Source organism: Deinococcus roseus (assembly GCF_014646895.1).
GTDB lineage: Bacteria > Deinococcota > Deinococci > Deinococcales > Deinococcaceae > Deinococcus_C > Deinococcus_C roseus.
Genome location: NZ_BMOD01000027.1, coordinates 1 through 57671, shown reverse-complemented (window position 1 = coordinate 57671; position 57671 = coordinate 1). Strand labels below are relative to the sequence as shown.

Genomic DNA, 57671 nt, shown 5'->3' with positions numbered 1-57671 from the left:
CGGAGCATCGCCCAGGGTCACCTGATCTCCTGCCACCGTGAGGGTGCCCGACACAGCGCTTTGCCATTGCTGGCTGGAGTTGACGGCCAGTTGCGCATTCACCGGTCCTTTGTACTGCACACTTCCCTGCACCATCTGGGCATCGGCAGAGACCTGGGTTTCAAGGGATTCAGACCACTGGATGCGGGCACTTCCCTGCAAACGGCCTGCGTGCTGCAAAGACACCTCGCTGTTGGAGGTGGGATTCCAGCGCAACCCCACCCGCACATCTGGTCTCCTGTCGCTGCCTGTCCAGTTGAGGTTGCCAGACAGCAAAAGGTCAGGGGTGATCCTGAGTTCTGCCCCCACCCCACCCGAGAAAGCCCCAGAAAGCTGGTACTGGGCCTGACCGTACATTTTCCACTGGTTTTGCTGAAAACCAAGCCCCAGACCCAGACGGCTGGTGTTCCAGTCAGGAAAGTTCCCTTCTCCGTTGAGGCGCAGGAACACAGGACCCCAGTGCTGGGTGTAGGTGCCCTGGCCCTCCACAGCCAGTGGCCCTGTGAAGGTGTCTTTCAGGGTCAATCCCAGCATCGCTCCCTCACCTTCGCTGGTCTGGTAGAGCTGGGTGCTGGCCGACCAGTCTCCCGGAGCCCAGTGGGCCTGGCCCGTCAGCAGCATGTTGGAAGCCAGATGGTAACTGGCCCTGAATCCCACCACCGGAAGGTCGGGCTGCTGAACTGAATTCCACCAGCCTGCCTCTCCCCACAGCTGCCATTCGTCAGGGGTGAGGTTGCCGGTGTCTGCAAAAGCAAAGCGCTGGATGGAACGTCCGGTGGAATCGCGGATGTCCACCCGCACCTCACCCTGTTTTCTGGGCAACACAATGCCCTTCAATTGCAAGGTTCCAGGAAGTTGACGGCCTGCATAAAGCAGTTCACCCTCCAGAAACACCTGCACCTGAGACTCCAGGGGAAGCTGCAGGATGATGGGCTCCATGATGCGCGGTGGCACCTGATGCCAGCCCACCTGAACCCCGGAAAGGCGACCCGGCACGGTCAGGGGCGGGTTCTGGTAGATGAGTTGCGCTGTTCCAGCAGGATCAAATTGCCACGCCAGTTTTGCAGAGGGCTCGGTCACGGTCCAGCCTTCTGGCAGCAGACGGTTGTACCCAAGCTTGCTGCTGGCCGAGAAGGTGAAATCGCTGTACTGCAGGACAGGTGCCACAGCGAAGCTTCCCGACAGGCTTTCTGCCAGGATGCCCGTTCCACGCAAGGCAGCAGAAAAAGGCATCTGCAACAGCAGCACATCCAGGGTGTCCTGCTGGGCCACAGGTTCGATGTTCACTTCACGCCGGGAAAGCAGTGCGAAGTTGGGGCTCAAATTGAGGATCAGGCTGGAAAAATCCAGCTTCAGGTCCAGCTGGCTGGACAGCTTCAGGTAGGTGATGCCCTCACAGGTGAGGGCCTGCACCGTGTAACCTTCCTCGCCGGGTTTGAAGGTTTCCCGGGTCAACCACACTTCATTGCCAGTGCGGCGCATGAACTGCAACCCTCGGGACTGCTTCCCCACCGACACCTCCAGGCCTTCATCGGCAAGGTCGCAGATGTTCTGGGTGGTTTGTGCAGCAGCCTGATCCCAGAGCAGCGCAGCAGTGAGCATCAAAGCCTGCCAGAGCATGGTCTGGATGGGCTTCATTGGAGCGGCAGGACCTCGGTTTGCATCTGGCCTCCCAGGGCTTTGTAGCTGAGTTTCAGGTCTCCCAGCTTTTCACCCCAGCCTTTCAGCACCCAGGCGTATTTTCCTCCGGCAATGATGTTGGCGGCATTGAGGGCAAGCTTGTCTGACCCCAGCTCTGCCACAATGTCCTGGGCCAATCCCCGTCCATTGCCCGTGTTGCTGGCCGTGAGTTTGAGGTCTGCGCCTGTGCGCGTCACCGACCAGCCCAGTTGAGGGGAAACGTCCTGATTGCGCACCAGCACTGGCAGGGTGACGCGCAGTTTGGTGAGCACCTGGGTTCCTGCATCTTTTTTGGGTGCAGGAACTTCTTCCACAATGACCTTGTAGGCCTGTTCAGGCACCTGGGGTCTGTTGCGCACCACCACCCGGATGGTCTGCTGGGCTCCGGGCTGCAGGGTGAACTGCAGGGGGTTGACCACCAGATCGCGGGTGGACAGGTAAACGTCTCCATCGGGCTGGGTCCACAACACCACAGTGATGCGGTACACCGAGGTGGTGTCTGAGGTGTTGCGCACCACCGTCAAACCTCCGGTTTGTTCGCGCAGGTCCACATGAATGCTGGTGGGACTGAGCTGAAAGCTGCCTGCCAGAGCGGAAGAAAGAAGACACAGGGCTGTCAGGGGAGCCACCCAGAAATGCTTGAGTACCATAACACCTCTCAGTATAGAAATTTCCCATCACCACAAAATGAAAGTGTTGACCTTCAGCTGGAGACACCGGGAAAATCCTGGGTAAGAGAAAAGCAGGCCGGAACACTTCCGGCCTGCTTTTGACCTGCAGAATTACTCGGGGCTGCCGTCAACCAGATCGATGGTGACGGTGACGGTTCCGCTGTAGTCGCCTGCAGCAGCGTCAAACTGGCCAGCGTCAACATCGGCAGTGATGGTGTAGCTGCGGGTGTAGGTGGGTGCATCGGCGGCATCGGTGATGGTTTCGGTGCCGGAAGGCAGGGTGTCGCTCAGGCTGACGGTGAGGGTTTCGCCGGGCAGGACATCATGGTCCAGATCGAAGGAGCTGCCACCGGTGCGGCTGAGGGTGTAAGAAGCGCCGTCGTTGCACTGCACGGTGACGGTGGCGGAGTCACTGGGGGTGTCTGCGCCGTCAGCAGTGGCGGTGTAGTCGGACAGATCAATGTTTTCGGTGGTCAGGATGCAGGAGTTCAGAACGGTGGTGGTGATGACCACGTCAGAGGTGTTGGTGCCTCCATCGGTGGCGACCACACCGGTGGGTGCAGCGAGGGCAGTGGAAAGGGACAGGGCGGCGATCAAAGCAATCATTTTGCGCATGTGAAACTCCTTGTTTCTGAGAGAAGAGGGCGTGAGTCGGGTGGTGCTTGCGGATGGATTCAGTTGAGGAGGTCAATGGTGAGGGTCTGGGTGTCCGAGTAATCCCCGGCGGCGGCACTGAACTGCCCTGCAGGAATCAGGTAGGAGAGGGTGAAGGTCACTGGCTCCCCATCGGCAGTGTAGGTGCGCAGTCCATCCAGGGTGATGCCATCAGAAATGCTGTCCAGCAGGTAAACCAGGTACTCGTTGGGCAGGGTTGCATGCACCATGGCGGGCTCGGTGGTGGTGGGACCGGGGTTGGAAATCAGTTCCAGGGTGTACTGGGCACCATCGTTGCACTGGATGCTCACTCCTGCGGTGCTGGTGGTGAGGTCGGTGCTTTGCGTGGCGGTGTAGTTGGTGAACACCGCATCGGTGGTGGTGAGGGTGCAGGAGTTCAGCACCTCGGTGGAGATGGCGGTGTCTGAAGTGTTGCTGCCGCCGTCTGTCACAGTGACTGTGCCTGCTGCAGATGCTGTACAGAACAGGGTGAGGGCCAGGGCCAATGTGCGTTTGATCATGGGTTCTCCTCTAGAGGCTCCATTCAGGGAATGTAGCGGGCCAGGGCGTAATCGTTGTTGTTGCCGGTGACAAAGGATGTGCCAGCCAGGTAGATTTTGTTGTTCCACACTTTGATGGCCTGGCCGGTGTCAGAGTTGGGACCAACCACGGTGACGACCCGGCCCGATTTTCCGAAGGTGGAATCGAGTGCCCCTGCGGTGGTCAGACGAACCATTGCCAGATCATAGTTCCCGCCACTGCTGCGGGTGCGTCCTGCCAGCACGATCTTGCCGTCTGCTTGCAAGTCAAGCCCATTGGCCTGCTCCTGCCCGATGTTTGATCCGAAGCTGATTTGAGTGATGCCTGCGTTGCCGAAACTGGTGTCAAGGGCGCCTGAGGTGGTGTAACGCACGGCCACAAAGTCTTCATTTGATCCAGCTGTGAGGATGCTGGTTCCTGCCACCACAATCTTTCCATCAGGCTGCAGAACAATCGCGTTGGCCCTGTCGTTGTTGGCATTGATGGGGGTTACGGTTCTGCCGGTGGTGTTGAATGTGGTGTCCGGGGTGCCGTTGCTGTTGTAGCGGGCCACCACGAATTTGGTGAAGGTGCTCACCGTGGTGTAACCGCTGACCACGATCTTGCCGTTGCTGTCGATGGCCACTCCGGTGATTTCATCGGCTCCATTGCTGGCAGAAATCGCATCCGTGCGTTTGCCACCGGTGCCGAAAGTGGTGTCCAGGGTGCCGTTGCTGTTGTAGCGGGCCAGTGCAAAGTCCTTGCCAGAAGTGGAACTGGTGGTGAAGCCAGCGACCACGATTTTGCCATCGCTCTGCACGGCCAGGGCGTTGCCTCCGTCTGCTGCAGCACCCGTTCCCATGTTGGTGAGGACTTTTCCGCCGGTGCCGAAAGTGGTGTCCCGGCTGCCAGTGGCGGTGTATTTGACCAGTGCAAAGTCTGCGTCAGTGGTGCTTCCACCGCGGGCCACGCCAGCCACCAGGAAGGAATCGTCTGCGATCACCTTGACGGCCTTGGCAATGTCGGTGTCAGCAGCGCTGGTGGAGATGTTGTCTTTCAGGATGCCGTTGGTGCCAAAAGTGGTGTCCAGGATGCCGTTGCTGTCGTAGCGAGCGATGGCGAAGTCATAGATGCTGGTGGCGGTGACGTAGGTCTGACCCACCAGAATGGTTTTGCCTGCATTGCCCCCCTGCTGCTGGATGTCCAGACCGAAGCCCTGGTCATCAGGTGTGGTGGGATGTGCGCTGATGGAAGTGGTGGTCAGACCGTTGGTGCCGAAGGTGTTGTCCAGCAGACCGCCAGCAGGGGAGACTGCCAGGTTGAAGGTTTCGCTGTAGCTGCCGCCTGCCTGATCGGTGACGGTGATTTGCAGAGGAATCGAGGTGGGGGCAGCAGTGATGGACTTGCCTGCTTTGAGTTTCAGCACCCCGGCAACCACTTCAAAACGGCTGTCACTGAGGCTGTAGCTGAAGCTGTCACCAGGGGTGTTGTCGATGACGGTCAGGTTGCCCACCACTGCAGCGTCTGTGTAGGAGGCCACGCTGGTTGCAGAAAGGTCCAGATCGGTGGGGTGGTCGTTGCGGCTGATCAGCACCTCGGGAGCGCCAGGCATTCCGGTGATGCGGATGTTCTGCATCAGGGTGCCGCCGGAGAGGGAACTGCCCCGCATCTTGATCACACCGAAGCCTGCAGGAGGGGTGACCAGACCGGCAACCCTGTCACTGCTCTGCTCATCTTCGGTCTGCACCACCACTGCAGGGGCTTCACTGCCAGCAACAAACAGCATGTCCACAGAACGGGGGGTGCGGGGACCCACAGGAACCTTGTAGGAAAAGGTCACCCTGCCGTCGTACTGGGTGAGGGTGGGGTTGCCGGGGAGGGTGCGGTCATAGTCGGTGCAACTGGTGTTGAGGCAGTGGCGCACCGCGAAGCCCCACGGGAAGAAATAGGCTCCGTAGGCACCATGAAAAGGTGCCACCAGGGCTTCTGGAAGCACGTACATGTCTGCAAAAGAGGGGTTGGCGGTGGTGGCATCCAGCATGCGGTGGGCGGGAATGATGCTGTTGGCCACGGTGCTGTCTTTGAACTGCACATTGCTGCTGTCGCGCATGCTCAGCACAGCCGTGTGGTCAATGGTGGCATCATCATCTGCACCCAGGAACACGATGTTGGAGGCCTGCGCCCAGGTGATGGCTCCGAAGCCGTTGCGGACTTTGAAGGTGCTGTACAGGTAACGGGTGCCAGCAAAATCGTTGTAAGGGGTGGCGTTCTGCACCAGTTGCAGGTCATAGGCAGCATTGGCCACGCCCTGTTTGTTGATGCTGCCATCTGCATTGGCTCCAAACCACTGCACCTTTGCATTTTCTCCGAGGGTCACCTGAACATAACCCAAAATCTGGAATTTTTTGCCCTGGCTGGGCGGATTGGGCTGGACAGGTGTGGAATTCACTCTTGGAGTGCTTCCACAGGCGGCCAGCAGGGTGGTCAGGGCCAGAAGAGCGCCGTATCGTTTTCTCATGTATTCACCTCAGGTGAGACGGAAAGAGGGCTGCAGAATTTCAGAAGGGCTGGCTATAAACATTTCAGGTGGGTCGGAACCACGTCAGGTGAATGACAAGAAATCAAAATCAATCCTGGTGATTTGTTTGAGCCACGGGCAATGGAAAGACTTCCTGAAATGCCACCATCAGGAATTCTGACTTTGGATGCTCTTGATCTGTATGAGAACGCTCACAGACAAGAGACTTGTCTGTCGCGAAAAACACCTGAGGTATACCATGGTTGCTGGTGAAATTGTTTCACCAGTTGAACCGCAGAGAGGAATCTGAAAAACCATTGAACATTTGCAACTTTATTTCAAAAGATGAGTTGCAAGAGAAAGGGCGAAGTGTTTTGTCCTGCCTCAAGAGTAACTCACAAATCCTGAAATTTGTTCAGCTTTGACTCAGCTGGAACAGACTTGTCTATACATGTATCAGGTTTCCTGGGTCTGTTGGGTGCATACCAGTGGCGTTGCTGGTCAGAAGGTGGCCGAAAAAATGCTTTTCAGGACGAATTTTTGACCAAGGTGACATATGCTTTAACCTTAAACCACTTTATGAAAAGACCCCCAGAGTGCTTTTCTGAGAGATGTGACTTTTCATCTGTCAACCAGGGAAACCTCTGACTCACCTGTGGGGCGGCTGAAATTTGTGCTCGCCCACAAATTTGCCTGCATTGCAAGCTTTCGGGAAATCATAAGACTGTGGCCCATTTGCCTGAAAAACCCCTTGAGTTTCAAGTCCACACGAAAATGCATGTGATGGGTTTCTGCTGTGGCAATGAAAACTGTGACAATGAAAAGATGTGCAAAACAAAACCAGAAATGACACGTCATTGTGGTTGTGATCTTTTGGCAGAGCCCTGACCAGCATCATCCGGCAAAACCCTCAAGAAGCAGCCGTCACCCGATTGCGCCCGGCTTTTTTGGAAGCATACAGGGCCTGATCTGCAGCAGACAGCAGGGTTTCGCCAGTTGTGCTGCTGGTGGAAGCCACCCCCACAGAAACCGTGATGAAAGGCAATTTCAGCCCATCCTGGGTGAGGGGTTGCATCTGCTCGGTGCCTGTGCGGATTTTTTCGGCCACCTTGAGGGCAGTGTCCAGATCGGTTTCTGGGAGCAGCACCACAAATTCCTCTCCGCCATAACGGCACACCAGATCGCTGGACCGCACCGTGCGGCCCAGCAATTGACCAAAGCTTTTCAGCACTGCATCTCCCGCTTCATGGCCGTGGGTGTCGTTGTAGCGTTTGAAGTGGTCCACATCCAGCATCAGCACGCCCAGAGGATGCAGGTGGCGGGCGGTGCGGTCCAGTTCCCTCTGGTAGGCCTCCTCGAAGTAACGCCGGTTGTACACCCCGGTCAGCCCGTCCCGGATGGACTGGTTGCGCAGGGCTTCCCGCAGCTGCAAATTGGCAATGGCAAGGGCCAGTTGCTTGGCCAGATTGCGGGTCAACTGGTTCTGGTCCGGGCGGTGTTCCGTGTTTTTCACCCGGAAGATGCCCACGGTGTCACCCTGAGCGAGCATGGGAACACACTGATAATTCTGGGTTTCTCCCATGAAAGGGCAGGGCATCATCTTGTGGTCCGGGTGCACCTCGTAAGGCTGTCCAATGCGCAGGGAGAAGCACTCGCTGGGGGTCATGGTGAGGGTGTGCAGGTTCAGCGGATCGTTGCCCCACACCACAAACTGGCTGAGCTGGTTGCGGCTGGCATTGAACAGCATCACCTCTCCAGAACTTCCCGGCAGAAAGTCCGGCAGCAGGAAAGTCAGGGTGTGGTAGGCCTCCTGCAGGGTCAGGCAGGTTTGCAGCTGGTCGGACAGGCTGGACAGGCGGGTGATTTCGGAGTTGATTTTTTCCAGGGCCAGATTGTTATGGGTGAGGGTGGTCTGCGAATCCTGAATGGCCTGCCGGGAGAGCACCAGTTTCTGGGCCATGTGGTTGAAATCCTCGGCCACCAGACGGGCTTCCTGGAAGGGGACATGGGTGGGAACCTGATGGGAGTAATCGCCCTGCGTGATGGCCCGGGTGCCCTGCAACATGCGCTGGAACACCAGGGTCATTCTGGAGGCCAGCCTCAGGCCCTGCCAGAGTGCAGCCAGGGCTGCCAGCAGCATGCCCAGCAGGCTGCTGATCTGGATGATCCGCAGGGTGGACTGGCTTTTGTTGCGGGCCGAAGTCAGCAATTCCATCTGCACGGTCTGAAGCTGGGCCATCAAGAGGCGCAGGTGGTCCATGCGGCGTTTGCCTGCGTTGGAGGTCACCAGACGCTGGGCCTGCTGGAAGTTCACCGCGCGCAGCTGCTGCAGGCCCTTGGCGTACTGCAGCCAGTCTTTTCCTGCATCGTTGATGTCCTGCAGCAGTTTCAAGCGGTCCTGCTGGCGGTTTCTGGGACCGTCCAGAATCAGGGTTTGCACGTCAGCAATGCTGCTGGGAAATTGTTTTTTCCCCAGTTCAAAAGGTTCCAGAAACTCGGTTTTGCCGGTGATCACGTAACCGCGAGAGCCCGTCTCCAGGTTCAGCAGGGCTTCCATGATGCCCTGGGTCTGGTTTTGCTCCTGGGTGTAGCGTTCCTGAATGAGGGTGTAGTAGCTGTTCAGCAGGTTGCCCAGCAACACGACCACTGCAGCGAACACCAACAACACCCAGGTGAGGACTTTGTGCTGGAGGATGTAGCTCCGAACGGTCCGCATGTTCTCATGTTAGCCACTTCCGCTGAGAAAGATGCTGGGAAATTTCTCATCTTGAAGTCAGACTGGTGGGTTCAGTCCTCTGATGCAGGTTTCCCCGTTACACCCGCACCCTTCCAATCAGGAGCAGGCGCAGCAACCCCACCCCGATGAACAGGCACAGGTAGGCACCCGAGGTCCAGTGTTCCAGCAAACTGACCGACCATCCTGCTGCCAGTCCTGCCAGAAAAGAGGCACTGCCGTTCAGCAGGTTGTTGAGGGCGTAATACCCCACACGGGGTTTGTTGTGGGTGGCTTTTACCCCAAGATCAAAAAGCGAAAGGTTGACGGTGTTGTAAATCACGGCTTCCAGCGCGGCCAGCACCCACACCAGCCACACCTGATGGGTGACATCCAGCAGCACCAGCACCACAGGCAGCAGCACCGCACTGAGCAGGATGGAGCCCTGCAGCACTCTCCTGGGCGGACAGCGGTCAATCACCAGTCCCACCCCGTAATTGGTGAACAGCGTGGTCAGCGAAGCCAGGGCTGTGTAAATCCCAATCTGGGTCATGCTGAGGTGCTGTTTTTGCAGCAAGTAAGGCACCACCAGCACGGTCAGCAAAGCCTGCACGATGCTCCACATCACGGTGGTTTTCACGAAAGGCAAAAATTCACGGTCTCTCAGGGGACGGGTGAAACCTTCCCGGAAACGCATGGTGGGGCTGTCGGGGTTGGGGTCCAGGTAAGACAGGTACAGCAGCACCGAAAACACCCCCATGCCCAGTGCAGCAACAAAAAGCCAGCGGTAACTGTCCGGTGAGGCGATGTGGTCAATCAGCAGCCCTGCCCCCACCGAGGCGGCCATGGTGAACACCCCACTCAGGCCGTTGCGGTACCCGAAGTAACGTCCGCGCACTTTTTCCGGGACCACATCGGACATGATGCCCTGCCACAACAGGCCCGAGGCAGACTGGAACACGTGGGCCAGCACCAGGCTGAGCAGCACCAGGGTGATTTTGCCATCCAGCGGAATGAAAGGAAAGGTGGCCAGGATGGGCAGCAAACCCGCCACCCGGCTGAAGATGCCCAGGTAGAACATCAGCTTGCGGCGGGTGCTGATTTTGCCCGAGAGCCAGGCACTGAAGGGTCCCACCATCTGGGACAGAAAGGGGATGCTGCCTGCCAGGGCCAGCATTCGGGTGTCTGCCCCCAGGTGACTGAGGTACCCGATGGTGATGGGTCCCAGCAACCAGTTGGCATACACCGACCAGACGCAGCCTTCCAGGATGGCGATTTTCATGGTGCGGCCCCGGAGTCCAGAGGGAATCAGGGCAGCAGGAACAAGTGCAGGGAGCAGGGGCACGGGTGGGTTTCCTTTGCTGGGATGAGAAGAGGGGAATTTGAAGGATCAAATTCTTGCGACAGCACCCAGGGGTGGGGTGCATTTTTTCGAGCATAACCACTGCTTTTTGACCCTCAAGCCTGATGTATAGGAGAGCGCTGAATGGCTTACTGGAGCGGTTTTTGTTGAGAATGACTTATCAGCAGAACCGGGGGCTGCAGGATTTGCGAAAAATCAAATTTTGACCTTCGCAGCCTGTCAAAGTCAAGCAAGAGAAAAGGGCCTGCATCCTGCCTGCTGCCCAGCATGAAGTTTTGAAAATTTTTTCGGGAAGTCCTTCGTTTTGAAAATTTGAAAATTGAAAATTCTGTTTCTGGTGCAAGAAATTTTCCATTAAGCCTGATGGCTTTGATCTATACCATTGCGCCCTGTTCCCCTTCAGCCTCTGGCAAAAATCCTGTTAAGCTTCAAGCATGAACAAACCAGACCATTATCTGGCGGCAGAAAACCGTTATGCACACATGAAGTACGCAAGGCTGGGCCGCAGTGGCCTGCTGCTGCCCCGCATCTCCCTGGGCCTCTGGCACAACTTTGGTGGGGTGGACCGCCTGGAAACTGGACGCAAGATCCTGCGCACCAGTTTCGATCTGGGCATCACCCACTTTGACCTTGCCAACAACTACGGCCCCCCTCCAGGCAGTGCCGAGGAGAACTTTGGCCGCGTTCTGGCCTCGGATTTCAGGCCTTACCGTGATGAACTCATCATTGCCACCAAAGCTGGATACGACATGTGGGAAGGGCCTTACGGCAACTTCGGGTCCAGAAAGTATTTGATTGCCAGCCTGGACCAGAGTTTGAAACGCATGGGTCTGGATTATGTGGACATCTTCTACCACCACCGCCCCGACCCTGAAACCCCTCTGGAAGAAACCATGCGTGCCCTGGACCACATCGTGCGCAGTGGGCGTGCGCTGTACGTGGGGATTTCCAACTACAAACCCGAGCAGACCCGCCAGGCCTCCCACATCCTGAAAAGCCTGGGCACCCCTTTTGTGATTCACCAGCCGTCTTACAGCATGTTCAACCGCTGGATTGAAGAGGGCCTGCTGGAAGCCCTCAGGGATGAAGGGATTGGCAGCATCGTGTTTTCCCCACTGGCCCAGGGCATGCTGACCGACAAATACCTGAAGGGCATCCCCGAAGATTCCCGTGCTGCCCGTGCCCACTTCCTGCGTCCGGAGCACATCTCTGAAAAGCGTCTGGAGCAGATTTTCCAGCTGAACCAGTTCGCAAAAGAGCGTGGTCAGACCCTGGCGCAGGTGGCACTGGCCTGGGTGCTGCGGCACAGCGAAGTCACTTCTGCACTGATCGGGGCCAGCCGTCCCGAGCAGGTCACAGACGCAGTGGGTGCACTGGACAACCTGACTTTTACCGCAGAAGAACTGCAGACCATCGAAGGCATCCTGCAACAGTAAACCGCACTTTTTCGGGGAGGCTTTATTGATGTTCGCAAAAAGAACTGCAAGTTCTTTTTGCTGAGCAAAGCGAATAGAACGGTTCAGATGGTCAGATCACCTGCCCTTGTTTTTGCGTAGATCAATAGGGCCTCCCTTTGAAGCATCTGGAGAGAGAACATGCCCATTTTGCACACCCCTCAGGGCTGGATTCTGGAAACCCGGAACACCGCCTACGCTTTTGGAATCAACGCTGCTGGACTGCTGGTGCACCGCTACTGGGGTGTGAAACTCCCCAGAGCTGCAGATTACCCGGCTGCAGAAGTTCCCCAGTCCGAAGTGTCTTTTGTGAACCCACCCCACCTGAGCCAGGAGGAATTTCAGGCATATGGAGGCCTCAGGTACGCAGAGCCTGCCATCAAAATCAGCACGGAGCAGGGCATCCGGGACAGCGTGTTGTCTTTTGTGGACAGCCATTTGAACGGTCATATTCTGGAAATCGTTCTGCAGGACGACCTGACTGGCCTGCAAGTCACGTTGCATTACCGCATCGATGAACAGGCAGACCTGATCGAGCGCTGGACCACCCTGAAAAACACCGGAAGCCAGACGCTCACCATCGAACGTGTCTTCTCTGCAATGTGGCATTTGCCTGCAGGGGAGACCTACTGCCTGACCCACCTTTCGGGCCAGTGGCTGGATGAATTTCGCATCCAGAAAGATGTTTTGCAGGAAGGCAGCAAAATTCTGGAAAGCCGCACCCTCACCACCAGCCACCTGCACCACCCGTTTTTTGCTGTGGACCGTGCAGATGAAACCGCCAGCGAAACCCACGGGGAAGTCTGGTTCGGGCTGCTCGCCTGGAGTGGAAACTTCAAACTGGTGGCTGAAAAAACCAACGCCCACCAGACCCGCCTTCTGCTCGGGGTGAACGACTGGGATTTCGAGTGGACTTTAAAACCCGGAGAAAGCTTTGAAACCCCCACCAGCCTTGCCGGATACACCAATCAGGGATTTGGAGCAGCCAGCAGGAACCTCCACCAGCACCTGCGCGGTCAACTTCCCCATCCTGGCCTCACCCGCAAAGTGCTCTACAACTCCTGGGAAGCCACCACCTTCGATGTCACCGTGGAAGGCCAATCTGCACTTGCAGAAGTGGCTGCGAGAATGGGCATTGAACTCTTCGTGATGGACGACGGCTGGTTTCAGGGCCGTCACCAGGACACTGCCGCACTGGGAGACTGGTGGCCCGATGCACAGAAATTCCCGGATGGCCTGAACCCCCTGATTGAAAAAGTCAAAGGTCTGGGGATGGATTTCGGACTGTGGGTGGAGCCGGAAATGGTCAACCCCAACAGCACCCTGTACAGAGCGCACCCCGACTGGGTGTACCACTTTGAAGGCAGAGCACGCAACGAAGCCCGAAACCAGCTGATCCTGAATCTGGGCAGAACGGACGTGCAGGACCACCTGATTGCCCTGCTGGACGACCTGCTGAGCAAACACGACATTTCCTTCATCAAGTGGGATTTCAACCGTTACGTTTCAGAACCAGGCTGGCCCTCTTTTGCGGGCAACCCGAAAGAACTGTGGGTGCGGCACGTGCAGGGACTCTACCGGGTGTGGGGCACCCTGCGGGAAAAACACCCTGCTGTGGTCTGGCAAACCTGCTCTGGTGGAGGAGGCCGTGCAGACGCAGGCATGCTCAGGATTGCAGATCAGGCCTGGATCAGCGACTGCACCGACCCGGCAGCAAGACTGCAGATTCAGGAAGGCTATTCTCTGGTGTACCCGGCAAACACCATGGAAGCCTGGGCCACCGACTGGGGCAAGGACCGCTTCTCGCTGGAGTTTCGATTCCATGCTGCCATGTGCGGGGTGCTGGGAATTGGCGGGCACATCCTGCACTGGTCTGAAGCGGAAAAAACAGAAGCAGCAAACCTGATCCAGCAGTACAAAGGGATCCGGCACATCATCCATCAGGGAGACCTTTACCGGCTGCGTTCCCCCAGCCAGCACCCGATTTCCGCTGTGCAGTACGTTTCTCAGGACCAGCGGGAAAGCGTGGTGTTCACCTTCAAAACCCATGTGTCCCGCTACTACCAGCCTGCGCCTACCCTCAAGCTGCAGGGTCTGGACCCCCGGGGAACCTACCAGCTTGGAGATGAGGTGCGTTCCGGTCTGGCCTGGATGGAACGCGGCCTGGACGTGAAACTGCAGGATTTCCAGAGCCAGGTGCTGCTGCTCAGACGGGTGGAGTGAACCCTCAACAATCCAGAAGGGCTGGAGGATGTTTTCCTTCAGCCTTGTTCTGATCTACAGGTGTTCCAGCGTATTCCGGGTGCGTTCGTTTTGCAGGTTTCCGGTGTTCAGGGTGGTGGCGGGCTCCAGCATCATCACCCAGGTTTCCTCGGTGTGGGCAGCAGGGCAGTGGTGAACGCCTTTTGGCACGATCAGGAATTCACCTTCCTCCACCAGCACTTCGCGTTCATCGGGGTCGCGCAGGCCCATGCGCATCACGCCACGCACCACCAGAAACACCTCGTCTTCGTTTTCGTGGAAGTGCCAGTCAAACTGGCCTTTGAATTTGGCGAGTTTCACCTGCTGGCCGGACCATTCCCCCACCACGCGAGGGTTCCAGTGGTCGGAAATCTGGCTGAATTTCTCCTGCAAATTCACTTTTTTCAGGGGTGTGTCGGTCATGGGGTTTTCCTTTCGGGGTGCAAGCCTGTTCCATTTTAGACGAGGGAGGGCAGGGCAAAAGAGAGGGGTTGCAGGTTGCGGGTTGTTGCAGCCCTCCAGAGGATTGAAGCAAATCACAAAAAACAAAAAGTCCAGCAGTGCCACAATGGCAGCATGACCCAGATTGAAAACATCCGGCTGGAAACTGCCTGGAGCAGCTCCCATGAAGGTTTTTTTCGACTTCCTGTGTATCAGGGTGGTGCGTCCCAGATCGCCTTTTTTTACCAGACCGGATCTCCCACCCATCCTGGAAACAGCATCCGTTATGGGGTACAGGTGCTGGACCCGCAGGGGGAAAGGATCCTGCTGGACAGGCAGGCTGCTTCTCTGGAAGAAGCCCTGAGTGAATTTGAACGGCTTTATCCGCAGATCCAGACACAGGGGCAGCAGGTGCTGGATTCTGGACAGCTGTCTTTTTGAGCGCCGTTCAGAAACAGGACTGGTGTTGTGCAGGTCAAGACCCTATGCTGAAGGCAGAAAGAGGTCTTTTTGAACAACGTGCACACCATCAGGCTGGTTGGAAGCCTGACCAGAGATCCCGAATTGCAGCTTTCCACAGGCGGCAGACCCAGCTGTGAACTCCTTCTGTCTGGAGAGGAAAAAGTTCAGGGTCCTGCCGGAGAACGCATCCTTCCCTGGATGCATGGGGTTTTGCTCACCGGACCTGCGGCCCGCACCGCGGTGGAAAAGTACAGCAAGGGACAGGTGCTGTCCATCGAAGGCCATCTGGAGCAGCACACCTGGAAACTGGGAAACGGCCAGAAAGCCTCTGTCACCCGAATCCGGGCCAGCAGTGTGGAACGAATTGAGCTTCCAGATGCCCGCTTCACCACCGATCAGGAGGGCAATGTCCGGTTGAAAGGCGGGGTGAATGAGGTGGTTTTGCAGGGGAAACTCCTGCGCACCCCCGACCCCAGGTCCACCTCTGCCGGCACCCCCCTGCTGCATTTCCCGCTGGTGGTGATGGAAACCTACACCGATGTGGATGGTCTTCCCAACGACACCTACCACCAGTTTGAGTGCGTGGCCTGGCGTGAAGTGGCAAAAGGCATGGGGCAGTACAGCGAGGGGGATGTGCTGCGGGTGCAGGGTCGCCTGAAAATCGACCAGTGGACCGACCGCAAGGGAGAACAGCACACCGCCACCCGTGTGGAGGCCAGCCAGCTGGAACGGATTCAGGTGGCCAGACAGAAGCCTCTTCAGAAGGGCAAAAAACCCAGAAAGTGACAGGCAGTTCCAGCTGAATTCACAGCAACTTTTGCAGGTGGGTGCGCACAAATCTGGGAAGGTCTTCTGCTGGAATGCGGGCCAGTTCAGCAAAGGACCTGCCATCCTGCAAAAGCCTGCCCACCAGCTCCCAGCCCACAAAATAGGCTTCGCGTTCCAGGGCTGTGGTGCCCTGTCCCATGGTGAACTGGAAGACCACTTCAGATTGATCCTCTGACAGAAAAGGCAAGATGCCTGCAAAGATTTCGGCAGATTGTTCCCGACACCGGGCAAGCCACCCTGGAGACTGTTGCATTTCAATGTAACGGGTCTCGGGCTGGCCAGGGAAAAGCTGCTGGCTGACCCGCGTGGCCAGTCCCTCTTCCAGCACCACCTGAGCAATGCTGCGCTCCCAGCTCGGGGTCAGCTTTCCGAATGAATGGTGCACCACATGGGTGAGCTCATGGGGGAGCAGGATCTGGTAAAGCTCCAGTGGAACCTCGATGGGCAAAGCCAGAAAGGTGAGGTCTTCCTGGGGAACCACAAAGGGGTTTGCTTCAAAATTTCCCACAAAAGTGATCACCTGCAATGCCACAGGTCCAGGGGCTTCCAGCAGGTGCATCACCTGTTGCAGGGCAGGCAGAACCTGCTGTTGAACGGGCTTGTGCCTGGGTTTCCAGAGAGAGCAGCACTGCAGCTTTTTTGGGTTTGGTCGGTGCAACAACATTGGTAAGCTTACCAATTTATTCTAGACAATGAGAAAATCCTTTGCTAAAAGCGCTTTTTTCTCTGGAATGGATTTCTGGATGTCGGGATTGATCTCTTGCTTTGTGCAAAACGGAACAAGAATTTTTCGTCTGAAAGAGACTTTTTCATGCCAGACCTCCGTAATGGCAAATTTTCGTTGTCTGTTTCTTTTCTTGTGTCACCCTCTAGAAATCGGTTTCTGATTGTGCTACCTTGACATCAAGCGCACCACCACAGTTGAGGAGCAGGATGAACAAGCACAACATCCACACCCTTGCCAGCCTGGCAGGTGTGTCTGCAGCCACCGTGTCACGGGTGCTGAACGGCAACCCCCAGGTCAAACCCCACCTGAAGGAGAAAGTCCTGCATGCCCTGGAAGAAACTGGATTTCGCCCCGACCCCAAAGCCCAGTCCCTGCGGGCAGGCAAGACCCGCACCATCAGCGTGATCCTGCCCATGATCGACACCGATTTTTACCACCGCCTGCTGCACAGCATGGAACCCGTTTTTGATGAAGCTGGATACGACATGGCCCTCTTTCCCCTGGTGGGTGGCTTTCGGGTCAAGAAATACCAGGACCCCACCAGCCTGCCTTACCATGGAGACGCCTTGATTCTGGCTTCCCTGGATCCAGACAAACTCTACGCCAACCACGAGGTGCCGTTCAGGAAACCCATCACCCTGGTGGACACCCACCACCAGCACTACCACAGTTTTTCCATCCACAACCATCAGGCGGGAAAACTGGCGGCCCAGCACCTGCTGCTCAACCGGGAACCGATTGTGCTCATCGGCCTCAGGCAGGACGAGGCAGGACCTTTTGCCAGTCCGGTGTTTGAGGAGCGCATGGAGGGCATCCAGCAGGGTTTGCAGGAACAGGGCCGCACCCTGGCAGGCACCCTGCTGGTGGATGAACTTGGCACCGAAGGGGGCCGTCAGGCTGCCCGACTGTGGCTGGAACAGCATCCCGGACCCTGCCAATTTCTTTGTCTGGCAGACACGCTGGCCCTGGGTGTGAAACGGCACCTGCAAGAAAGGCACCTGGAATGCCGGGTGATTGGTTTTGACGACCATCCTTTTGCTGCAACCGAGAGCCTGACCAGCATCAAACAGCCCATCGAGCAGATGGGGGAGATGGCCGCAAGGCACGTGATCCAGCAACTCAGAGGGGAAGTTTACACCCTGCAGAGCACCGTGCTCACCCCCACCCTGAAAATCCGCCAGTCGTCCCGCCTATGGACGCACCCCTGAAAGGACAGACCTGCATGAACCTGTATCACGACGGCACCCCGCACTTTTTGATCCGTGAAGGACCCCACGCCAGGGTCAGGCTGGAAGCGCCTCCAAACCTGGAGCAGGGCTGGGTGGTGTCCTATCCGGGTGGCGATGAACGCCTGGATTCCCTGCAGGCCGGGCAAGAAAACTGCTGGTCTGGAATTCTTCCCATCCAGCAGCACCAGAAAACCCACTACCGTTTCAAACTCATTCTGGGTGGACGGGTGGTCTGGTACAACCAGGGTGGGGTCAGTTTCACCCCTCCTGCATTCGGTCAGGATTTCAGTTTTTCTGCCCAGCAGCCTCCCGAATGGGTGCATTCGCGGGTGTTCTACCAGATTTTCCCGGACCGGTTTTGCCGGGGGCATCAGGACCGTGCGCTTCCAGGCCACGACTACCACGGAGATCCCATCATCCACAAAAACTGGAGCGATTTGCCCCAAAAAGGCCAGGGCCACCGGGAAATTTACGGTGGGGACCTGGAAGGCATCCGGCAGAAAATCCCTTACCTGCAGGACCTCGGGGTCAATGCGCTGTACCTCAACCCGATTTTTCACAGCCCTTCCAGCCACAAGTATGACACCCAGGATTACCACCAGATCGATCCGCAGTTTGGCAGCAACGAGGAATTTGCAGGTCTGGTTCAGCAGTTGCACCTCTCAGACATCCGCATTGTGCTGGATGGAGTTTTCAACCACATCGGGGACCACCACCCCTGGATGAACCGGGCCGGGGTGTACCCGGAAGCAGGCGCTTTCCAGAACGGCAGCAGCCGGGCCTACTTCACCTACACCGGAGAGCGCCCCGAAGATTACCTGGGCTGGGCCGGGGTCACCACCCTGCCCAAACTGGATTTCAACCACCCGGAGGTGCAGGCGCAGATTTATGGCCGTCCGGACAGTGTGGTTCGCCACTGGCTGAAAGCCCCTTACGGGATCGATGGCTGGCGGCTGGATGTGGCCCCCATGCTGGGCAAAGACGGCACCGACAGGGACAACCGCCAGATCCTCTCCGAAGTCTGGCAGGCGGCCCGCGACACCCACCCCGAAGCCTACATTTTTGGTGAGCACTTTTATGATGCCACCTGGTGGTTGCAGGGCGGCGTGGAAGACGCCACCATGAACTACCACGGGTTCACCTGGCCCACCTGGGCTTTCCTGGCCGGACGGGACCACCGCAACCACCCTGCCAGTGTGGACGCTGCTCAGTATGCAGAAGCTTTGAACCGCAACCTCAGCCAGTTGCCTTTCCGGCAGCAACTTGCCCAGTTGAATTTGCTGGGCTCCCATGACACCGAACGTTTCGCCACCGTGTGTGCAGATCTGGAAAAACAGAAAATTGCTGCGGCATTGCTTTTGACCTTCATCGGGGTGCCCTGCATCTATTACGGAGACGAAATCGGCATGGAAGGGGAGAACGACCCGGATTGCCGCCGCACCATGCCCTGGGGAGATCCCCAGCGCTGGCAGCATGGGCTTTTTGACTGGTACCAGCAACTGATCCGCCTGCGCAAAACCCAGCGTGCTTTGCAGGAAGGTTCTTTCCGAATCCTGCACGCCAGAGGCGACCATCTGGTCTTCGAGCGCCGTCTGGGCCAGGAGTGCATTCGGGTGGCCCTCACCCGTGAAGCGCCGCTGGAACTTCCTCTGGAGGGTCACTGGCAGAACCTGATCACCCAGCAGAACCTCATCCAAATGGTCACTTTGCCCGGTCCGGGCGTGGTGGTCCTCAGAAAGGAGCAAGCATGAAAAAGCAACTGGTTGCACTGACGCTTCTGCTGTCCCTGACAGCGCAGGCCGAGGTGCTTCCCCCACCCGACTGGCTTTCAAGCGCCACCGTATATCAGGTGTTCATCAGAAACCACACCGGAGACGGTACCTTCGAGGCGGCCACTGAAACCCTGCAGCAGGCCAGAGACCTCGGGGTGAACACCCTTTACCTGCTGCCCTTCTACCCCACCGGGAAAATCAAGCGCATCGGGGTGCTGGGAAGCCCTTTCTCCATCCGGGATTACCAGAATGTGGACCCGAACCTGGGTTCCCTGGACGACTTCAAGGCTTACCTGGAAAAAGCGCACAGCCTGGGCCTGAAGGTGGTCATCGATCTGGTGCTCAACCACACCTCCTGGGACAACAAGCTGATCACCGAGCATCCGGAGTTCTACAAACACGATGCCAGCGGTCAGATCCTCCCTCCCAGACCCGAATGGCAGGATGTGGCCGGTCTGGATTCCACCCGAGAAGACACACAGCAGCACCTGATTTCCATTGGGGAGTTCTGGGCAAACCTGGGTGTGGACGGCTTCCGGGCAGATTACTCTGACGGGTTGCCGCTGGCCTTCTGGCAGAAGTTCCGCACCCACATGAAAGCCATCAACCCGCAGTTTTTGCTGCTGGCCGAAACCGGCGATGAGGCCTTCCATGACCGCGCGTTTGATCTGTCTTACGACTGGGTGGGCATGAGCAAGGCGGTTGCTGCCGTGAGTGGCCTGAGTTCTGCCAACAGCTTCTTCAATTACCAGGCTGATCAGGGGAACGTTCCCAAGTTGCGCTACCTGGAGAACCACGACCAGGACCGCATCGCCAGCAAGCTCAAAGAGGACTTTCAGAAGAAGGCTGTGGCGGCCTTGCTGCTCACAGAGCCCGGTGTGCCGCTGATTTATGCTGGCCAGGAGTGGGGCATCGACCACCGTCCGAATTTGTTTGACCCCGATCCCGTGCTGTGGAACCAGGGAAACAGCGACCTCCATGCGTTTTACCAGAAGTTGCTTTCCACCCGCAGCAAGCTTCCTGCCCTGCAATCTGGTGCCTTGAAAACGATTTCTGCTCAGTCCAGAAATGTGGCTGCTTTTGAGCGCTTCACCCCGGAGCAGAAAGTCACGGTGCTGATCAATTTCGCTGCCGAACCCCAGACTGTGAACTTCAAAGACCCACAGAATGCAGTGGACCAGCTGTCTGGAAAGACTTTCCAGGGGATGAGCTGGGTGTTGCAGCCCGGTGAGGCCCAGATCCTTTTGCCTGCGTCACAGTGAGGAAGGGTGCGGTTGCAGGGGCAGGACCCTTGACATTGGAATGTTCAGGAGCCACAATGAAGCATCTTACAACGATACCAGGGCAGGAAGAATGCAAAGGATAGGCTTTTTTGGTGAATCGGAATAAATTGGTAACGATACCAAATCACCCTTTCCCACCAGGCAAACCCACCCCTTCAAGAAATTCCGAGCGGGAACACCAGAAAAGTGCTTCCCATCTCCATTTCTGCTTTCGGGTAACGTTACCAACACTGTTTCAGTCGCTTCAAGGCTTTCCGCACTGCAGTGCTCGATGCACCTCAACCGCTCCCTCCCCACTTTTCAAACCCTTCCAAACACAAGCCCCCCCAACACCAGGAGAGACCCATGAAACACATCCGCATTGCCCTGACCAGCCTTTCCCTTCTCGCCAGCACCGCTTTCGCCGAAACCACCCTCACCTTCTGGCACCCCATGGGTGGCAACGACGAGGTGGTGCTCAAAAAGCTCACCGCCGACTACACCAGAGCCCACCCCGACATCAAAATCAACCTGCTCTTTGTGCCTTTCGCTGAACTGCAGAAAAAAGTCTCCCTGGCCATCCCCGCAGGGCAGGGACCTGACATGTTCCTGGGCGTGCACGACGGCATCGGCATCAACTCCAGCAGCAACCTGGTTTTGCCCGTGGACAGCTACATCAAAAAGAGCGATTACCTCGCCTCCACCATCGACGCGGTGAGCTTCAAAGGCAAGCTCTGGGGCTTCCCACAGAGCTATGAAACCACCACCCTGATCTACAACCCCAAACTGGTCAAAACCCCACCCAGAACCGTGGAGCAACTGATCAGCACCGCCAAGAAGTTCACCAAAGACAGCAGCTACGGCTTCATCTACGACATCGCCAACTTCTATTACAGCTACGCATGGCTCTCTGCCGTGTCTGAGAAACCCCTCTTCAGCGACACTGGCGAATTCCAGGTGGGCGTGAACGAATTCACGGGCTTATTAAACCAGCTCAAGACCTTCCAGACCTCCGGCATCATGCCCAAAGAACCCAGCCACGATCAGGCCATGGCGCTGTTCAAGCAAGGCAAAGCCGCCATGGTGATCACCGGACCCTGGGGCATCGCAGGCTTCGAGAACGACGGCGTGCCCTTTGAGATGGCCCCTCTGCCCAAAGTGAACGGCAAATCCCCCAAAGCTTTCATGGGCGTGAAACTGTACTACATCTCCAGCCAGTCCAAAAACGCCAAAGCCAGTGCAGACTTCCTGAAGTTCCTGACCAGCGCGGGCAGTGAAGCCTACTGGGCCACCGAAACCGGCATGCTGCCCGCCAACAAGCTTTCCTACAACAACGCAGATGTGAAGAAGAACAAAACCGTGCTGGGCTTCAGCAAACAGGCCAAGAATGCCATCCCCATGGGCAAAGCTGCCGAATTCGGTCAGATCTGGGATCCCGCCAAGGAAGCCGTGGAGCGCGTGCTGTTCGGCAACCAGGCCCCCAGCGCTGCTGCACAGGGTCTGGTGGACCGCGTGCAGAAAGCCATCCAGAAGTAAGAAAGGAGGAGGGGGGCAGGCCATTGTGGTGCCTGTCCCCTCCCACCCATGCTGAACGTGACCCAGAACCCCCCACAGAAAACCCCCCGCAAATCCAGCTGGGCAGCTTTTCCCTTCATGGCTCCGGCCACCGTGATGCTGATTGCCCTGACCTTCTTCCCGATTGCTTACGGCATCTGGATGGCTTTCTACAACATCAGCCTGGCCACCCTCACCAGCTATGAATTCGTGGGCCTGAAAAACTTCCGTGAGTTCATCGACACTGGCAGCGATTTTTACCGCATTGTGGTGCGTACCATCGGCTGGACCTTCATCAATGTGCTGCTGCACGTGCTGGTGGGCATTGGGCTGGCTTTGCTGTTGCAACGCCCCGGTCTGAAGTTCCGCAAACTGTTCAAGGCACTCCTGATCCTGCCCTGGGCGGTTCCCAGTTACATCACCGTGCTGGCCTGGAAAAACCTGATCTTCAATTACGACTTCGGGTACTTCAACACCTTCCTGAAGGTCCTGCACATCGCCCCGGTGTCCTGGTTGCAAGACCCCAGCGCAGCTTACTGGGCCACCGTGATTGTGAACGTCTGGCTGGGTGTGCCCTACATGATGATGGTGGCTTCCGGTGCCCTGCAGAGCATTCCCAGGGAGATGTACGAATCTGCTGAAATTGATGGAGCCAGTACCTTGCAACAGATCACCCGCATCAGCATCCCCATGATGTGGCCGATGATGGCCCCCTCGGTGATCCTGGGCCTGATCTGGACCTTCAACAACTTCAATGCGGTGTACCTGCTGACCGGAGGCGGACCTTACGGCTCCACAGATCTGGTGGTGACTTACCTGTACCGCATCGCTTTCGGGGCAGGCAGCACCAGCAACTTCGATTACTCGCTGGCTGCAGCTTTCAGTGTGGTGGTGTTCCTGATGCTCTTGCTGCTGGTGTTGTTCTACATGCGGGTCACAAAAGAGCAGGTGCCCGAGTGAACCGCTCATCGCATTTTGGCATGACCGTGACCTACCTGGTGCTGATTGTCGCTGTGGTCTTTTTTGCCGCGCCCATTGCACTGGTGCTCAGCGTGAGCCTCTCAGACAAAGACAGCATCGTGGCCGGGCAACTGCAACTGATTCCCCGCCATCCCACTTTTGAGAACTACAGCGTGATCTTCACCCCGACGTTTCTGCGGGATCTGATGAACAGCGTGATCTACGCAGGCGGGACCGCCCTGTTCTCGCTGGTGGTGGGGACCAGTGCTGCTTACGCGCTGTCCAGAATGAAATTCCGGGGCCGCACCACCATCAACCGCAGTTTCATTTTGCTGCAGGCCTTTCCAGGGGTGCTGACCCTGATTCCGCTGTACGTGATGTTCCTGAAGTTCCATTTGCTTAACAGCTACCAGGGCATGATTCTGGCCTACGCTGCAGGCACCCTGCCTTTCACCATTGCCATTTTGAAAAGCTACTTTGACACCATCCCCAGAGCACTGGAAGAAGCCGCCTTCATTGACGGGGCCACCCAGGGCCAGACTTTTCTGAGGATCGTGCTGCCGCTTTCTTTGCCTGCCCTGGCCATCACGGCCCTGATGGGCTTCAACCTGGGCTGGACAGAATTCATCCTGGCGTACTCCCTGCTTTCGACAGAGGAGATGTACTCACTGGCGATGCGTCTGTACGGGATGCTGGGTCAATTCACCACCTCCTGGTCGGAATTTGCTGCCATGAGCGTGGTCATTGCCCTGCCCATCACGGTGATGTTCCTGAGGTTTGAGAAGTACCTGGTTTCGGGCCTCACCATGGGCGGCGTGAAGGAATAAAACCCAACATCAGAACACAGGAAGAAAACACAGGAAAAAACATGGGAAGTGCAGGGGGCAACTTTGCCTCCTGTTTCTGTTTGGCAGTTCCAGAGGCAATCCCTGCAGATCAAACTTAGCTCAAACCTTCTTAGATCAAACCTTGATGGATTTTTCATCTGACGTACATTTTGAGGTTTCCTGCAAGAGATGCCAGAAAAAGAAAGCCTGTTCTGTAAAGGTTTTGTAACAAATCTTTCCATGAGAACCAGCACAGGCTGACCTCGAAAAGCAGAAAAGGTCTGCTGGTGGGCTGTGATGAAAACTGGATCCCATCTGATTTTCACAGTTATGATTCCTGAGCTGCCTGAAAAAGTCTGGCCCATCAAGGTCAGACTTGCAGCAGTGTGCAGTGAACTGTGCATTGAACAAGGTGCAATGAAAAATGAAAAACCTTTGATGGAGGCTGTGATGATGATTCAACCTGTGAAAACTGCAAAACACCATGCGATGCTGGCCCTATGTACCCTGGGTCTGCTGCTCAGTGCCTGTGGTCCCACCACCGCTGTGGTCACCCCGCCCAAAACAGGCACGGTCAACGGTTACACCATTGATGCTGCCCACAAAGACACCGTCAAATTCAACATCAGTGCCCTGGATGGTGCAGGAAAAGTGATCCTGAGCGGCAAGGTGGACAGCTTCACCGTGCAGGTGTCAGAAGTCACCGGCAACCCGGACAGCAACAACCCCCAGGACTTCACCTACACGGCCAGCATTTGTGGGCAATACACCTCTGCAGGAGGCCCGCTGACCTGTGCTGTGGTGCTGGACGCCAGTGGATCCATGGGCAGCACCGACCCGGAGAAGAAACGCAAAGAAGCTGCCCAGCAATTCGTGGCCCGCACCACCAGCAGCGATCAGGTGGCAGTGGCCAATTTCGGGGCGGGAGGCCAGGACCCTTACGATGACCTGCACGTGTACCAGACCTTCACCTCGGACAAAACCCTGCTGAACACCGCCATTGCAGATGCCACCAGAGCTTCAGGTGGAACCCCCCTGTGGGAAGCCACCGACCAGGCCACCGACCTGCTCAGCAAGGCCACAGGCAAAAACAAGATTGCCCTGGTGCTCACAGATGGAAATGCCAACGGAGGCATGGATGTGGACACGGCCATTGCCGCTGCCCAGAAAGCCAACGTCAAGCTGTTCATGGTGGGTCTGGATGCCAACGGCATCGACGAGGCGGACATGCAGAAAGCCGCCACCATGACAGGGGGCCTGTACTCCAAGGTGAGCGAGGCTGCTGGCCTGAAAGACCTGTTTGACAAAGCCTTCAACCAGAGCCAGGCTTATGCCTGCCTGCAGGTGGTGTTCAAGGTCAAGGGGAAACTGCCTGCCGCTGGCACCGAAATCAAAGGCACCCTCACGGTCAACATGAACGGAGGCCAGTTTGTGGCCCCTTACGCGGTGACCTTCCTGTAAACCCTTTAAACACCTTGCTGTACTGCAACCCCCGGTCTGTGTTGATCGGGGTTTTGTGTTTCCAGAGGTGAGGCATTGACAGACTGGCACACCCTGTTTAAGCTGAAACAAATGGTTGTGATTGACAACCACTTGCTTCATCCTCTGGAGGCCCCATGCCAATTCAAGCCGCCACACCTGCAGACTGGCCCCGCATTGAAGCCCTGCTTTCCCGATTGCAACTCCCCCTGCAAGGCGCTCAGGAATACCTCTCCCACTTCTGGTTGCAAGAAGACCAGCAGGAGCTGCAAGCGGTGGCCGGGCTGGAACTGCACGGCGATTTTGGGCTGCTCAGGTCGGTGGCGGTGGCCCCCGAACACCAGAACCACCGCCACGGCACCGCACTGGTGCAACACCTGATCCAGCAGGCCAGACAGCAAAACCTGCACACCCTGTTTCTGCTGACCACCACGGCAGAAAGGTACTTCCAGAAGTTCGGTTTTCAGCGCATCTTGCGCGCAGACCTCCCACCAGAAGTGCTGGCCTCCGAAGAACTGCAAGGGGCCTGCCCCCAGTCCGCCACCGTGATGCAACTGCAGCTCAGGGAAAATCTGGCTGCAGATTTGCTCAGGCAGGTGACCCGGCTGCATTACCAGCTTCAACAACGCGGCACCAGTGCGGGCAGCAGTGAAAGCCTCACCCGCTGCCACATCCTCTCAGAACTGGGGCGCTCCCAGAAAATGACCTTGCGGCAACTGGTGGACCGACTCAGGCTGGACAAAGCCTGGCTGTCGCGCAACGTGGAACACCTGCTGCAAGAAGGGGTCATTTGTAAAACCCCCCACCAGACAGACCGCAGGGCCAGCTGGATTGAACTCACCTCGAAGGGGCAGCAACAACTCGAACAACTGAACAGCACCCTGAATGCCCAGACCCGGCGCATCCTCTCGCACATTCCAGAACCAGAGCACCCCCACATCCAGAACGCATTGACGTTGCTTTACTCTGCCCTGCAAGCCGAATGGCAGGATCAGCCGGAAAGGACCCCATCATGACCTCAAATCCCCAGATCACCAGCCGTGTGGCCACCCTGCAAGACGCCCCCAGCATTGCTGAAATTTACAACCAGGGCATCGAAGACCGCACCTCCACCTTTGAAACCCGCCCCAGAAGCACCGCTGACATCGAAAAGTGGTTCGATGGGATGCATCCCATTGTGGTTCTGGAAGTGCAGGGTGAAATCAAAGCTTTTGCCTCCACCTCTGGGTACAGACCCAGAGACTGTTACGCAGGGATCGCAGAATTCAGCGTTTATGTGGACCGGGCCTCCAGAGGCCAGAAGCTCGGGGAGATCGCCATGCGCCACCTGATCCAGGAAAGCGAAAAAGCAGGCTTCTGGAAGCTGCTCTCGCGGGTGTTCCCGGAAAACCAGGCCAGTTTAAAGATGCTCTCCCGGATGGGCTTCCGTGAAGTTGGGACCTACCACAGGCACGGCCAGCTGGAAGGCATCTGGAAAGACGTGGTGATTGTGGAACGCCTGCTGGGAGCAGTCGCAAAAATTTAGATTTTTGAAGCTCTGGATTTTTGGAGCTCTGGAAAGCTGTTGCGCTGGTCATTTTTGGGTGGACCGAAAGAAGGCACAGTGGGCATCTTTCATGTCTTGTTTTCCCCACAGGCGTGGGGATGGACCGCCAGAAAACCTGAAAATCAAAATGTTGCAGGTGTGGCCTCAGAGGTGCGGGTATGGCAGTCTTTCTCCTGCTGCTCCCCCTGTCTCCCCCAATTGAAGCGCAGCTTGCAGTAGAAAACCCCGCTCCACAACACAATGGACACAAATCCCGGTCCATGCACCAGAACAGGAAAACCCGAAACATGCCCCTGCCCAACCCCCTGAACTTGCTTTTGCTTTCGCTGGCCCTGGGTGCTTCCGCTGCAGCCCACTCTGGAGCGCCCCTCAAAGACAGCCAGTTGCCCAGACCCAGCCAGCAATTCGGGTTGCCTTTTGCAGGTCCAGCTGGACCGGACACCTGGCTCCTCGGTCAGGTGTATGGCAACACCACCGGGGCATACCGGCAGCGCAACAGCACCTACCGGGCAGGGCAGGGGATCCACTTTGGGCTGGACATTTCGGCAGCGTGTGGCACCGCAGTGGTCGCCATTGGGGATGGGGTGGTGCAGGATGTGGATGGTCCACACGGCTCCCCGCCACACAACCTCATCATCAACCATGGGAATGGTCTGGCGAGTTTTTACGGTCATTTGCTGAAAAGGCCAGATTTGAAGGTGGGCCAGAAAGTCAAAAAAGGACAGGTGGTGGCGTTCAGCGGAGACAGCCAGTTCACCTGCCGCAGCGCTCCGCATTTGCATCTGGAGCTCCGGGACAGCAGCCACATGCGTTTCTTCAACCCCATTCCGTACATCAAAGCAGACTGGGACACCCTGTTTGTGCAGGGGGGCTTCTCCAGAGGTTTCCAGCGGGATCTGGAAAACGTGCGCAAATGGCAGCATCCAGAAGACCAGCCACAGGCGTTTCGCGGAGGGGCACTTTTAAACCGTTTTGCTTCAAGCTGGCCTCCAGATCAGGTGCAAAACACCCCGCAGCAGGGAAAATTCTCTGGCTACCAGCCTGTGAAGACCGACTGGCCCGTAAAAGAAACCCGCCTGACCACCGGAGGATGCTGTGTGCTGCCCATGTTCACCCCGGACAGCAGACAATTGATGTTCATTGACCGGCCCACGGTGCAAAATCCTGTGGGCTGGTATGTGGTGCAGCCCCAGCAGAAACCCCAGGCCATGCTTCCGCTGGGGTTTTACTCCCCGGACCTCAGGCATCAGATCCTGCCAGAAACCCCGGCTGGAACACGCATCAAGCGCCTGTCGGATGGCAAAATCCAGACGCTCCCTGCAGAGGTGGGCAACGTGATCTGGTCTCCGGAAGGCAGCCGTTACGTGTGGAACGAAAGCCAGGAATCGGGCAACTTCGATGAGCGCCAGACCCGCATCCGCATTGCAACTTTTGGGCAGGCACCCAGCACCCTGACCACCGTCTATGGAGGCGGAGCGCAGGGCTTTCTGGACCAGAACACCCTGCTCATCCTGGGAAAAACCAACCCCAATTCAGACAACCGCGTGCTGTATACCCTGGACCTGAAGACCCGAAAAACCCGCAAACTGGAAACCGCCCTGAACATCCGCGGCGTCACCATCGGCCCGAAAGGGAAATGGATTGCGTATTTTCTGGCTTTCAACCAGGACCGCAAAAACGGGCTTTTTGTGGTGAACCGGGAAGGCAAAAAACGGCAGGTTCCGGGGTTTGGGTCTTACCGCTGGCGCAGTGAAGAAACCCTCTTGCTGATCCCCCTGAAAGACACCCCCCAGAGCCACACCGTGCAAACCTGGAAGGTGGGGGCACCGCAACTGCAAACCCTGGTCAAACTGTCCGGAAAGATCAGTTACGACCAGTGGGTGGTTTCTCCAGATGGGCGAAATCTGGCGTATGTGAATGGCAAGGACCGCAACATTTATGGGCTCAGGTTGCCCTGAGGCCCAGATGGAGTTCAGGCGCTGTGGTGCCTTTTGCGCTTGTGTTTTTTGCGTCTGGCCTGCTGTTTCACATAAGGATCGTTTTTGTGACGCCACCACACGTTGATGCCTGCAGGCACCACCGCCCCCACGAACAGGGCACAAAGAATCAGCAACCATTCATTCTGGATCAGCATGTCCATCTGGAAGTTCCTCCGGTTTTTCCAGTTTCCATGCTGAAGCTGAAATTCACCTGTGGAGAGGTCACCTTGAAAGGCTGATGTGTAGGCAAAATCACTTTTGTGATGCAGCTCAGGTTTCCAGGTGGTGCCGTTCTTTCATCTGGTACATGCGTTCATCGGCCAGACGCAGCAGGTCTTCCAGACCAGAGCGTTCCTCTGGAAAGAAAGCCAGTCCCACACTCACATCTGCAGTGGGGAATCCTTCTTGCTGCACGCCTTGTATCAGGGTGCAAATCCGTCCATGCAGCACCTCGCTGCTGCTCAGGGAACTGTGGGAGAGGATCACGGCAAACTCGTCTCCTCCCAGCCGGTAGCAGCGGTCATGGGTGCGCATGTGGCTTTGCAATTCTTGGGCGAAACAGGCGATCAGGCGGTCTCCAGCTTCGTGCCCCATGCGGTCGTTGATGCCCTTGAGTCCATCCAGGTCCAGCATCATCAGGCCAAAAGCATGGTCGTGCCGCCTGGAGCGGGCATGTTCGGTTTTGAGGTCCAGCTCAAAGGCCCGCCGGTTGCCCAGTCCGGTCAGGGCGTCTTGCAGGGCGGCCTCTTCCATTTGCAGCAGGTGCTGCTGGCGTTCCATGGCCACCCCCACCGTGACCCGTGCGGCTTCAAACAGCTCTTTCTCCCACTGCTGCCAGCCTCTGTTGTCTCCCACTTTGCTGGCGATCAGCACGATGGTGTCTCCTGTTGCCGGGTTGGTGAGGGGCACCAGGGCCACCGAGGACAGCTTGACCTGCAGGTAGGTCTCACTGGCCCGTGGGCTGGAGGGATAATCGTCGATGTACACCGCGTGTCCCGCTTCAATGGCCAGCCAGGTCATGCCCACCCCGCGTTGCACGTCGGGCAGATGCGTCTGTTGCAGCACCCCTGTGGCGTGCTGGCTGTGCCAGATGTGGTGCAGTCTGGCGGTGTCTCCGTCCTGCACACCCATGCCCAGCCAGTCCAGACTCAGTGCGTCCTTGAATTTCAGCAGCACCTTTCTGGCCACCTCTTCTGCAGTGCCAGGCTCCTGCGAGAGGTGGGCCACTTCCAGCAGAATCTGGTTGACTCTGGCCAGCCGTTTCAGTTCCTGCTTTTGCTGGCGCTCCTCGGTGATGTCCTGCGCGGTGTTGAGGCCCAGCATGATGTTGCCTGCTGCATTGCGCACGGGCAGGGCACGGTTGAGGAACCAGCGGCCCTGAAACTCCACTTCCAGCACAGCAGCTTTCCCGGAGAGGGCCCGACGGTAATGGGCTTCCAGTTCACGGGCAAAGTCTGGCTCCCACAGCTCAAAGATGGTTTTGCCTTCCAGTTCCTGTGCGCTGAGACCCAGGTCACGGATGGCTTCTCCATCAATCAACTGGTAACGCAAATCTGCATCAAAGAGTTGCACCGTACCATTCGGGTAATTCTCGGCGATGCTGCGGTACTTCTGTTCGCTTTCCCTGAGGGCGCTTTGCAGTTCGGTGCGGGAGAGGGCCACAGCGACAGTGGCTGCTGCCCGGCGCATCAATTTCTTCTCTGCGTCCTGCCAGGGCAGGGTGGCCGGGCGGGTGAAGTTGAGGGAGGCCACCACCCGTCCCTGGGTGTCTTTGACGGGTTCCAGGGCCACCGCAATGGGCGGTCCATCGATGGGTCTGGCGTGTGGGTGCTGGCTGTAATCATTTAAATACAGGGCTTCCCCGCTGTTCACCACCTGCAAAATGAGCGGGAGCCTGGAAAGAGGGCTGCTGGAACGGCCTTCCATGCGCCTGCGGGTGTCTTCCCGCAAATTGCCCCACACCCCCCACAGCTCAGCCTGGTCATCCACCACGCGCATGGCCAGGATCTGTTCGGCCTGCAAGAGGGGTCCCATCTGCTCCAGGGCGCGTTCGGCCACGGTGAGGGGATCCGAAACCGACTGCAACAGATCGGAGAGCGAGGCATGAAATTCTGCCCGTGCAGCCAGGGCCTCCAGTTCGCGGGTTTTGTCTTCCAGTTCCTGCTGGTGGGCCTGCACCTGCTCGTTTGCTTTCAGCAACTGGGCCACCCTGGGGATCAGGGGAGGCAGGGCCACAGCGGTGGCCACACTCACAACGGCGGTGAGCGCCCGCACATAGGTGTCCAGGTAATACATGGGGGTGAAACGCACCAGCACATGCATCAGGTGCGTGAAGCCGCAAGCCACAATGAACAGCCCGAAAGAAAGCAACACCCAGTCAAACGGCAGGTGGCAGCGGTTTTTGTGCACCAGGATGGCCAGGATCGAGGCAATCACAGCGTAAGCAATCCCAATCAGCACATCAGATCCGACATGCAGCGCCACCAGACTCTGGGGCCAGTCGTCATGGTGGTCCACCTCAAAACCTCTGGTGCTCAGCAGGTTTTGAAACACATCAGGCCACAAGAGGGGAAGTGCCAGACCAGCCAGCAGCAACAGGGTCAGCCTCATGAAAGGGGTGGAAACACGGGGTAAAAACATGTGGGCACCTCACGTGACCCCGCTGGGTCACCAGAACCTCTCTGCAACACAACGTACAGAACATCCCATTGTTGCAGCAGGCCCCTCACAGGTTTCTGAAGGAGAAGTGTAAAAATGTTCTTGCAACTGTGGGCCCTCCCTGTTTCTGGTCTGTAGCGCAGCATGCAAAATGTGCCTGGACAGCTTCTGTGCCTTTCAGGCAACAACTTAATGAAGGGCCCAGGCCACAAAAAAACATAAAGCTGTTTGATTTGCAAAGTTACAATGCCTTGACTGAACCGACCACCCCTGTCCTTTTGCCGGGAACCCTCACCCACAATCCAATCATCCCTTCAAAGGACACCAGACCATGTCAAAACCCCTGTTCAAAGTGCTGTCTGTTTCATTTTTGTTCGTCCTCTCCACTGCCCTGGCCACCAAACAGGACTGCTACGATGCCTTCGATGCGGATGATTTCGCCACTGCTGCTGTGGAATGCGCCGCACCGGCCAAAGCCGGGGACGCCTACTCCCAGTTCGCCATGGGATACATGACCGATTCCGGTCAGGGCTTCAAGGAAAACAACGATTACGCCATGACCTGGTATGCGCTGGCTGCAGAGCAGGGACAGGCCGATGCCATGAACAACCTCGGAGACATGTATTACCAGGCAGATGGTGTGAAAAAAGACACGGCCGAGGCTTTCTTCTGGTACAGCGAGGCTGCCAAACGGGGCCAGAAGTTCGGCCAGGCTGCCCTGGGCATCATGTACTACCGTGGCGATGGGGTGGCCCAGAGCGGCAAAAATGCTGCTTACTGGTTCAAGCTGGCCGCAGATCAGGGTGTGGCTTACGCCCAGTACTACCTGGGCACCATGTACCGCGATGGTGCGGGGGTTGCTGTTGACCTGGACCTGGCTTTTGCCTACCTGCAGGAATCGGCCAAAAATGGCTATGAAGATGCCAAAAAAGCCCTGATCAACTGGTAAAAGCTTGAGGGTTCACCCGGAGCGGGCTGCCTGGAAAGGCAGCCTTTTGTTGTGGAAGTCTGTTTTCCGTCCTGTTTGATGTTTTCTCTTCAGCCATCACTCCAGATGCAAAATCCCCTGGTGGGCCAGATCCAGCCCCCATCCACCATCCTGATTGACCATTGCCACGCAGGTGATGCTGTCTCCATACCGGTCCGGGCAGTGCAGGGCACCAATGGAGTACCCCGGTCCGCCCCCCCCATGCCCCATGAATTCATGGTTCAAAGCGTCCAGCATCAGGCCCAGGCCATAACCTGGCACCGTGAAGATCGGGTGGTGGTCTGCCACAACAACACCTTCCATCAGTTCACCCATTTCCTGGGGTTTCAGGATTCCAGGGGTGAAAAGGCTGTCCAGCAAAAGGGCCAATTCTGATGCCGTGGAAGCCACCAGACCATGGGCCACCCAGCCAGGATGGTACATGGAGCGCACATCCTGCCACTCCTGACCCCAGACTTTGCTGAACCCCGGTGTGAGGTGCAGCAAATCTGCCTGCGTTTCAATCACCCGGGTGTGCTGCAACTTCAGGGGTGCAAACAAAAGCCTGTGCAGCAGATCTTTGAGGGTTTCTCCGGTCAGGTGCTTTAGCAGCATTTTGAGCAGCAGGTACCCGATGTTGGAGTATGAAAACTGGCCCTGAGGCTGCAAACCCTGTTGAGTGGCCACGTCTAAATATGCTTCAGCAGTCCAGGGCTGAGCTGGGTGCTTTTGAAGGGCTGCTTTGTAGGCCTGGGTGGGGCCATAATCTGGCAGGCCACTGGTGTGGGTCAGCAACTGGCGCAGGGTGAGGGGTTCAGAGAAGGGGAGACCAGGAAGGTGCTGTTGGATGGGGTCTTCCAGCTCAAAGGCATGTTCTCTTCTGAGCAGCAGAACAGCAACCGCAATCAGGGTTTTGGTGACGCTGTAAATGGGAAAAACAGCATCTGGGGTCAGGGGCTGGCTTCCAGCACGACCTGCAGTGCCCACAGCAGCAACCACTTCTGGCACACCATTGCGCAGCACAGCAATTGAAACCCCGGGGAGACCTTCTCTGTTGCGAAAATCCTCCAGCAGGCGCAGGGAATGGCTGTGGTCAGGCATGGGTCAGTTTAACCTTTGTCAGGGTTTGCCTCTCAATACAGGAACCTGACATGGGCAGGCAGAGAGGTGCTGGCGGTGACATCGGCCTCCAGGTTTCCCTGGTATTCCACCTTCACGATGTTCCAGCCTTTCACCAGTTGCATGTTGTTGTGCTGCACGTAGGGACCAAACAGGGTGGAGCAGTGCTGGGTGCCCCCCAGATGCACAGAACGGTCACTGTAGACCAGATGGAAGCGTTGACTGGTGTCATTGACGCCGGACGACCCCCAGATCTGCAAGATGCGTCTGGTGTCGTCTCCGTCCTGTTTGACCAGCAAAGTTCCATGCATCAGGTGGGCTTGCGGATCACTGGGAATGACTTTGAACTCACAGCCAGGCAACAGTGTGAAGGCTGCTTCAAAGAGCAGGCTGGAATCCAGTTGGGGCAACTGGAGGGTGAATTCCCCATGGGTGTTGATGGTGGTGTTGGTGGGGTAGGCCTCTCCATGCGTCTGGGACAGGATCACAAAACCGGTTTTGCCTTCTGTCCATTTCTCCACGGTGCGGGTGCCCAGGGTTTTGAGGGGGCTTTGAGGGATCTGGAGGGTCTGGCATCCTGCCAGCACCATCAGGGAAAAGCAAGAAATCAGCATTCGGGTGGGTGGCATGAAAACCATTTTAGAGCCTTTAACAGAGGAATAAGAGGTTGTTTCCTGGGTTAATGTTGTTTGGAACAGAAGGATTCAAAAGAATCCTTCTGTTCCACTGATCAACGCAGCAGTTGAGGTCTGAAGCCAGGGCAAAGATCAACAAAAAAGGTCACTGCTCAGCACCGGAAATGGATACTGAGCAGTGATCATGGTCGTTTTTCTGCCTTCAAAGAAAAACTGCTTTTGATCTTCATGTCTGCCTTCTTTCCAGAAACGTAACAGACCCCCGTTTCATGGCTGACAAAGCCTGGAAGGCTGACTTCTGATCTGACCACCGCCTTCCATCTCCGTTCTTTGCTCAGGTAAACCACTTTCAGGTCGTGAACAGCAATGTCACCATTGTGCTGGTACGACAGGGCAATGGCACAAAGTTTGGCAACATCATCCGCACTTAAACCGTTGATGTCGTTAGGCTGCTGGAAAGATTGCGCAGTCACCACACAGCACAGCATGAACATCAGAAACACATTCAAGCTTTTTTTCATGTCTGGTTGCAGTGTAAGCATCCAGCATGAGAAATTCTGGTCATTGCTCAGCACGAGGATTCCCCTGCTGAGCAATGACCAGAAAAGACCGGAGAATCCGGTCTTCTGAATGGAAAGGCTCAGGATTTGGTGCGTTCTTTTCCGACAGCAGTCAAATCTTTCACGCTGTGACGGGGCACCAGTTGTGTCTGGATCACGCTCTGGCTCACGTCGGTGTGGGGGTCGGAGAGGCGTTCCAGCAGGTGGGTCACGCCCCGTTTGCCCAGCAGGCCAAAATTCTGCTTGATGGTGGTCAGCGGCGGGTCAAAGAAAGCCGCTTCGGGGATGTCGTCAAAGCCCACAATGGAGATGTCCTCGGGAACCCTCAAACCCGCGTCTTTGAAAGCACGAATGGCTCCGAGGGCCATCTGGTCGTTGGCGGCAATCATGGCGGTGAAATCAAAGTTTTTCTTTAAAAGTTTCTGGGTGGCCAGGAAGCCCCCTTCGGCGCTCCAGTCGGCTTCCACAATCAGATCGGCCACGAGACCATCGTGCTGCATTTCCTGCTGGAAGCCTTCCAGACGGCCTCTGGCGTCGCTCCAGTGCAGTGGCCCAGAAAGGAAAGCAATTTTCTGGTGGCCCCGGTCCAGCACGTGGCGGGTGATTTTGCGGGCACCCGAGACCTGATCGATCATCACGGTGGGCAAATCAATGCCCCAGGGTGCGTCGATCAGCACGTAAGGCACGCTGGGCAGCAAGTCCTTGATGTCTCCCAGTTTGATGATCAGGGGGGTGATCAGGATGATGCCTTCCACCTGCTGGTTCATCAGGTGGTCAATGGCGTCGCTGATCTGCTCGCGGGTCAGCTCGGTGATGTTGGTGATGATCACATGGTAATTGGCATCCCGCGCTGCAAGTTCGATGCCGTAAACCATCTGGGAGGGGCCGTATTGTGATGACCCACAACTGACCACCCCGATGGTGGAGGTCTTGCGGGTGACCAGGCTGCGGGCGGTGAGGTTGGGGCGGTAATCAAGTTCCTGAATGGCTTCCAGCACTTTTTTGCGGGTGTGTTCGGAAACGCTGGGGTGTTTGTTGAGGACCCTGGAGACGGTCTGGTGGGACACGCCAGCGCGTTTTGCCACATCGGTGATGACAGCAGGTTTGTGAGGTTGGGTGCTCATGTTTGCTCCTGAAACCGACACTCGGGTGGTGCAGTGCAGGTTGCGGCCCACGGTGAGGTTGTGATCTTTAAGTGAGCGGTAACATCACTTTACAGAATAAAGCTGGAATGCGTCAAGGTTGCTCACAAGTTCTGCCACATCCTGAGCGGAATCTGTTTAGACCTCTGGCGGGCTTTCAGAGCGGTTTTGAAATCGGATGGTTCTTTTGCTGGATGCAACAGGGCTTTTTGAAGGCTTCATCCTGCAGGGCCAGTGCAAAGGATTGTGAGCGCACCCATCATGGCAACACCCCCGCAGGGCTGAAGCAGGTGAAGAAAGGCTCTGAAGGCAGGGATTGATCCAGGTACACAAATACATCGTTTTTCCGCTGCACAAAGGCTTTCTGTCTGGGGCTTGAGTGATTTTGAGGGGTTTTTTCAAGGGACACAAAGGGTGGTTGACAAGCCTTTGGAAAAGGTGCTAGTCTGTGATCGTTCACAGAAGGAAACCACAATCAATGTGATCGCTAACACACCGAGGACCACAGGCGGTTCCCACATTCACATTCCAGGCCTGAGTTGCCCGTGTTTTGGTGTTGCACCCCAAGGAGAGAGTCATGAAAAGAAGCATCATTGTCCTGAGCTGCCTGCTGAGCGCCACCGCCTTCGCCGTAGACAACACCTACAGCGGCCCCAAAGTTGAACTCACCTTCATTCACGGTTACACCGCCTCCGACCGCATCGACATGGAAAACCTGGTGAAGAAATTCAACGAAAGCCACCCCAATGTGGTGGTCAAAGCCAGTGCCGTGGCCTGGGGCACCACCTACCAGCAAATTGGCCCCCTGGTTGCCGCAGGCAAAGCCCCCGATGTGCTCGCCATGACCGAAAACGTCATCAACAACTTCGTTGCCAAAAATGCCGTTGCCGAAATCACCGCAGCAGACATCAAGAAACTGGGCATCAAATCCAGCAACTACTACAAGAACCTCTGGCAGGGCGGCCTCTACAAAGGCAAGGTCTTCGGGATTCCCTTCAGCCAGGTGTCCGTGGTGATGTTCTACAACCAGAACCTGCTGGACAAATACGGCATCAAAAAGATCCCCAAAACCATGAAAGAGTTCCTGGCCGCAGCCCAGAAATGCACCGTGGACCAGGGCGGCAAGCACCCCGGAGAAGCCGGATTCGATCAGGCCAAACTGGCCACCTACGGCTGGGGTGTGTCCCACAACGCAGCAGGAGCCCTCTTCACCGCTTATGGTGCGATCCGCAGCTTCGGTGCCAACACCGTGGACAAGGACTTCAACCCCGACTTCAACAGCCCTGAAGCCGTGAAAGCCATCCAGACCTACGTGGATTTCGTCAACAAGAGCCAGGTTTCCCCCGCCAAACTCACCGACGACACCGCCATTGCAGACTTCCGTGGAGGCAAGAGCTGCTTCAACACCAACGGGGCCTGGATGTACAACTTCTACAGTGACGCCAAGAACATCAAACTGGGCGTGGCCTTCCCACCCGCACTGGGCAGCAAACCCGCCGCCTGGGGCGCACACACCCACCTGGTGCTGCCCCGCCAGAAAGACAGCTACGATGCCAACAAGCGTCAGGCGGCCCTGGAATTCATCCGCTTCATGACCGAAAAAGAGCAGATGCTGGCCTTCACCGAATCTGGAGCGCTCCCCACCCAGCCTGCCGTGGCCAACGATCCCCGTTACGCCAAGAACCCTTTTGCCCCCATCAAGAACAACCTGAAAAACATCTACATCCCCACCGGCTGGCCCTGGGTGGACCAGGTGCAGAACGCCATGTTCCTGGCCGTCGAAAACGCCATCCTGGGCAAGAAATCCGTGCAGGACGCCCTCAATGACGGTGTGAAAGAAGCACAGAAGAACGTGGACGAAGCCCGCCAGAGTCTGGGCCTCTAAGACACCAGCCAGATGGCCGTCCCCGGGAGACAACCATCCCCGGGGACCACAGCCTGAAGGAGGAGAGAGATGCTGAAAACCGCCACCAAACCCACCGTGCCCAGACGCAGTATTTTTGCCCTGAACGAATCCAACCCCCTGGTGCCCTACCTGTACCTGCTGCCCCATGCCATTCTGTTTTTTGTGTTCTTCGTGTTTCCCATTGCCTACGGGGTGTGGATCAGCGTGCACCGCTGGGACCCCCTCAACACCATCACTCCTTTTGTGGGGTTGCAGTTTTACACCAACCTTTTTGACATCGACAAAATTCAGGCGCAATTTTTCTGGAAAAGCGTGGTCAACACCAGCATCTTCGTGGTGCTCAGCGTGCCCGCCCTGGTGGTGGTGGCCCTGGTGCTGGCTGTGCAACTGCAGAAACCCATTTTGTTCAGAGGGTTTTTCCGCACGGTGTTTTTCTCTCCCGGCATCCTTTCGGTGTCGGTGGTGGCGATCTTGTGGCGCTGGGTCTTTGACAACGGCAACGGCCTGATCAACGTGGTCCGGCGTGACGTGTTCAATTTGCCGATCATCAACTACATGACCGACGAGAACATCATCTGGCTGCCCATTGTGATTGCCACCGTCTGGTGGACGGTGGGCTTCAACATGAACCTCTACCTCGCAGCGATGAGCGGCATCTCCCAGAGCTACTACGAAGCAGCCGAACTGGACGGGGCCAACGGATTTCAGAAGTTCTGGCACATCACCCTGCCCCTGCTGCAACCCACCACCCTCTTTGTGGCGGTCACCACCGTGCTGGCCTCTTTCAATCTGTACGGCCAGAGTGTCCTGATGACCAACGGAGGCCCAAGCCGCATGACCCAGTCGGTGATCCACTACATCACCGAAGAGGGCTTTTCCAACAACCAGTTTTCCTCGGCCACCGCGATGTCTTTTGTGTTCGGTCTGATCATGCTGGTCTTCACGGCCATCCAGTTTCGCATGATGGCCAAAGACGTGACCCGCAGCAGGGAGAAATGACATGACTGTACAGGCCCCCAAAGCAGCACCCCGTTTCAAAATGCCAAAAGAAACCCTGCGTTTCGTCCTGCTGTGCATCCAGGCCCTGATCTTCATTGCCCCGCTGTACTGGATGCTCATCACAGCCTTCAAAACCGACGGTGACGCCATCGCCCAGCCCGTGCAGTGGTTCCCCAAAAACCCCACCCTGGAAAACTTTGACATCATCCTCAACACCCCCGATGCCAACATCCTGCGCTGGGCCTGGAACTCGGTTTTCACCTCGGTGGCCTACACTGCAGCCCACCTGCTGGTGGCCTGCCTGACCGCCTACCCCTTCGCCCGCATGCAGTTCAAAGGCAAAGAACAATGGTTCTGGTTCATCCTGGCCTCCATGATGGTGCCTGGCATCGTGATCCTCATTCCCAGTTACATCATGATGATCCAGTTCAACTGGATCGACTCTTACCACGTGATGATCTGGCCTGGCGTGGCCAACGTCTTCGGGGTGTTCATGATGCGGCAGTTCTTCTCCTCGATTCCCCTGGAACTCGAAGAAGCTGCGCGTCTGGACGGAGCCAACAGCCTCATCATCTTCTTCAGAATCATCTTGCCCCTTTCGGTTCCTGCGCTGGTCACGCTGGGCGTGTTCTCCTTCCTGGGGGCCTGGAACAACTACCTGTGGCCCCAGTTCATGGTGCACGGCGACATGCTGACCCTGCCCGTGGGCATCGGCAACTTCACCATGCGCTACGGCATCGAGTACGGAAAACTGATGGCCGGAGCCACCCTGACTGCCATTCCCGTCTTGATCGTGTACGTGTTTGCCCAGAAGTACATCGAGCAGGGCATGACGCTGACGGGGCTGAAAGAGTGAGGGCTTGACGGCCTGATGACCCGCCGAGGGCACAGGGCCGAGGGCATTTCAAAGCTTGAGCTTTAGCCTATGGTTCTTGACAACCCGCTGTAGTGAAAGCACCTTACGCTCTCGGCTCTCGGCTCTCGGCTCTCGGCTCTCGGCAACCCCCACCCAGACTCCCATTTTGAAAGGTTCCCACAAATGAAGACTGCCACCATTTACCTCGACACCAGAAGAACCATCAGTGACATCAGCCCCTACATTTTTGGTGGATTTGCCGAACACATGGGCCGCTGCGTTTACGAAGGCATTTACGATCCCAAAAGCCCCCTTTCCGATGAGAACGGCATCCGCAGAGACGTGATGGAAGCCCTGAAAGAGCTGAATTTCCGTTCGATCCGTTACCCGGGTGGGAATTTTGTGTCCGGGTACAACTGGGAAGACGGGATTGGACCCCGCGAGAACCGTCCAGTCAAACGGGATCTGGCGTGGCGCAGCATCGAAACCAACCAGTTTGGCACGGATGAATTCATGAAGGTCTGCTCTGAACTGGGGACCGAACCCATGATGGCCGTGAACCTGGGGACCGGCAGCATTCAGGACGCTGCCAACATCGTGGAGTACTGCAACCTGGAAGCGGGCACCAAATACAGCGACCTGCGCATCCAGAACGGCTCGGAGCAGCCTTACGGGGTCAAGTTCTGGTGCCTGGGCAACGAGATGGACGGCCCCTGGCAGGTGGGTCAGCTTTCTGCTGAAGATTACAGCAAGAAAGCCGTGCAGGCCGCCAAAGCCATGAAACTGATCGACCCTTCCATTCAATTGATCGCCTGTGGATCCAGCAGCAGCGAGATGAACAGCTACCCCGACTGGGACCGTGTGGTGCTGGAAGAAACCTGGGACCAGATCGATTACCTCTCCATGCACTACTACGCCTACAACCGCGACGATGACACCGGAAGTTACCTGGGTTACACCAGACTTTTCGAGCAGCACCTGAACACCATTGCTGCCACCATCCAGTACGTGAAGGCCAAAAAGCGCAGCAAGAAAGATGTGTTCATCTCCTGGGACGAGTGGAACGTCTGGTACCGCGAAATGAACGGCAACGGCGACTGGCAGCAGGCCCCCCACATCCTGGAGGAGGTCTACAACCTGGAAGACGCCCTGGTGGTGGCCCAGTGGATGAACGTCTTTTTAAAGCACGCCGATGTGCTGAAAATGGCTTCTCTGGCGCAGGTGGTCAATGTGATCGCTCCGATCATGACCCGCACGGACGGCATGTTCAAGCAGACCATCTACTATCCTTTCCTGGCTTTTTCAAAGCATGCCTCTGGTCAGGCGCTCAGTCTGAACGTGCTGTCTGACACCTACGAAACCAGAAAACATGGTGCGGTGGATGTGCTGGACGCCAGTGCCAGCTTTGACCCTGAAAAGCACGAAGGCACAGTGTTTCTGGTGAACCGCAATCAGAACAGTGAAACCACCACCGAAATCGTGTTCCAGAGCGAAGCCCCCAGAAGCGTGAAAGTGGCTTACCAGCTGTCTGGAACGGACCCCAAAGCCCAAAACTCCTTCGAGGACCCCGAAAACCTTGTGATGCACACCATTGCTGCCCCTGAAGTGAAGGACGGCAAACTGGTGCTCAGCCTGCCTGCACTGTCCTTCACGGCAGTGGTGCTGGAATTTTAAAGGAGTGTGGCATGACCTTCTGGAAAAAACCCCTGAAAAACCTCGCCCTGCTGGGCACCCTGCTTTTGGGAGGACATGGAATGACACAGGGAACAACACAGGGACTGACAGGCGATCTGGGCGCACACGACCCAGGAATCTTCAAAGACGGCGATACCTATTATGTGTTCTCCACGGGAGACCCGATGTACGCTGGGGGCAACATTCAGGTTCGGGCCTCAAAAGACCTCAAGGACTGGCAAAAACTCGGTTCGGTGCTGGATGAGCAGCCCGACTGGATCATGCCCGAGCTTTTCGTGGTGCCCAATTTGTGGGCCCCCGAAGTCTACAAAAAAGACGGCGTGTATTACCTGTACTACGCAGCCAGCCACTTTGGCACCAACGAGAGCGCCATAGGACTCCTGACCAACACCACCCTGGACCCCAAAAATCCCAATTACAAATGGCAGGACAGAGGCATGGTGCTTAGAAGCATGGCAGGCATGGACAACTGGAACGCCATTGACCCTGCCCGTCTGGACACCCCGGACGGACGCTCCTGGCTGGCCTTTGGATCTTTCTGGGACGGCATCAAAATGCGTGAACTGGACCCCAGCACGGGCCTTTTGCTGAACAGCAACCCAGAGATTTACAAGCTTGCCTCCAGAGGCGGCGGAGCCATCGAAGCGCCTGCCCTGCTGGAACGGGACGGGTATTACTACCTGTTCGTGTCTTTTGACCGCTGCTGCGCGGGACTGGACAGCACCTACAAGATGATGGTGGGCCGCTCCAGGACCATTACCGGACCTTACCTGGACAGAAACGGCAAGGACATGGCAGAAGGTGGCGGAAGCTTGCTGCTGGAAACCACCGGGCGTTTTGTCGGTCCTGGTGGGCAATCTGTTTACAAAGACGGAGACCGTTACCTGCTGGCCCACCACTTCTACGATGGTGACCTGATGGGCAGCATCACCCTGCAAGTCACGGAACTGCAGTGGGACAGAGACGGCTGGCCCTCCGTGAACCCCGGAGACTACGAGGCCTCCCAATGACCTCGCCCATCACCCAGGCTGCTTACCTGACTGCGAAGGAAACCTTCGAGGTCGGTCCTTCCCCAGAACTTCAGGCTTTAAAAGCGGGAGAAGTGCGGATTCGGGTGCTGAGTGTGGGGGTGTGCGGCAGTGACATCCACATGTACCAGGATTACCGCATTGGAGACACCAGCATCAAAACCCCCCTGATTCTGGGCCACGAATTCTGCGGTGAAATCACCGAAGTGGCCCCAGAAGCCAGAGGGGGAGACCACCAGATTCTGCGTGTTGGGGACCGCGTTGCCGTGGAACCCCACGTGGCCTGCGGTCACTGCAGACAGTGCGAGGAGGGGCACCCCAACCTGTGCCCCCACCACACTTTTTTAGGGGTGTATCCGCACCACGGAGCTTTGCAGGACAGCATGACGGTCCCGGCAAAGAACTGCTTCATTCTTCCTGATGAGGTCAGCAACGATGCCGGAGCTTTGCTGGAGGCTCTGGGTGTGTCCCTGCATGCTGTGCGTCTGGGACAGGTGGATGTGGGGGACCGGGTGGCCGTGATCGGTGCTGGCCCCATTGGACTTTTGCTGACCAAACTGCTGGCCCTTTCTGGCGTGACCCAATTGACGGTGATTGAACCCCTGGCGTGGCGCAGAAAAGCCGCTGAGCAGTGGGGCGCAACCGACACCCATGAAGCCTCCTACACCATGGGAGGCGATTACGACGTGGTTTTTGAAGCCGCATGGGCAGGCCCCGCCGTGCAACTGGGTGCAGAACTGTGCAGACCCGGAGCCCGTCTGGTGCTGGTGGGCATCCCCGGAGATGACCGGTGCGAGGTGCAACACGCCCTGGCCCGCAGAAAAGGCCTGACCCTGGTGTTCGCCCGCCGCATGAAGCACACCTATCCTGCCTGCATCCGTCTGGTGCAGACCGGACAGATCAGACTCGAAGAGATCGTGTCCCACATTTACCCTTTAAGTGAGGTGCAGGAGGCGTTCAGAACCCATGCAGAACTGCTGCCAGAGGTGCTGAAAGTGGTGGTGCGGGTGGGCGCTCCCACAGAGAACGCCTGAGCAAAACCTCTCTGCATCAGGTTTGAGCAGCAGGACACCCACCAACCCAACCGTTTCACATCCCGTGTGAAAGACAGAAGCAAGAACATCTTGTGCTCGGGGTTGAAGGTCAGCAGACCTGCCCCATCCCACAAGAAACATCCCCCAAGAAACATCCTGCTGCAGCCTGACCTGCACTGGCCCTGAATTGTGCCCATGAACCTGTACTGATGGGCTTTTCACAAGAAAACCACAAAAACATTCCCAACCCAACAACCCAACGACCAGACCAGCAGCCGACTGCACACGCTTTCGGCCTCTGGCTCCTGGCATGCCTGGAGGTTTTATGAAACACACCCTGCCCATCATTGCTGCCCTCTCTCTGGTGTCCTGTGCCAACGCGCCTGTGCCAGTCACTCCCCCGGCCCCTGAGAAATCCCTGCTGAACATGTCCGGGGAACTCGGGGCGCATGATCCCACCCTGATCAAAGCTGGAGACACCTACTGTGCTTTCTCCACCGGCCTTGGCCGCGAAAACACCAACCCTGGTGGCATTCTGGTGCACGTGTCTCAGGGAGATGCTTCCGGTCCCTGGGTCACCATCGGAGAAATTCCTGCCCCAGAAATCACCAAAGCCTTTAAGACCGGGAACGTGTGGGCTCCAGATGTGGTCTACGACGCTGCCTCCAAAAAATACTTCCTGTACTACGCTGTTTCCGAGTTTGGGACCAACAATTCCGCCATTGGGGTGACCAGCAGCACAGACCCCTGCAAAACCAGCACCTGGACGGATGAAGGGGTGGTGCTCACCTCCAAAGCGGGAGTGCAGGATTACAACGCCATTGACCCGGATGTGTCCATTGTGGATGGCAAGTGGTACCTGTCCTTCGGTTCTTTTGCCAGCGGTCTGAAAATCACCGAACTGAAGGACTTCAAGACCCCCCAGGGTGACATCGTGACCCTTGCGAACCGGCCCAAAACGGAATGGAACCCTCTGGAAGCGCCTGCAATTCTGAAAAAAGACGGGTATTTCTACCTGTTCATGTCCTGGGATTTCTGCTGTCAGGGTCTGAACAGCACCTACAAAATTGCATTGGGCCGCAGCAAAGACATCAAAGGCCCTTACCTGGACCAGAAGGGTCTGGACCTGAAAGATGGAGGGGGAACCATCCTCCTCAACACTTACCTGAGCCAGAAAGCCCCCGGAGGTCAGGACGTGTTCACTGAAGGAGACAGCAGTTACATGGTTTACCACCATTACGACAGCAGTTACTTCGGGAACCCCAGAATGCAGGTGCGCAAGATCTCCTGGAAGAACGGCTGGCCGCATTTTGAGGAAAGAGGCACAGGGGATGACCTGAAAGTCGGGGAAACCTACACCCTCAAAAACCACGTCAACAACCTGTGCCTGGATGTCAAAGACGGCGGGACCACCCCTGGCACCGACGTGATCCAGTGGACCTGCAGCGGCAAAGCCCAGCAACAGTGGAAGCTGGAAAGCGTCAAGGAAGGCTACTTCCGTCTGCGCAGCATGGTCGGCAACAAAGATTTGTGCCTCGATTTGCAAGGCGGCAATGCTGCCCCCGGAACCAACATCGACGTGTGGACCTGCAATGACCTTTTCGCACAGAACTGGTTTGCAGACGACATGGGTCTTGGTTACGTGCGCCTGGTCGGGGAGAAAACCTTCCTGGCCGTGGACAGCGTGTTCGCTGGCGGCAACCCTGGAACGGACGTGCGCACCTGGGTGCCCAACAACCACCCTGCGCAGAACTGGAAATTTGTTGTTGTGAAGTAAGGCTTGCCGAGAGCCGAGGGCCGAGGGCAAAAAGCCATCAGCGGTCAGCCGTCAGCGATCAGCGATCAGCATTTGACACAAAGTTTTGGCTAAAGCACCTTACGCTCTCGGCTCTCGGCTCTGTCTTGGCCCTGACTACGCGCCTCCGGGACGGCCCGGTCGGCGCTGGGCCGCCGGCTCTCGGCTCTCGGTCTCGGCCTACATTCCCAGAAAGACCCACACCATGACCCCATCCATGAACACCACCCACCTGAAAATCACCACCCCCATCGGCCTGATTTCCCCCCGTTTTTACGGACACTTCGCAGAACACCTCGCCCGCTGTTGTTACGACGGGTTGTGGGTTGGCCCCCAGTCCCAGATTCCCAACACCAGAGGCTGGAGGAGTGACCTGATTTCTGCGTTGCAGCAGATGCCGGTTCCCATGATCCGCTGGCCTGGAGGGTGTTACGCAGACCACTACCACTGGCGGGATGGGATCGGGCAGCGCACCCCCAGACTGGGGATTTCCTGCGGCACCCGCGTGACCGACACCAACGAACTGGGCACCCATGAATTCATGGACCTCTGTGATTTGCTGCAGTCTGAGGCTTACCTGGCCGGAAACATGGCTTCTGGCAGCGTGCAGGAGATGTGCGACTGGCTGGAGTACACCAGCGGAAGTGCAGACACCACCGTCACCCGTGAACGCCAGAAGAACGGCAGAAAAGACCCCTGGGACGTGAAACTCTGGGGGGTGGGCAACGAGAGCTGGGACTGCGGCGGGCGTTACGATGCAAAAACCTACGCTGCGGAATTCAAACGTTACGGCGTGATGATGAAGCACGTGGATCCTGCTGTGGAACTGGTGGCCGTGGGGAACGATGAGGTTGCGGCGGCCCGTGCAGACCACATGGAGACCTTCTGGAACGAGATCTTCATGGAGCACATCCAGGACCACATCGATTTGATTGATCACCTGTCTGTTCACACATACTGGATTGATGGGGGTGCAGAAACGGGCTTCTCGGAAGAAAACTATTACACCCTGCTCTCGGAGGCAGACACCACCGAGGAAGCCATTGTGCGGGCCAAACGCACCATCGACAGATACGCCAGAGGCCGCAAGAACATCAAGGTCGCCATGGACGAGTATGGCGTCTGGCACCCTGAAACCCGTCCCTGGGGTCCCGGTCCTCACGATGACAGCCGCCCCAACAACTTCGAGCAGGCCAACACCCTCAGGGATGCACTTTCTGTGGGCATTGCGCTGGAAGGGTTCCACAGGCAGGCCAACATCCTGGGTCTGGCCAACCTCGCCCAGATCGTCAACGTTCTGCAGAGCGTGGCCATGACCGAGGGGGAGAAGATGTTCCTGACCCCCACCTACCACGCCCTCAAGCTGCACGAGCACCACATCGGGGCCACCAGTTGCCGGGTAGAGGTGCAAACGGACCGGGTGTTCAAAATGCCCCGCATCACCGCAACGGCCAGCCAGAAAGACGGGAAGACCACCGTTACGGTGATCAACCGCCACATCAGCGAAGCAAACCAGATTGTGCTGCACGACCTGCCTGAAACGCTGCTTGCTGCCGAAATTCTTTCTGGTCCTGCTCCAGATGCCACCAACACCTACGACCAGCCAGAACGGGTGTCTTTGCAACCTCTGGAGGTGCAGCGAACTGGCAACACCTGGACTGCTGTGCTGCCACCTCACAGCATGGCGACTTTGCGGTTTTCCCACTGAGGTTTTTGCCATTGGGCGAGGCATGCCTCGCCCCTACACATTGCGTTTGAGGTTTCTTGCACGGGGCGAGGCACGCCTCGCCCCTACATCTGCTTTTTGTCTCATTAAAGGAGTTTCATGCCCACCCAGACCCCTCAAACCGTTTCCCCCTCGGTCCACCGTGAACCCTGGGGGACCACCCCTGCAGGGCAGCAGGTGTCCCTGTACACCCTGCGCAACAAAAACCACCTGACCGTGCAGGTTTCCGAATTTGGCGCGGTGCTGGTGTCCATCCGCACCCCGGACCGGCATGGCAGGTTTGAAGACATCGTGCTGGGACACCACCAGCTTGAGCCTTATCTGGACCGCAAAACTGCACAGTTCTTCGGGGCGACCATTGGCCGTTTTGGGAACCGCATTGCGCATGGCACCTTCTCGCTGGAAGGTCAGACTTATGCCCTGGCCTGCAACAACAGTCCCAATGCCCTGCATGGTGGACCGCAGGGTTTTGACATGGTGTTGTGGGAAAGCGCAGGTTTTGTGCAGGAGCAGGGTGTGGGTGTGAAGCTCTCTTACCTGAGCAAAGACGGAGAAGAGGGTTACCCCGGCAACCTGCAGGTGACCGTGACCTACACCCTCACCGATCTGGATGAATTGCACATTGATTATCAGGCCAGCACAGACCGGACCACCGTACTCAACCTGACCAACCACACGTTCTTCAACCTCTCTGGGAACGCCAGAAGGGACGTGCTGAACCATGAACTGACCATCTACGCAGATGCCTTCACCCCCACCGATGCAGAGTTGATTCCCACCGGAGAACTGCTGTCTGTGCAGGGTACGGCGCTGGATTTTCGCACGCCGCATACCCTGGGGGCCAGAATTCGCAGCGAGGATGGGCACCTGAAGCTTGCTGGAGGCTATGACCACAATTATGTTCTGCGCAACAGTGGTCTGAGGCATGCAGCAACGCTTTTTGAGCCGCTTTCGGGGCGGGTGCTGGAAACCTTCACCACCGAACCGGGGATGCAGCTGTACTCCGGGAACTTTCTGGATGGGAGCGTCACCGGCAAAAACGGCAGGTGTTACCAGCAGCACGATGGGGTGTGCCTGGAAACCCAGCATTTCCCGGACAGCCCCAACCAGCCGCAGTTTCCCAGCACGGTTTTGCAACCTGAAACAACCTTTCACTCCAGAACCATCTATGCCTTCAAACAGAGGCCCCTGAACCTATGACCGACCTGAAGAAAAAAGGTGTTGCTTTGCCCCCTCCCATGGGCTGGAACAGCTGGGATTGTTATGGGGCCTCGGTGCGGGAAGATGAAGTGCGGGGAAATGCAGAGTACATGGCTGCAAACCTGCTGCAGCACGGATTTGAGTACATTGTTGTGGACATCCAGTGGTACGAGCCCGGAGCTTTTTCCTCCCAGTACCGTCCGTTTGTGCCCCTGCAGATGGATGCGTTTTCCCGTCTGATGCCTGCCTCCAACCGTTTTCCCAGTGCGTCAGGAGGGCAGGGCTTTGGACCTCTGGCAGCTTATGTGCACAGCCTGGGGCTGAAGTTTGGCATCCACATCATGCGGGGGATTCCCCGTCAGGCTGTGCACCAGAACACGCCAATCCTGGGAACCCATGCCACAGCGCGTGACATTGCCCACCCCAATTCCATCTGCCCCTGGAACACCGACATGTACGGTGTAGACGCTTCACAGGCTGGGGCTCAGGAATATTACAATTCACTTTTCGAGCTTTATGCCTCCTGGGGCGTGGATTTTGTGAAGGTCGATGACATCGCTGCCTCCAGGCTGTATGGCTACCACGGTGCAGAAGTGGAACTGATTCGCAAGGCCATGGACCGCTGTGGCAGACCGATGGTGCTCAGCCTTTCTCCTGGCCCTGCGGACCTTGCGCAGGCAGAGCACCTCAAGAAACATGCCAGCATGTGGCGCATGACCGACGATCTGTGGGATGTCTGGGACCACATCGAGGTGATGTTTGACCGCTGTCATGAGTGGAGTGACCACATTGGCCCCGGTCATTGGCCCGATGCAGACATGCTCCCACTGGGTCACATTGGCATCCGTTCTGTGGATGGGGGAGGGGGCAACCGCTGGTGTCGGCTGTCCCAGGACGAGCAAAGAACCCTGATGACCCTGTGGTGCATGGCAAGAAGCCCCCTGATGTTTGGTGGGGAAATGCGGGATCTGGATGCCTTCACCCTCGCTCTGCTTACAAATTCTGAAGCTCTGAAGCTCCAGAGCTCTGGAATTGCACCCCGTCAGGTGTGGCGGGAGGGAGATCAGGTGGCATGGAGGTCCAGGTGTGAAGATGGGTCGCAGTATCTTGCGGTGTTCAACCTCTCTGGTCAGTCCTGTGAAGTGCAGGTGCCAGCAGAGGTTCTGGACGGTGTTCCCCCCACCATGCGGGAGGTGTGGACCGGGAAAGCACAGGAGGGCTTTGTTTTTGCAGTGCCTGCCCACGGGTGCCAGTTGCTGGTGTTCTGAGGCAGGTGGGACAGGCAGGCCAGGAACCTCTGGCCTGTTTTTTTGTGTTGATGCACCTGTCTAGACACTCAAAATGAGCATGCTCAGAAATGACTACGCTCACTTCATGACCCGAGTCCAGCAAAAAAAACAGGACAAACAGGAGCGCATTGCACGGGCCGCCTGGGACCTTTTCACCCAGCATGGTTACGAGAAAGTCACCACCCGGCAGGTGGCAGAACAGGCAGACATCGCCACCGGAACCCTCTTTCTGTACGCGGCCAGCAAGGGGGATTTGCTGGTGCTGGCTTTTGAACAGGCCCTCAGAGATGCCACCCAGCCCCCGGAAAAGTTGCCAGACAGCATTCAGGACACCGTACGTTTGCTGTTTTCCGGGCCGCTGCACCTGTACGGACAGCACCGCCAGCTGGCCCGGCATTTTCTGCTGGAGGTCCTGAGGGGCGGCTCCAGAAGCGTCACCGAAAGCAACATCGAACAGTTTGCCCAGACCCTCACCCATTTGCTGCAACAGGCCAGCGAAAAAGGCCAGTTGAAAGCAGACCTGGATGCCAGACAGGCCGCCCGCAATTTCTTTGGCATTTACATGATGGTGCTGCTGGAATGGCTGCCTTCTGTGCAGGACGTGGAAGATGCCCGACAGAAACTGGATGCTGCCTTTGGTTTGCAGTGGTCCGGCCTGGAGGCAAAATGACCCGTCTGCTGATTGTGGGGGGCGGCATTGCAGGCCTCACCCTGGGACATGCCCTGCTGAAACACGCACCAGAGGTGGACTTCGATCTCATTGAGAAGGTGCCAGCTCAGCGGCCTGCTGGAGCTGGAATCATCCTGGCCCCCAATGCCTTGCCTGTGCTGGACGGGCTTGGCCTTTATGGACCCCTCAGGGACCATGGGCATTTTCTGCCTTACAACCAGCTCTGCGACCACCAGGGCCGCACCCTGCAAAAACTGAAGGGGCCTGAAGATCGCCTGCTGTCTTTTCACCGGGCAGATTTGCATCAGGTGTTGCAAGATGGGCTCAAAAACCACCTGCAGCAGGGGATCAGCTTTCAGGGACAGCAGCAATCGAAAGATCAGGTGCAGGTGCAGCTTTCTTCAGGGGAGGTTCGCAGTTATGACCTGCTGGTGGGTGCAGATGGGTTGCGCTCAAAAGTGCGGGAAAGCTGTGGTGGTCCCGATCCGGTTTACTCGGGCTACACCAGCTGGCGCACGGTCCTGACAGAAGCCCCCCATTTGCCAGGAGCCAGTGAATTGTGGGGACACGGCAGGCGGCTGGGTCTGGTTCCGCTGTCACGGGGCAGAATTTACCTGTATTTCACCCTCAATGCACGGCAGAACCAGGATTTCTTGCAGGGAGATGCCTGCAGAATCCGGGAGCTCTTCGCAGAATTTGAGGGAGCAGACCAGGGGTTGCTGGAGCGTTTCCGGTCAGACACCCCGCTGATTCACACCGACATTGCAGAACTGCCTCATCCTTACTGGGGCAAGAACCGCACGGTCTTGATTGGAGACGCAGCCCATGCCCTCACCCCCAACCTGGGACAGGGGGCTGGAATGGGCATCGAGGATGCCGTACTGCTGGCAAAATTGCTGGGACAGCACCGTGAAGTCAAAACCGTCCTCTCAGAGCTGGGCCGGATCAGGCACCCACGGGTCCAGACAGTGCAAATGGTGTCCCGTTGCCTGGGCAAACTGGGACAGCTGCAAAACCCCACCCTGGTGGGTCTGCGGGACCGCCTGATGCGTGCAGGTCCTGCCAATGCCACCCCGGACTGGCTCTGGACCCCTCCTCTGGCCTGAGGGTGGGTCAGGGAGAAGGTTCGGGTTTGAGGTAAGGGTTGAGCAGGGTGATCCAGCCATGCACCAGCTGGTTGTATTCATTGACGCAACGGGATTTGCGCCGTTCGGAGAGGATGGCAAGCTCCAGGTAAATCCGGTACTCCTGCGGATTGGAACCATACGCCCAGCACAGGAAGTTGGCATACCGCTGTTCATGGAGGCTGTGCTCGTCCCAGAAAGCCATTTCATCTGCAGGAGCCACCCTGGCCGAGCGTTCAAACATGTCTGCCCCCTCCAGGATCATGTGCAGGTGTTCGGTGTCCCAGGTGGCCAGCACCATCACCGCAAACTGGTCTGCCACATCTTCTTCCCGGCCCACAATGGGGAGTTCCAGCAGGTCAATCAGGGCATGTCCGAGCTCGTGGTACACCACAAAACCCAGTGCCTCTCTGGTCCTGTCTAAAGCCGTTTCAGGACTGTCCTGCTGGGTGAGGTCATAAAATTCCTGGACCAGCTCATAGCACACAATCAACATCTGGTCTTCTGGACTGTAAAAGGCATTGGCCTCGTCGCACTGGCCCATCACCACGGGCACGTCCACTGGCAGGTTGATGGCTGCATTGATGGGGTCCAGCAAATCTTTCAAAAAATCAGCATTGCTGAAGTAGCGGAACAGCACATTGAACCGTTCACTGGATTCATACCTCGGAACCAATTTGCCATTCTGCGCTGTTGCAGAGGAAAGGGAAGCCAGCACCAGCAACAGAAACACAACCAGAGCATTTTTGGGTTTCATGGGGTCTCCTGCTTCTCAGCATACTGCGCTGCTGGTGCCTCACCCCAAACTGCAGGCGCTGGTGCAAGCGGACTGGTCCTGGGCATCGGCGGGCCACCTGAGGGCCAGTTCGGTGAGGGAAGGGCCGGGGGTCAAATCCATCTGCATCATGGCTGAAACTCCATTGTGTTCTGTTGAAGGGCTGGGCAGAAACCACAGGTCTGGGCAAATGTGATGGGACAAAAGCTGGCCGAAGGACAGGCCAGGGCAGCTGTTCTTCTGTTTCGGCTGATGTCGGCATTCTGACCATGTGGGTCAGGGATTTCCCCCAGAAAGTTGCAGGTTGTGCTGAAGTCTGTCCCTGAGCCTGTGACACGGTTTTGAGAATGGTTCTCAATCCGATCAGGACAAAGAGAGCAGGGCAAACACTAAACCAGAGTATCCTGATTAAACAAGTCGGAATACTGACCGGAGATCCCATGAAGCACACCCTGACCACCCTCCTGCTGCTCACCGGCGCTGCCAGCGCCAGCGACCTGCAAGGCATCAAAACCTACCTGACTACTCGCACGGCTCAGCTCACCCAGGATGCCCAGAAGCTGAAGCAGGCTGCAGAGCGTTATTACAACATCGTACAGAACAGCAAATCCGATTATCAGGCTGTTTACAGCAGCCACAGGAGCGCCGTGCTGGGTGCCCTTGCAGAGAGCAAAAACGCCTGGAAAGCCGCCAGCCCCCGTTATGAAACTGTGGAAGGCATCGTGGCCGGAGTGGAAATGCTCTCCAGATACGACGTGCTGCTGGACGCCGGGGTTTCGGGCAAAGAGGGCGGGGAAGATGTGGCCCCCTACGACCTCAAGCTGAAAAGCGGCAAGATTATTGGCAAACCCGGCAACGTCTTCGGGGTGCTGGAAGGCACGCTGTTCGGGACGGACGCCACCTACACCCGCCTGAAAGTGGATGTCAACGGCAACGGCAAGACCGATCTGGGAGAGGTGCTCCCTGATGCCGAAGTGCTGCTGGCCGCCGCCGAAGCGCTGCTCACCTTTGCAAAAGGCCTTCATCAGGATGCCCAGAAATGGAACCCCAGCCGTGCAGATGCGTTTGGTGCCCTCATTGGCAATGTGCCCACCGTGGGAGACTTCTTCGAGAGCTGGAAAACCTCCCGCTTTGTGGCCAGAACCGGAGCCAGCAAAGACTTCGCGGTGATCTCCCGTCTGTCGGACATTGTGGACAACATCTCCAGCTGGCAGGCCATCTACTCTGGTTTGCAGTCAGATGTGAAAAAGAAAGATGCCCAGCGCGATGCCCGCATCGTGAAGGGCTTCACGGACCTCAAGGGTTACGTTTCGGGCATCTTCAAACAGGAACAGCAGGGCAAGCGCTACACCCGCGAAGCCGCCGAAATGCTGGGACAGGAAGCCCAGAACCGCGCCACCCGCATTGCCAGTGAAATCCGTCAGGCTGCTGCACAACTGGGCGTGGTGATCGCAGAGTGAAGAAGACAGTGAAAAAGCTGGCCCTCACCCTGATCCTCTGCAGCCCTTCAGCACTGGCCGCTCCCAACGTGGGACAGCTCAGCGAGGATTTGCGCAGCCACCTGATCAACACCCAGCTGGAATTCTCCATCAACCCGGAGCACGTAAAGAGCGCCTTCCAGCCTGCCCGTGAAGCTTTCGCTGAATTCAAAACCGTTCTCACCCCTGCAGAACAACTTACCCTGCAAAAAAGCTTTGACCGCCTGACCCTCTCAGACGCCAGAAGCTTCGCAGTGGGCAAAGCAGAATTCTGGACAGCCGTTTTGCAGATGGGCATGCAGAAAACCCTGGCTGCCGTCAAAGCTGGAAACGTGACCGAAGCCCAGAACTGGCTGGCCGTGCGGGAATACCGCCAGGTCACCCGCTTCAGCCGACCGGAAGCCAACGGCACCGTGGCCCTGGAAAACCTGCGCGGTCAGCACCTCAGCCCTGCAGCCGCAACACAACAGGTCAAAGCAGATTTGCTGGATGGCTACCAGGCCCGCCTGAACAGCACCCTGGAAGAGATCCCTGAAGCCATCAGCAACGATTACCCCATTCGTGCAGCAGAACTGGTCAGCAGTGCCAGCGGCTACTTCTCCCTGCTCTCTGCCGCCCACAGCGAACAACTGGGCACCCAGAAAACCGCCGAAGTCAGGCTGGCCTTCAAAGAGCTGCAGGAAAGTTTGGTGGCAGGAAGCGGGGTCAGTGCTGCCCTCAAGAACACCCAGACCTTGCTGCGTGGTTTTCGTGCTGCCCCCCTCAGTGAAGCCGAACTGGTCCGCAAAACCGGCCAGATGCTGCGCTTCCTGAAACTGGTCCCCATCGAGTACGACCGTGGGGTGAAAAACGGCACCCTGGTGCGGGATCTGGAAGTGCAGGAAGCCCTCACCTTTGCCAGAGGGGCCGTGACGGCCTTCAACGACCTGGAAAGTTCCCTGATCGCCCACAACAGCGACCTGACCCAGCAAACCGGGATGGTCCTCAGGCAACTGGAAAGCGGCATCCAGATCACCAGTGCTGGAGGGGCCGTGCTGGGCAACAGTGAGGTCATCTCCCAGGTGGACCAGCTGCAGAAAAACTTTGATGCCCTCCTGCCAGAAAACTGGCGCAAACAGGACGGACAGGGTGACCTGGACGTGATCTCCTCGATCCTGGACCAGATGGAAATGGCCGTGCAGCAGGGCCGTTATGACCTCGCAGAATCCGCACGGCTGGAAGCCTACGCCACCCTGGAAGCCGGAGGGGAAGCCCGCCTGAAATTCTTCGCTCCACAACTGGCCCAGCACATGGAAGAACTGTTCTGGCAGGGCCAGGATGGACACTCAGGACTGGCTGCCTTGATTGCTGCCCAGGAAGGACTGGACCGCATCCAGAAAACCCGCGCTCTGCTGGACAGAGATTTTGAGCAGGCCATCAAGGTGCTGGGCACCAAAACCTCTCCGGTGGCGATTGGCTCAAATGCTGCCGTGATCGTGTTCCGGGAAGGTCTGGAAGCCGTGCTGATCCTGGCTGCGCTTCTGGCCAGCCTGAAGAAAAGGGAAGTGGCCCACCTGCGCCGCCCCCTCTGGCTGGGTGCTGCGGTGGCCTTTGTCTTCAGCGGTGTGACCTGGGTGCTTTTGCAAGGCGTGCTCTCCCAGTTCGCCAAGTACGGCGAGAAACTCGAAGCGGTGGTCAGCGTGCTGGCCATTGTGGTGCTCCTCATCATCATGAACTGGTTCTTCCACAACGTGTACTGGACGGGCTGGATGGCCAATTTCCACCAGCAGAAACAGAAACTGGTGGGCCGCGACATGGGCCAGTGGGTCGGACTGGTGGTGCTGGGCTTCACCAGCATCTACCGTGAAGGCTTCGAAACCGTGCTGTTCCTGCAAAGCCTGGTGCTGCAAGCCGGAAATGCCGTGGTGCTCCTGGGGACCCTGGCAGGACTGCTGGGCGTGGGTGTGGTGGGCGCACTGGTGTTCCTGCTGCAAACCAAACTGCCCCACAAGAAAATGCTGTCCGCAACGGGGCTCCTCATCTGCCTTGTGCTGTTCACCATGCTGGGCAACACCACCCACGTGCTGCAACTGGTGGGCTGGTTCCCCATTCATGCCATCGACCTGCAGGTGCCCACCTCCCTCAGCCTGTGGCTGGGTATCTTCCCCACATGGGAAGGCTTCATCCTGCAACTGGTCGGGCCACTGATCATCATCGGGTCTTACTTCGGGGCAGAGCACCTCAAGAAAGCCGAACTCAAGAAGAAACTGGACCGCGCCTCGGCGTAAATTGAAAGGTGCAGGTTCTCAGGCCACCCGGATTTTCGGGTGGTTTTTTTGGTGAAAACACTCCAACTACGTCACGGAGCGTTCAGACAGTGAACCCAGACCCAAACCTGAGGGCCACCCGGACCTGAGCGACAAGTGGGTCGGGGCAGGGCACCTCAAGGTGGGGGACAAACTCAAACAGGCCGATGGCATTCTCGGTGAAGTCAAGTATGTCAACACCATCCAGGAAGCCCACACCATGTACAATCTGGAGGTCCAGGAAGCTCACACCTTCTTTGTGGGCACTCAGGGCTGGCTGGTGCATAACTGCCCTGATGCAGATGACATTGACCAAGTGCAGAACCTATTTAACCTTTCTCCTGATGCAAAACTGTTTCGTGGCGAGAAGTCAATGCAAGACCTATTCAAGCGCCTAGAGAAATATAATGGTATTCCTCCAGAACTTGCGAGTAAGCGATTGCACGCAATTAAACAGAAATCAGGCTTGGGCGGTGCAGACAATGTGACCGTAGATGCTACAGGGAATGTCTTTGATTCAAAGTCAGGAGAACTGTTAGGCAGCCTGACCCAAGGTGGAGCGAAAGGAAAATAATGGCTAGGAAATGGAGAAAGGCATACGCCATAATCAGAATTGATGAATTTCTGGAATCGGATTCACGGGAATGGAGCAATATGATCAATGTCAAGTCAGTCTTTGATTCAAATTCTGTGAAAGTCGAAGAAGTCATTGCCGAGGTGAATAGACTAAACTTACTTAATAGTGAAAAGGGTGTAGTATATTTCTGGCAATCTACTAAGCTATACGATGAATTGGAGGGAAATATTTAGAACCGTCTGTGTCATATAATTACATCTGTAGAATATTGCCCTCCCCGTAATGGGAGGGCTGCTTACTTTGCTCCCAGCCGACTTCCAGTCGATGGACTTCCCAGCGCTGGGGTGAGGTTCAGCCGACCTCTGGCGTGATTCCGGTGGAACTCCTGGTTTGGATGGAGTGCACTGAATTCTCATGGCAGGGGTCGGAAACAAGAGATTCCCTTCGCGCGAGGAAACCCAGGTCACGGCCCACGGATTCATAGCGGAAGGGTGCCGGGGCATTATGGGGATTCATGAGGGTGTAAGGGGCGGAAGGAGCGGATGGTCTGAATCTACTCTCTGGGATGGGCCTTCCATCCGCTCCCCACAGGGGCGGATCGAGGGGCGGATCGGGAGCGGATGGGTATCCACCCCTTCCGCCCCATCCGCTCTTTCCTCTCCTTCCGCTCTATCCACCCCCAAATTCACTTCGCTTCACAGGGAGGCATCCCCTGCCACCACACCACTGGTCGCTGACCTTCCCCTTGCGATTCACTGATCGCTAGTCTCCAGCAGTCGACCCTGTGGAATTGCGGGCTACCTCGGGGCTACCCTCTACACCTGAGTCCTCTGGATTCCTCAGCCGAGATGACTGAATCCCAGTGAATTCTGAGGGCTACGAACGGGCTGCCATCTTCGGCTGCGATCTGCATTTGACCTCATCCGGTCTGAGGAACTGAGCTTGTGCTGTTCGCCTCCTTCTACGTCACAGAGCGTCCTGGTGCCCAGGAAGCGCTGAATGCGTGAGATGCGCGAGAAAGGAAGCGTGCGGGTCAAGACCAGAAGAGCGAACAGAAAGGTCAGGACAGCTGCACCACAGCCAGTCCTTGTTGCAGAAATCAATGGATGCGCTTTTTGCGCTGCAGTTGCGCCTGGGGTTTACGCTGCACCCCATTTAACTGAGATTTTGCACCTATCCAGCCCTTGGAAAAGGATGCAGTTCTGAGTCGGTGAAAAGCTGATCCTGCAGCATCA

General features: G+C 57.0%; 46 protein-coding genes (1 of these 46 running past the window's edge). 30 read left to right on the top strand and 16 right to left on the bottom strand.

The genetic code is table 11. From position 1 onward, the window contains the following. The 7 genes from IEY52_RS22365 to IEY52_RS22335 all read right to left on the bottom strand — a co-directional run. Positions 1 to 1677, bottom strand: the 5' portion of a protein-coding gene (locus tag IEY52_RS22365) for a fimbria/pilus outer membrane usher protein (RefSeq protein WP_189007310.1). The gene continues 486 nt to the left of window position 1, outside the view; only the first 1677 of its 2163 coding nucleotides appear in the window; it begins with the start codon at positions 1675 to 1677; its stop codon lies beyond the left edge, outside the window. After that, on the bottom strand, positions 1674 to 2369 hold the full coding sequence (locus tag IEY52_RS22360) for a fimbrial biogenesis chaperone (RefSeq protein ID WP_189007309.1): 696 nt from the start codon (positions 2367 to 2369) through the stop codon (positions 1674 to 1676). Before IEY52_RS22360 ends, IEY52_RS22365 begins: the two co-directional genes overlap by 4 nt. Positions 2370 to 2501: 132 nt before the next feature. After that, positions 2502 to 3005: a Csu type fimbrial protein gene (locus tag IEY52_RS22355; RefSeq protein ID WP_189007308.1), complete on the bottom strand. Its 504-nt coding sequence runs from the start codon at positions 3003 to 3005 to the stop codon at positions 2502 to 2504. A 59-nt stretch (positions 3006 to 3064) separates the two neighbouring features. Beyond that, positions 3065 to 3565: a spore coat protein U domain-containing protein gene (locus IEY52_RS22350; protein ID WP_189007307.1), complete on the bottom strand. Its 501-nt coding sequence runs from the start codon at positions 3563 to 3565 to the stop codon at positions 3065 to 3067. A gap of 23 nt (positions 3566 to 3588) precedes the next feature. Next, positions 3589 to 6081, bottom strand: coding sequence for an NHL repeat-containing protein (locus IEY52_RS22345; RefSeq protein ID WP_189007306.1), 2493 nt, complete (start codon positions 6079 to 6081; stop codon positions 3589 to 3591). 910 nt (positions 6082 to 6991) lie between these two features. Next, positions 6992 to 8797, bottom strand: a complete 1806-nt coding sequence (locus tag IEY52_RS22340) for a diguanylate cyclase (RefSeq protein ID WP_189007305.1) — start codon at positions 8795 to 8797, stop codon at positions 6992 to 6994. Positions 8798 to 8894: 97 nt separating this feature from the next. Continuing rightward, on the bottom strand, positions 8895 to 10139 hold the full coding sequence (locus IEY52_RS22335) for an MFS transporter (protein ID WP_189007303.1): 1245 nt from the start codon (positions 10137 to 10139) through the stop codon (positions 8895 to 8897). A gap of 452 nt (positions 10140 to 10591) precedes the next feature. Here IEY52_RS22335 and mgrA point away from each other — a divergent pair, with 452 nt between their 5' ends. Next, the gene (gene mgrA, locus IEY52_RS22330) at positions 10592 to 11593 is read left to right on the top strand and encodes an L-glyceraldehyde 3-phosphate reductase (RefSeq protein WP_189007301.1); all 1002 of its coding nucleotides are present in this window, start codon (positions 10592 to 10594) and stop codon (positions 11591 to 11593) included. Between the two features lie 159 nt (positions 11594 to 11752). Continuing rightward, positions 11753 to 13834, top strand: coding sequence for an alpha-galactosidase (locus IEY52_RS22325; RefSeq protein ID WP_189007300.1), 2082 nt, complete (start codon positions 11753 to 11755; stop codon positions 13832 to 13834). Positions 13835 to 13888: 54 nt separating this feature from the next. Here the strand turns inward: IEY52_RS22325 and IEY52_RS22320 are convergent, their stop codons facing one another. Next, on the bottom strand, positions 13889 to 14275 hold the full coding sequence (locus IEY52_RS22320) for a cupin domain-containing protein (RefSeq protein WP_229684918.1): 387 nt from the start codon (positions 14273 to 14275) through the stop codon (positions 13889 to 13891). A 153-nt stretch (positions 14276 to 14428) separates the two neighbouring features. Between IEY52_RS22320 and IEY52_RS22315 the strand changes: the two genes are divergently transcribed. Together IEY52_RS22315 and ssb are read left to right on the top strand one after the other, a co-directional pair. Then, a complete protein-coding gene (locus IEY52_RS22315; RefSeq protein WP_189007298.1) occupies positions 14429 to 14734 on the top strand; it encodes a hypothetical protein in 306 nt (101 codons plus the stop codon). 78 nt (positions 14735 to 14812) lie between these two features. Beyond that, positions 14813 to 15541, top strand: a complete 729-nt coding sequence (ssb, locus tag IEY52_RS22310) for a single-stranded DNA-binding protein (protein WP_229684919.1) — start codon at positions 14813 to 14815, stop codon at positions 15539 to 15541. A 19-nt stretch (positions 15542 to 15560) separates the two neighbouring features. On the opposite strand, the gene IEY52_RS22305 is transcribed toward ssb, so the two are convergent. Beyond that, entirely contained in the window at positions 15561 to 16145 is a 585-nt protein-coding gene (locus IEY52_RS22305; protein WP_189007295.1) for a hypothetical protein, read from the bottom strand. Positions 16146 to 16516: 371 nt separating this feature from the next. Here IEY52_RS22305 and IEY52_RS22300 point away from each other — a divergent pair, with 371 nt between their 5' ends. The 10 genes from IEY52_RS22300 to IEY52_RS22255 all read left to right on the top strand — a co-directional run bounded on the left by IEY52_RS22300 (position 16517) and on the right by IEY52_RS22255 (position 28897). After that, entirely contained in the window at positions 16517 to 17518 is a 1002-nt protein-coding gene (locus tag IEY52_RS22300; protein ID WP_189007292.1) for a LacI family DNA-binding transcriptional regulator, read from the top strand. Positions 17519 to 17532: 14 nt separating this feature from the next. Next, positions 17533 to 19290 carry a maltodextrin glucosidase gene (malZ, locus tag IEY52_RS22295; protein ID WP_189007290.1) on the top strand — a complete coding sequence of 586 codons (1758 nt, stop codon included), beginning with the start codon at positions 17533 to 17535 and terminating at the stop codon, positions 19288 to 19290. Continuing rightward, on the top strand, positions 19287 to 20573 hold the full coding sequence (locus IEY52_RS22290) for an alpha-amylase family glycosyl hydrolase (protein ID WP_189007287.1): 1287 nt from the start codon (positions 19287 to 19289) through the stop codon (positions 20571 to 20573). Before malZ ends, IEY52_RS22290 begins: the two co-directional genes overlap by 4 nt. A 366-nt stretch (positions 20574 to 20939) precedes the next feature. Beyond that, complete coding sequence (locus IEY52_RS22285; RefSeq protein ID WP_189007285.1) at positions 20940 to 22109, top strand: sugar ABC transporter substrate-binding protein; 1170 nt, start codon at positions 20940 to 20942, stop codon at positions 22107 to 22109. A 48-nt stretch (positions 22110 to 22157) separates the two neighbouring features. After that, entirely contained in the window at positions 22158 to 23087 is a 930-nt protein-coding gene (locus IEY52_RS22280; RefSeq protein ID WP_189007282.1) for a carbohydrate ABC transporter permease, read from the top strand. Beyond that, a complete protein-coding gene (locus IEY52_RS22275) occupies positions 23084 to 23914 on the top strand; it encodes a sugar ABC transporter permease (RefSeq protein WP_189007280.1) in 831 nt (276 codons plus the stop codon). The genes IEY52_RS22280 and IEY52_RS22275 overlap by 4 nt, the downstream gene beginning before the upstream one ends. 450 nt (positions 23915 to 24364) lie before the next feature. Then, positions 24365 to 25375: a vWA domain-containing protein gene (locus IEY52_RS22270; RefSeq protein ID WP_189007276.1), complete on the top strand. Its 1011-nt coding sequence runs from the start codon at positions 24365 to 24367 to the stop codon at positions 25373 to 25375. Positions 25376 to 25530: 155 nt separating this feature from the next. Continuing rightward, positions 25531 to 26409 (top strand): arsenic resistance N-acetyltransferase ArsN2, encoded by an 879-nt coding sequence (gene arsN2, locus IEY52_RS22265; protein WP_189007273.1) that lies wholly within the window; start codon positions 25531 to 25533, stop codon positions 26407 to 26409. Then, a complete protein-coding gene (locus tag IEY52_RS22260) occupies positions 26406 to 26918 on the top strand; it encodes an arsinothricin resistance N-acetyltransferase ArsN1 family A (RefSeq protein WP_189007269.1) in 513 nt (170 codons plus the stop codon). The genes arsN2 and IEY52_RS22260 overlap by 4 nt, the downstream gene beginning before the upstream one ends. A gap of 308 nt (positions 26919 to 27226) precedes the next feature. Further along, complete coding sequence (locus IEY52_RS22255) at positions 27227 to 28897, top strand: M23 family metallopeptidase (protein ID WP_189007266.1); 1671 nt, start codon at positions 27227 to 27229, stop codon at positions 28895 to 28897. Positions 28898 to 28911: 14 nt separating this feature from the next. Here IEY52_RS22255 and IEY52_RS22250 read toward each other — a convergent pair whose 3' ends face one another. Both IEY52_RS22250 and IEY52_RS22245 read right to left on the bottom strand, forming a co-directional pair. Then, positions 28912 to 29079: a hypothetical protein gene (locus tag IEY52_RS22250; RefSeq protein WP_189007263.1), complete on the bottom strand. Its 168-nt coding sequence runs from the start codon at positions 29077 to 29079 to the stop codon at positions 28912 to 28914. A gap of 109 nt (positions 29080 to 29188) precedes the next feature. Then, positions 29189 to 31558, bottom strand: coding sequence for a sensor domain-containing diguanylate cyclase (locus tag IEY52_RS22245; RefSeq protein ID WP_189007260.1), 2370 nt, complete (start codon positions 31556 to 31558; stop codon positions 29189 to 29191). A 349-nt stretch (positions 31559 to 31907) separates the two neighbouring features. Between IEY52_RS22245 and IEY52_RS22240 the strand changes: the two genes are divergently transcribed. Next, positions 31908 to 32525 carry a tetratricopeptide repeat protein gene (locus tag IEY52_RS22240; RefSeq protein ID WP_189007244.1) on the top strand — a complete coding sequence of 206 codons (618 nt, stop codon included), beginning with the start codon at positions 31908 to 31910 and terminating at the stop codon, positions 32523 to 32525. A 96-nt stretch (positions 32526 to 32621) separates the two neighbouring features. Here the strand turns inward: IEY52_RS22240 and IEY52_RS22235 are convergent, their stop codons facing one another. The 4 genes from IEY52_RS22235 to IEY52_RS22220 form a co-directional block, all read right to left on the bottom strand. Then, a complete protein-coding gene (locus IEY52_RS22235; protein WP_189007240.1) occupies positions 32622 to 33644 on the bottom strand; it encodes a serine hydrolase domain-containing protein in 1023 nt (340 codons plus the stop codon). 32 nt (positions 33645 to 33676) lie between these two features. Further along, entirely contained in the window at positions 33677 to 34291 is a 615-nt protein-coding gene (locus tag IEY52_RS22230; protein WP_189007237.1) for a hypothetical protein, read from the bottom strand. Between the two features lie 188 nt (positions 34292 to 34479). Further along, a complete protein-coding gene (locus IEY52_RS22225; protein WP_189007234.1) occupies positions 34480 to 34818 on the bottom strand; it encodes a hypothetical protein in 339 nt (112 codons plus the stop codon). Between the two features lie 119 nt (positions 34819 to 34937). Then, positions 34938 to 35981, bottom strand: a complete 1044-nt coding sequence (locus IEY52_RS22220) for a LacI family DNA-binding transcriptional regulator (protein WP_189007231.1) — start codon at positions 35979 to 35981, stop codon at positions 34938 to 34940. Between the two features lie 595 nt (positions 35982 to 36576). Here IEY52_RS22220 and IEY52_RS22215 point away from each other — a divergent pair. From IEY52_RS22215 to IEY52_RS22160, 12 genes are all read left to right on the top strand, one after another. Beyond that, positions 36577 to 37884, top strand: coding sequence for an ABC transporter substrate-binding protein (locus tag IEY52_RS22215; RefSeq protein ID WP_189007229.1), 1308 nt, complete (start codon positions 36577 to 36579; stop codon positions 37882 to 37884). A 69-nt stretch (positions 37885 to 37953) separates the two neighbouring features. Continuing rightward, complete coding sequence (locus IEY52_RS22210; RefSeq protein ID WP_189007225.1) at positions 37954 to 38904, top strand: carbohydrate ABC transporter permease; 951 nt, start codon at positions 37954 to 37956, stop codon at positions 38902 to 38904. A gap of 1 nt (position 38905) precedes the next feature. After that, a complete protein-coding gene (locus IEY52_RS22205) occupies positions 38906 to 39760 on the top strand; it encodes a carbohydrate ABC transporter permease (RefSeq protein WP_189007222.1) in 855 nt (284 codons plus the stop codon). A 183-nt stretch (positions 39761 to 39943) separates the two neighbouring features. Further along, a complete protein-coding gene (gene arfA, locus IEY52_RS22200) occupies positions 39944 to 41434 on the top strand; it encodes an arabinosylfuranosidase ArfA (RefSeq protein ID WP_189007220.1) in 1491 nt (496 codons plus the stop codon). Positions 41435 to 41445: 11 nt separating this feature from the next. Then, positions 41446 to 42465, top strand: a complete 1020-nt coding sequence (locus IEY52_RS22195; RefSeq protein ID WP_189007217.1) for an arabinan endo-1,5-alpha-L-arabinosidase — start codon at positions 41446 to 41448, stop codon at positions 42463 to 42465. Further along, entirely contained in the window at positions 42462 to 43517 is a 1056-nt protein-coding gene (locus IEY52_RS22190) for a zinc-dependent alcohol dehydrogenase (RefSeq protein WP_189007214.1), read from the top strand. Before IEY52_RS22195 ends, IEY52_RS22190 begins: the two co-directional genes overlap by 4 nt. Before the next feature lie 325 nt (positions 43518 to 43842). Then, positions 43843 to 45294 (top strand): family 43 glycosylhydrolase, encoded by a 1452-nt coding sequence (locus tag IEY52_RS22185; protein ID WP_189007211.1) that lies wholly within the window; start codon positions 43843 to 43845, stop codon positions 45292 to 45294. A 223-nt stretch (positions 45295 to 45517) separates the two neighbouring features. Further along, entirely contained in the window at positions 45518 to 47020 is a 1503-nt protein-coding gene (locus IEY52_RS22180) for an alpha-N-arabinofuranosidase (RefSeq protein WP_189007208.1), read from the top strand. A 117-nt stretch (positions 47021 to 47137) separates the two neighbouring features. Beyond that, the gene (locus tag IEY52_RS22175; RefSeq protein WP_189007206.1) at positions 47138 to 48238 is read left to right on the top strand and encodes an aldose epimerase family protein; all 1101 of its coding nucleotides are present in this window, start codon (positions 47138 to 47140) and stop codon (positions 48236 to 48238) included. Continuing rightward, the gene (locus IEY52_RS22170; protein WP_189007201.1) at positions 48235 to 49506 is read left to right on the top strand and encodes a glycoside hydrolase family 27 protein; all 1272 of its coding nucleotides are present in this window, start codon (positions 48235 to 48237) and stop codon (positions 49504 to 49506) included. The genes IEY52_RS22175 and IEY52_RS22170 overlap by 4 nt, the downstream gene beginning before the upstream one ends. Positions 49507 to 49612: 106 nt before the next feature. Further along, positions 49613 to 50197 carry a TetR/AcrR family transcriptional regulator gene (locus IEY52_RS22165; protein WP_189007196.1) on the top strand — a complete coding sequence of 195 codons (585 nt, stop codon included), beginning with the start codon at positions 49613 to 49615 and terminating at the stop codon, positions 50195 to 50197. After that, positions 50194 to 51303 carry an FAD-dependent monooxygenase gene (locus IEY52_RS22160; protein WP_189007193.1) on the top strand — a complete coding sequence of 370 codons (1110 nt, stop codon included), beginning with the start codon at positions 50194 to 50196 and terminating at the stop codon, positions 51301 to 51303. Before IEY52_RS22165 ends, IEY52_RS22160 begins: the two co-directional genes overlap by 4 nt. A gap of 7 nt (positions 51304 to 51310) precedes the next feature. Here the strand turns inward: IEY52_RS22160 and IEY52_RS22155 are convergent, their stop codons facing one another. Beyond that, a complete protein-coding gene (locus IEY52_RS22155) occupies positions 51311 to 52078 on the bottom strand; it encodes a DUF4344 domain-containing metallopeptidase (RefSeq protein ID WP_189007188.1) in 768 nt (255 codons plus the stop codon). 458 nt (positions 52079 to 52536) lie between these two features. Between IEY52_RS22155 and IEY52_RS22150 the strand changes: the two genes are divergently transcribed. From IEY52_RS22150 to IEY52_RS22140, 3 genes are all read left to right on the top strand, one after another. Beyond that, on the top strand, positions 52537 to 53556 hold the full coding sequence (locus tag IEY52_RS22150) for an imelysin family protein (RefSeq protein WP_189007185.1): 1020 nt from the start codon (positions 52537 to 52539) through the stop codon (positions 53554 to 53556). Further along, a complete protein-coding gene (locus IEY52_RS22145; protein ID WP_189007167.1) occupies positions 53553 to 55841 on the top strand; it encodes an FTR1 family iron permease in 2289 nt (762 codons plus the stop codon). The genes IEY52_RS22150 and IEY52_RS22145 overlap by 4 nt, the downstream gene beginning before the upstream one ends. A gap of 124 nt (positions 55842 to 55965) precedes the next feature. Further along, positions 55966 to 56433 carry a polymorphic toxin-type HINT domain-containing protein gene (locus tag IEY52_RS22140; RefSeq protein ID WP_189007315.1) on the top strand — a complete coding sequence of 156 codons (468 nt, stop codon included), beginning with the start codon at positions 55966 to 55968 and terminating at the stop codon, positions 56431 to 56433. The last annotated feature ends 1238 nt before the right edge of the window (positions 56434 to 57671 follow it).

What these genes read in the sequence shown, in the direction of transcription:
- IEY52_RS22360 (WP_189007309.1), bottom strand. Translation starts at nt 2,369, where the DNA reads ATGGTACTCAAGCATTTCTGGGTGGCTCCCCTGACAGCCCTGTGTCTT.
- IEY52_RS22355 (WP_189007308.1), bottom strand. Translation starts at nt 3,005, where the DNA reads ATGCGCAAAATGATTGCTTTGATCGCCGCCCTGTCCCTTTCCACTGCC.
- IEY52_RS22350 (WP_189007307.1), bottom strand. Translation starts at nt 3,565, where the DNA reads ATGATCAAACGCACATTGGCCCTGGCCCTCACCCTGTTCTGTACAGCA.
- IEY52_RS22345 (WP_189007306.1), bottom strand. Translation starts at nt 6,081, where the DNA reads ATGAGAAAACGATACGGCGCTCTTCTGGCCCTGACCACCCTGCTGGCC.
- IEY52_RS22340 (WP_189007305.1), bottom strand. Translation starts at nt 8,797, where the DNA reads ATGCGGACCGTTCGGAGCTACATCCTCCAGCACAAAGTCCTCACCTGG.
- mgrA (WP_189007301.1), top strand. Translation starts at nt 10,592, where the DNA reads ATGAACAAACCAGACCATTATCTGGCGGCAGAAAACCGTTATGCACAC.
- IEY52_RS22325 (WP_189007300.1), top strand. Translation starts at nt 11,753, where the DNA reads ATGCCCATTTTGCACACCCCTCAGGGCTGGATTCTGGAAACCCGGAAC.
- IEY52_RS22320 (WP_229684918.1), bottom strand. Translation starts at nt 14,275, where the DNA reads ATGACCGACACACCCCTGAAAAAAGTGAATTTGCAGGAGAAATTCAGC.
- IEY52_RS22315 (WP_189007298.1), top strand. Translation starts at nt 14,429, where the DNA reads ATGACCCAGATTGAAAACATCCGGCTGGAAACTGCCTGGAGCAGCTCC.
- IEY52_RS22300 (WP_189007292.1), top strand. Translation starts at nt 16,517, where the DNA reads ATGAACAAGCACAACATCCACACCCTTGCCAGCCTGGCAGGTGTGTCT.
- malZ (WP_189007290.1), top strand. Translation starts at nt 17,533, where the DNA reads ATGAACCTGTATCACGACGGCACCCCGCACTTTTTGATCCGTGAAGGA.
- IEY52_RS22290 (WP_189007287.1), top strand. Translation starts at nt 19,287, where the DNA reads ATGAAAAAGCAACTGGTTGCACTGACGCTTCTGCTGTCCCTGACAGCG.
- IEY52_RS22285 (WP_189007285.1), top strand. Translation starts at nt 20,940, where the DNA reads ATGAAACACATCCGCATTGCCCTGACCAGCCTTTCCCTTCTCGCCAGC.
- IEY52_RS22280 (WP_189007282.1), top strand. Translation starts at nt 22,158, where the DNA reads ATGCTGAACGTGACCCAGAACCCCCCACAGAAAACCCCCCGCAAATCC.
- IEY52_RS22270 (WP_189007276.1), top strand. Translation starts at nt 24,365, where the DNA reads ATGATGATTCAACCTGTGAAAACTGCAAAACACCATGCGATGCTGGCC.
- arsN2 (WP_189007273.1), top strand. Translation starts at nt 25,531, where the DNA reads ATGCCAATTCAAGCCGCCACACCTGCAGACTGGCCCCGCATTGAAGCC.
- IEY52_RS22260 (WP_189007269.1), top strand. Translation starts at nt 26,406, where the DNA reads ATGACCTCAAATCCCCAGATCACCAGCCGTGTGGCCACCCTGCAAGAC.
- IEY52_RS22255 (WP_189007266.1), top strand. Translation starts at nt 27,227, where the DNA reads ATGCCCCTGCCCAACCCCCTGAACTTGCTTTTGCTTTCGCTGGCCCTG.
- IEY52_RS22250 (WP_189007263.1), bottom strand. Translation starts at nt 29,079, where the DNA reads ATGGACATGCTGATCCAGAATGAATGGTTGCTGATTCTTTGTGCCCTG.
- IEY52_RS22245 (WP_189007260.1), bottom strand. Translation starts at nt 31,558, where the DNA reads ATGTTTTTACCCCGTGTTTCCACCCCTTTCATGAGGCTGACCCTGTTG.
- IEY52_RS22240 (WP_189007244.1), top strand. Translation starts at nt 31,908, where the DNA reads ATGTCAAAACCCCTGTTCAAAGTGCTGTCTGTTTCATTTTTGTTCGTC.
- IEY52_RS22235 (WP_189007240.1), bottom strand. Translation starts at nt 33,644, where the DNA reads ATGCCTGACCACAGCCATTCCCTGCGCCTGCTGGAGGATTTTCGCAAC.
- IEY52_RS22230 (WP_189007237.1), bottom strand. Translation starts at nt 34,291, where the DNA reads ATGCCACCCACCCGAATGCTGATTTCTTGCTTTTCCCTGATGGTGCTG.
- IEY52_RS22225 (WP_189007234.1), bottom strand. Translation starts at nt 34,818, where the DNA reads ATGAAAAAAAGCTTGAATGTGTTTCTGATGTTCATGCTGTGCTGTGTG.
- IEY52_RS22220 (WP_189007231.1), bottom strand. Translation starts at nt 35,981, where the DNA reads ATGAGCACCCAACCTCACAAACCTGCTGTCATCACCGATGTGGCAAAA.
- IEY52_RS22215 (WP_189007229.1), top strand. Translation starts at nt 36,577, where the DNA reads ATGAAAAGAAGCATCATTGTCCTGAGCTGCCTGCTGAGCGCCACCGCC.
- IEY52_RS22210 (WP_189007225.1), top strand. Translation starts at nt 37,954, where the DNA reads ATGCTGAAAACCGCCACCAAACCCACCGTGCCCAGACGCAGTATTTTT.
- IEY52_RS22205 (WP_189007222.1), top strand. Translation starts at nt 38,906, where the DNA reads ATGACTGTACAGGCCCCCAAAGCAGCACCCCGTTTCAAAATGCCAAAA.
- arfA (WP_189007220.1), top strand. Translation starts at nt 39,944, where the DNA reads ATGAAGACTGCCACCATTTACCTCGACACCAGAAGAACCATCAGTGAC.
- IEY52_RS22195 (WP_189007217.1), top strand. Translation starts at nt 41,446, where the DNA reads ATGACCTTCTGGAAAAAACCCCTGAAAAACCTCGCCCTGCTGGGCACC.
- IEY52_RS22190 (WP_189007214.1), top strand. Translation starts at nt 42,462, where the DNA reads ATGACCTCGCCCATCACCCAGGCTGCTTACCTGACTGCGAAGGAAACC.
- IEY52_RS22185 (WP_189007211.1), top strand. Translation starts at nt 43,843, where the DNA reads ATGAAACACACCCTGCCCATCATTGCTGCCCTCTCTCTGGTGTCCTGT.
- IEY52_RS22180 (WP_189007208.1), top strand. Translation starts at nt 45,518, where the DNA reads ATGACCCCATCCATGAACACCACCCACCTGAAAATCACCACCCCCATC.
- IEY52_RS22175 (WP_189007206.1), top strand. Translation starts at nt 47,138, where the DNA reads ATGCCCACCCAGACCCCTCAAACCGTTTCCCCCTCGGTCCACCGTGAA.
- IEY52_RS22170 (WP_189007201.1), top strand. Translation starts at nt 48,235, where the DNA reads ATGACCGACCTGAAGAAAAAAGGTGTTGCTTTGCCCCCTCCCATGGGC.
- IEY52_RS22165 (WP_189007196.1), top strand. Translation starts at nt 49,613, where the DNA reads ATGACCCGAGTCCAGCAAAAAAAACAGGACAAACAGGAGCGCATTGCA.
- IEY52_RS22160 (WP_189007193.1), top strand. Translation starts at nt 50,194, where the DNA reads ATGACCCGTCTGCTGATTGTGGGGGGCGGCATTGCAGGCCTCACCCTG.
- IEY52_RS22155 (WP_189007188.1), bottom strand. Translation starts at nt 52,078, where the DNA reads ATGAAACCCAAAAATGCTCTGGTTGTGTTTCTGTTGCTGGTGCTGGCT.
- IEY52_RS22150 (WP_189007185.1), top strand. Translation starts at nt 52,537, where the DNA reads ATGAAGCACACCCTGACCACCCTCCTGCTGCTCACCGGCGCTGCCAGC.